Annotated in this window: 48 protein-coding genes, 2 tRNA genes and 2 pseudogenes (1 of these 52 only partly in view); 26 read left to right on the forward strand and 26 right to left on the reverse strand. The window is 70.1% G+C overall.

Translation table 11 applies throughout. From position 1 onward, the window contains the following. A partial coding sequence (locus ABZX90_RS14560; protein WP_355204805.1) for a CHAT domain-containing protein occupies positions 1–2,835 on the reverse strand: 2,835 nt, incomplete at its 3' end. A 144-nt stretch (positions 2,836–2,979) separates the two neighbouring features. Here ABZX90_RS14560 and ABZX90_RS14565 point away from each other — a divergent pair. After that, positions 2,980–3,105, forward strand: a pseudogene (locus ABZX90_RS14565) (protein kinase); the annotation flags it as partial. A gap of 447 nt (positions 3,106–3,552) precedes the next feature. Here the strand turns inward: ABZX90_RS14565 and ABZX90_RS14570 are convergent. After that, positions 3,553–4,006 (reverse strand): annotated as a pseudogene (locus ABZX90_RS14570) (IS3 family transposase); the annotation flags it as partial. A 16-nt stretch (positions 4,007–4,022) separates the two neighbouring features. Here ABZX90_RS14570 and ABZX90_RS14575 point away from each other — a divergent pair. Then, complete coding sequence (locus ABZX90_RS14575) at positions 4,023–4,217, forward strand: hypothetical protein (RefSeq protein ID WP_355205078.1); 195 nt, start codon at positions 4,023–4,025, stop codon at positions 4,215–4,217. Here the strand turns inward: ABZX90_RS14575 and ABZX90_RS14580 are convergent. From ABZX90_RS14580 to ABZX90_RS14600, 5 genes are all read right to left on the reverse strand, one after another. Further along, positions 4,196–4,492: a hypothetical protein gene (locus ABZX90_RS14580; RefSeq protein WP_355204808.1), complete on the reverse strand. Its 297-nt coding sequence runs from the start codon at positions 4,490–4,492 to the stop codon at positions 4,196–4,198. The two genes, ABZX90_RS14575 and ABZX90_RS14580, sit on opposite strands and share 22 nt — an antisense overlap. Before the next feature lie 320 nt (positions 4,493–4,812). Continuing rightward, positions 4,813–4,885 (reverse strand) — tRNA-Arg (locus tag ABZX90_RS14585). A 377-nt stretch (positions 4,886–5,262) separates the two neighbouring features. Further along, positions 5,263–5,925 carry a ScbR family autoregulator-binding transcription factor gene (locus ABZX90_RS14590; RefSeq protein ID WP_355204811.1) on the reverse strand — a complete coding sequence of 221 codons (663 nt, stop codon included), beginning with the start codon at positions 5,923–5,925 and terminating at the stop codon, positions 5,263–5,265. Positions 5,926–6,131: 206 nt separating this feature from the next. Beyond that, positions 6,132–8,114, reverse strand: a complete 1,983-nt coding sequence (locus tag ABZX90_RS14595) for an IclR family transcriptional regulator C-terminal domain-containing protein (protein ID WP_355204814.1) — start codon at positions 8,112–8,114, stop codon at positions 6,132–6,134. A gap of 139 nt (positions 8,115–8,253) precedes the next feature. Beyond that, on the reverse strand, positions 8,254–9,528 hold the full coding sequence (locus ABZX90_RS14600; RefSeq protein ID WP_351120365.1) for a M6 family metalloprotease domain-containing protein: 1,275 nt from the start codon (positions 9,526–9,528) through the stop codon (positions 8,254–8,256). Positions 9,529–10,028: 500 nt separating this feature from the next. On the opposite strand from ABZX90_RS14600, the gene ABZX90_RS14605 reads away from it, so the two are divergent. After that, the gene (locus ABZX90_RS14605; protein ID WP_351120363.1) at positions 10,029–10,673 is read left to right on the forward strand and encodes a helix-turn-helix domain-containing protein; all 645 of its coding nucleotides are present in this window, start codon (positions 10,029–10,031) and stop codon (positions 10,671–10,673) included. 282 nt (positions 10,674–10,955) lie between these two features. Further along, positions 10,956–12,503 (forward strand): MFS transporter, encoded by a 1,548-nt coding sequence (locus ABZX90_RS14610; protein ID WP_355204819.1) that lies wholly within the window; start codon positions 10,956–10,958, stop codon positions 12,501–12,503. Positions 12,504–12,760: 257 nt separating this feature from the next. On the opposite strand, the gene ABZX90_RS14615 is transcribed toward ABZX90_RS14610, so the two are convergent. Next, entirely contained in the window at positions 12,761–13,270 is a 510-nt protein-coding gene (locus tag ABZX90_RS14615) for a MarR family transcriptional regulator (RefSeq protein WP_351120359.1), read from the reverse strand. A gap of 141 nt (positions 13,271–13,411) precedes the next feature. Between ABZX90_RS14615 and ABZX90_RS14620 the strand changes: the two genes are divergently transcribed. Continuing rightward, a complete protein-coding gene (locus tag ABZX90_RS14620) occupies positions 13,412–14,218 on the forward strand; it encodes a class III extradiol ring-cleavage dioxygenase (RefSeq protein WP_355204822.1) in 807 nt (268 codons plus the stop codon). Between the two features lie 62 nt (positions 14,219–14,280). On the opposite strand, the gene ABZX90_RS14625 is transcribed toward ABZX90_RS14620, so the two are convergent. Continuing rightward, positions 14,281–14,805, reverse strand: a complete 525-nt coding sequence (locus tag ABZX90_RS14625; RefSeq protein WP_355204825.1) for an N-acetyltransferase family protein — start codon at positions 14,803–14,805, stop codon at positions 14,281–14,283. Positions 14,806–14,973: 168 nt separating this feature from the next. Here ABZX90_RS14625 and ABZX90_RS14630 point away from each other — a divergent pair, with 168 nt between their 5' ends. Next, complete coding sequence (locus tag ABZX90_RS14630) at positions 14,974–15,972, forward strand: sigma-70 family RNA polymerase sigma factor (protein ID WP_351120353.1); 999 nt, start codon at positions 14,974–14,976, stop codon at positions 15,970–15,972. 609 nt (positions 15,973–16,581) lie between these two features. Here the strand turns inward: ABZX90_RS14630 and ABZX90_RS14635 are convergent. Next, complete coding sequence (locus tag ABZX90_RS14635; protein WP_355204829.1) at positions 16,582–17,556, reverse strand: YafY family protein; 975 nt, start codon at positions 17,554–17,556, stop codon at positions 16,582–16,584. A gap of 62 nt (positions 17,557–17,618) precedes the next feature. Between ABZX90_RS14635 and ABZX90_RS14640 the strand changes: the two genes are divergently transcribed. Continuing rightward, the gene (locus ABZX90_RS14640) at positions 17,619–19,160 is read left to right on the forward strand and encodes an MFS transporter (RefSeq protein WP_351120349.1); all 1,542 of its coding nucleotides are present in this window, start codon (positions 17,619–17,621) and stop codon (positions 19,158–19,160) included. Between the two features lie 84 nt (positions 19,161–19,244). Here ABZX90_RS14640 and ABZX90_RS14645 read toward each other — a convergent pair whose 3' ends face one another. From ABZX90_RS14645 to ABZX90_RS14660, 4 genes are all read right to left on the reverse strand, one after another. Beyond that, positions 19,245–19,994: a DUF6227 family protein gene (locus tag ABZX90_RS14645; protein ID WP_351120347.1), complete on the reverse strand. Its 750-nt coding sequence runs from the start codon at positions 19,992–19,994 to the stop codon at positions 19,245–19,247. 157 nt (positions 19,995–20,151) lie between these two features. Further along, positions 20,152–21,369, reverse strand: coding sequence for an Ig-like domain-containing protein (locus ABZX90_RS14650; RefSeq protein ID WP_355204833.1), 1,218 nt, complete (start codon positions 21,367–21,369; stop codon positions 20,152–20,154). 177 nt (positions 21,370–21,546) lie between these two features. Beyond that, entirely contained in the window at positions 21,547–22,572 is a 1,026-nt protein-coding gene (locus ABZX90_RS14655) for a P1 family peptidase (RefSeq protein WP_355204836.1), read from the reverse strand. 116 nt (positions 22,573–22,688) lie between these two features. Beyond that, positions 22,689–23,924, reverse strand: coding sequence for a low temperature requirement protein A (locus tag ABZX90_RS14660; RefSeq protein WP_355204839.1), 1,236 nt, complete (start codon positions 23,922–23,924; stop codon positions 22,689–22,691). Positions 23,925–24,210: 286 nt separating this feature from the next. On the opposite strand from ABZX90_RS14660, the gene ABZX90_RS14665 reads away from it, so the two are divergent. After that, on the forward strand, positions 24,211–24,393 hold the full coding sequence (locus ABZX90_RS14665; RefSeq protein WP_351120339.1) for a hypothetical protein: 183 nt from the start codon (positions 24,211–24,213) through the stop codon (positions 24,391–24,393). Between the two features lie 10 nt (positions 24,394–24,403). Here the strand turns inward: ABZX90_RS14665 and mscL are convergent, their stop codons facing one another. The 6 genes from mscL to ABZX90_RS14695 all read right to left on the reverse strand — a co-directional run bounded on the left by mscL (position 24,404) and on the right by ABZX90_RS14695 (position 30,312). After that, positions 24,404–24,874 carry a large conductance mechanosensitive channel protein MscL gene (gene mscL / locus ABZX90_RS14670; RefSeq protein ID WP_351120337.1) on the reverse strand — a complete coding sequence of 157 codons (471 nt, stop codon included), beginning with the start codon at positions 24,872–24,874 and terminating at the stop codon, positions 24,404–24,406. Positions 24,875–24,988: 114 nt separating this feature from the next. Beyond that, positions 24,989–25,534, reverse strand: a complete 546-nt coding sequence (locus ABZX90_RS14675) for a hypothetical protein (RefSeq protein WP_355204842.1) — start codon at positions 25,532–25,534, stop codon at positions 24,989–24,991. A gap of 213 nt (positions 25,535–25,747) precedes the next feature. Then, positions 25,748–26,626, reverse strand: a complete 879-nt coding sequence (locus ABZX90_RS14680; RefSeq protein ID WP_355204845.1) for an S-methyl-5'-thioadenosine phosphorylase — start codon at positions 26,624–26,626, stop codon at positions 25,748–25,750. Between the two features lie 149 nt (positions 26,627–26,775). After that, entirely contained in the window at positions 26,776–27,102 is a 327-nt protein-coding gene (locus ABZX90_RS14685; RefSeq protein WP_351120331.1) for an FmdB family zinc ribbon protein, read from the reverse strand. 68 nt (positions 27,103–27,170) lie between these two features. Beyond that, a complete protein-coding gene (locus ABZX90_RS14690) occupies positions 27,171–28,433 on the reverse strand; it encodes an MFS transporter (protein WP_355204848.1) in 1,263 nt (420 codons plus the stop codon). A gap of 277 nt (positions 28,434–28,710) precedes the next feature. Then, positions 28,711–30,312 (reverse strand): potassium/proton antiporter, encoded by a 1,602-nt coding sequence (locus ABZX90_RS14695; RefSeq protein ID WP_351120327.1) that lies wholly within the window; start codon positions 30,310–30,312, stop codon positions 28,711–28,713. 185 nt (positions 30,313–30,497) lie between these two features. Here ABZX90_RS14695 and ABZX90_RS14700 point away from each other — a divergent pair, with 185 nt between their 5' ends. Next, positions 30,498–33,257, forward strand: coding sequence for a penicillin acylase family protein (locus tag ABZX90_RS14700; protein ID WP_355204851.1), 2,760 nt, complete (start codon positions 30,498–30,500; stop codon positions 33,255–33,257). Positions 33,258–33,393: 136 nt separating this feature from the next. Here the strand turns inward: ABZX90_RS14700 and ABZX90_RS14705 are convergent, their stop codons facing one another. Then, positions 33,394–33,969, reverse strand: a complete 576-nt coding sequence (locus tag ABZX90_RS14705; protein WP_351132118.1) for a 5-formyltetrahydrofolate cyclo-ligase — start codon at positions 33,967–33,969, stop codon at positions 33,394–33,396. A 133-nt stretch (positions 33,970–34,102) separates the two neighbouring features. On the opposite strand from ABZX90_RS14705, the gene galU reads away from it, so the two are divergent. The 8 genes from galU to ABZX90_RS14745 all read left to right on the forward strand — a co-directional run bounded on the left by galU (position 34,103) and on the right by ABZX90_RS14745 (position 40,639). Beyond that, entirely contained in the window at positions 34,103–35,005 is a 903-nt protein-coding gene (gene galU, locus ABZX90_RS14710; RefSeq protein WP_351132116.1) for a UTP--glucose-1-phosphate uridylyltransferase GalU, read from the forward strand. Between the two features lie 5 nt (positions 35,006–35,010). Beyond that, complete coding sequence (gene glp, locus ABZX90_RS14715) at positions 35,011–36,333, forward strand: gephyrin-like molybdotransferase Glp (RefSeq protein ID WP_351132114.1); 1,323 nt, start codon at positions 35,011–35,013, stop codon at positions 36,331–36,333. A gap of 163 nt (positions 36,334–36,496) precedes the next feature. Next, positions 36,497–37,009 carry a cyclic pyranopterin monophosphate synthase MoaC gene (gene moaC, locus ABZX90_RS14720; protein ID WP_351132112.1) on the forward strand — a complete coding sequence of 171 codons (513 nt, stop codon included), beginning with the start codon at positions 36,497–36,499 and terminating at the stop codon, positions 37,007–37,009. Continuing rightward, positions 37,006–37,545, forward strand: coding sequence for a MogA/MoaB family molybdenum cofactor biosynthesis protein (locus ABZX90_RS14725; RefSeq protein ID WP_355204856.1), 540 nt, complete (start codon positions 37,006–37,008; stop codon positions 37,543–37,545). Before moaC ends, ABZX90_RS14725 begins: the two co-directional genes overlap by 4 nt. Positions 37,546–37,571: 26 nt before the next feature. Then, positions 37,572–38,231 (forward strand): GNAT family protein, encoded by a 660-nt coding sequence (locus tag ABZX90_RS14730; RefSeq protein ID WP_355204859.1) that lies wholly within the window; start codon positions 37,572–37,574, stop codon positions 38,229–38,231. A 173-nt stretch (positions 38,232–38,404) separates the two neighbouring features. Continuing rightward, complete coding sequence (glpR, locus tag ABZX90_RS14735) at positions 38,405–39,766, forward strand: gephyrin-like molybdotransferase receptor GlpR (RefSeq protein ID WP_355204862.1); 1,362 nt, start codon at positions 38,405–38,407, stop codon at positions 39,764–39,766. Positions 39,767–39,863: 97 nt separating this feature from the next. Next, positions 39,864–39,937: transfer RNA gene (locus ABZX90_RS14740), tRNA-Ala, on the forward strand. Positions 39,938–40,072: 135 nt separating this feature from the next. Beyond that, positions 40,073–40,639 (forward strand): hypothetical protein, encoded by a 567-nt coding sequence (locus ABZX90_RS14745; protein WP_351132106.1) that lies wholly within the window; start codon positions 40,073–40,075, stop codon positions 40,637–40,639. Between the two features lie 48 nt (positions 40,640–40,687). Here ABZX90_RS14745 and ABZX90_RS14750 read toward each other — a convergent pair whose 3' ends face one another. Together ABZX90_RS14750 and ABZX90_RS14755 are read right to left on the reverse strand one after the other, a co-directional pair. Then, positions 40,688–41,227: a hypothetical protein gene (locus ABZX90_RS14750; RefSeq protein ID WP_355204865.1), complete on the reverse strand. Its 540-nt coding sequence runs from the start codon at positions 41,225–41,227 to the stop codon at positions 40,688–40,690. 62 nt (positions 41,228–41,289) lie between these two features. Continuing rightward, on the reverse strand, positions 41,290–41,766 hold the full coding sequence (locus ABZX90_RS14755; RefSeq protein WP_355204868.1) for a GNAT family N-acetyltransferase: 477 nt from the start codon (positions 41,764–41,766) through the stop codon (positions 41,290–41,292). A gap of 101 nt (positions 41,767–41,867) precedes the next feature. Between ABZX90_RS14755 and ABZX90_RS14760 the strand changes: the two genes are divergently transcribed. Continuing rightward, complete coding sequence (locus tag ABZX90_RS14760) at positions 41,868–42,671, forward strand: exodeoxyribonuclease III (protein ID WP_355204871.1); 804 nt, start codon at positions 41,868–41,870, stop codon at positions 42,669–42,671. Positions 42,672–42,769: 98 nt separating this feature from the next. Here ABZX90_RS14760 and ABZX90_RS14765 read toward each other — a convergent pair whose 3' ends face one another. After that, positions 42,770–43,396, reverse strand: coding sequence for a MerR family transcriptional regulator (locus tag ABZX90_RS14765; protein ID WP_351132098.1), 627 nt, complete (start codon positions 43,394–43,396; stop codon positions 42,770–42,772). A 305-nt stretch (positions 43,397–43,701) separates the two neighbouring features. Here ABZX90_RS14765 and ABZX90_RS14770 point away from each other — a divergent pair, with 305 nt between their 5' ends. From ABZX90_RS14770 to ABZX90_RS14785, 4 genes are all read left to right on the forward strand, one after another. Continuing rightward, positions 43,702–45,258: an NAD(P)/FAD-dependent oxidoreductase gene (locus tag ABZX90_RS14770; protein ID WP_355204874.1), complete on the forward strand. Its 1,557-nt coding sequence runs from the start codon at positions 43,702–43,704 to the stop codon at positions 45,256–45,258. Further along, positions 45,255–46,217, forward strand: a complete 963-nt coding sequence (locus tag ABZX90_RS14775) for an alpha/beta hydrolase (RefSeq protein WP_355204877.1) — start codon at positions 45,255–45,257, stop codon at positions 46,215–46,217. Before ABZX90_RS14770 ends, ABZX90_RS14775 begins: the two co-directional genes overlap by 4 nt. After that, positions 46,214–47,098 carry an SDR family oxidoreductase gene (locus ABZX90_RS14780; protein ID WP_355204880.1) on the forward strand — a complete coding sequence of 295 codons (885 nt, stop codon included), beginning with the start codon at positions 46,214–46,216 and terminating at the stop codon, positions 47,096–47,098. Before ABZX90_RS14775 ends, ABZX90_RS14780 begins: the two co-directional genes overlap by 4 nt. 177 nt (positions 47,099–47,275) lie before the next feature. Then, positions 47,276–47,467, forward strand: coding sequence for a hypothetical protein (locus ABZX90_RS14785; protein WP_355204882.1), 192 nt, complete (start codon positions 47,276–47,278; stop codon positions 47,465–47,467). A 180-nt stretch (positions 47,468–47,647) separates the two neighbouring features. Here ABZX90_RS14785 and ABZX90_RS14790 read toward each other — a convergent pair whose 3' ends face one another. After that, positions 47,648–51,091, reverse strand: a complete 3,444-nt coding sequence (locus ABZX90_RS14790) for a S41 family peptidase (protein WP_351132088.1) — start codon at positions 51,089–51,091, stop codon at positions 47,648–47,650. A 346-nt stretch (positions 51,092–51,437) separates the two neighbouring features. Here ABZX90_RS14790 and ABZX90_RS14795 point away from each other — a divergent pair, with 346 nt between their 5' ends. Both ABZX90_RS14795 and ABZX90_RS14800 read left to right on the forward strand, forming a co-directional pair. Next, on the forward strand, positions 51,438–52,028 hold the full coding sequence (locus ABZX90_RS14795) for a TetR/AcrR family transcriptional regulator (protein ID WP_351132086.1): 591 nt from the start codon (positions 51,438–51,440) through the stop codon (positions 52,026–52,028). 148 nt (positions 52,029–52,176) lie between these two features. Further along, positions 52,177–54,393, forward strand: coding sequence for an MMPL family transporter (locus tag ABZX90_RS14800; RefSeq protein WP_351132084.1), 2,217 nt, complete (start codon positions 52,177–52,179; stop codon positions 54,391–54,393). A 76-nt stretch (positions 54,394–54,469) separates the two neighbouring features. On the opposite strand, the gene ABZX90_RS14805 is transcribed toward ABZX90_RS14800, so the two are convergent. Next, positions 54,470–54,826: an SsgA family sporulation/cell division regulator gene (locus ABZX90_RS14805; RefSeq protein WP_355204887.1), complete on the reverse strand. Its 357-nt coding sequence runs from the start codon at positions 54,824–54,826 to the stop codon at positions 54,470–54,472. 331 nt (positions 54,827–55,157) lie between these two features. Between ABZX90_RS14805 and ABZX90_RS14810 the strand changes: the two genes are divergently transcribed. Together ABZX90_RS14810 and cbiQ are read left to right on the forward strand one after the other, a co-directional pair. Continuing rightward, complete coding sequence (locus ABZX90_RS14810) at positions 55,158–56,207, forward strand: energy-coupling factor ABC transporter permease (RefSeq protein WP_355204890.1); 1,050 nt, start codon at positions 55,158–55,160, stop codon at positions 56,205–56,207. A 1-nt stretch (position 56,208) separates the two neighbouring features. After that, on the forward strand, positions 56,209–56,920 hold the 5' portion of the coding sequence (gene cbiQ, locus ABZX90_RS14815; protein ID WP_351132078.1) for a cobalt ECF transporter T component CbiQ. It continues 50 nt past the right edge of the window; only the first 712 of its 762 coding nucleotides appear in the window; the start codon lies at positions 56,209–56,211; the stop codon falls past the right edge of the window.

Genomic DNA, 56,920 nt, shown 5'->3' on the forward strand with positions numbered 1-56,920 from the left:
CGAGCGGGTGTCACCGATCCGCTCGTACACCGGCAGTTCGACCTCGCGGCGGATCCGCAACGCCTCGTCGACCTCGCCCCGCTGCTCGAAGATGTCGGCGATCTGGCCCCAGGTGATCGCGACCGAGCGGGTGTCACCGGTGTCAGTGAACAGTTGGCGGGCCTGGTGGAGTAGGTCCTCGGCCTGGTCGACCTCGCCGCGGGTGATCAGGCGGTTGGCGTAGTCGTAGAGGAGTGCGGCGTGGCCAGCCGGGTTGGTCTGCCGGTTGCTGGTCCGGGTCTGCTGGACGGCACGGTGGAGCAGGGTGTCGGCGTGGTCGCCGTCGCCGCTGGTGACGGCCGCGTCGGCGACGGCCCGTAGCAGGGTGACAGGAACCTCGTGGTTGTGGCGGTCGAGGAGGGTGATCGCGTGGTGGCCGAGTTCGGCGGCGGTGGAGGCCGGGCCTTGCCGCAGGGCGGACACGGCCTCGGTGGCGCAGTCGGCGGTGATGGTCGGGTTGTCGGCGGCCAGGGCCAGTTGGGTCAGCTGCAGGTCCAGGTCGCTGCCGCGGGCGGGTCGGGGCATGGCCCCGCCCCACTGGGCGTACAGCGGTTCGGCTGCCACGGTGGCGAGGGCGGCCCGCTCGTCGGGGGTGAGGGGGGCCAGGCGTCCGGCCGCGAGGGCGTTGACGGCCAAGGCCGGGAAGTCGGGGCGGTGCTGGTCGGGAAAGGCGTCAAGGAGCCCGAGGCCGCACAGACGGGACGCCGATCCGCCGACAGCTGCGGCGAGGACGTCGATGACGGGTTGCGGGACCGGAACGGTAAACAGGGTGCAGGCCTGCAACAGGTCGCGGTGGGTGGGACCGGCCTGGTCGAGGAGGGTGGCGAGCGCCAGGTTCTCCAGGAACTCGCCGATGTCGGAGTTGTCGGCCGGGAGATCACCCTGGCGAAGGTAGGCCTCCATGCCGACGACGGCGGCCTCGGCGCGGACCTGGTCGACCTGGCTGCTGTAGACCAGGCGCAGCCCGATGAGGTCCTGCAGCCCGGGGTTGCCACAACTGACCTCCAGAGCCCGCTGGGCCAGGTCGGCGCGCTCGGTCTGGTACTCGGCCGGGGCGAGGTCCTGCTGACGGCGTTGGAGCTTGCGCTGGGCCGCCGACGACAGTGGCTGCAACTGGACCGGTTCCAGTCGGGCCTCCAGCCCGTCGAGAGTGAATGTGTAGCGGCTGGTGACCAGGAGTCGGCTGTCGGTGATGGCCGGGTCGAATGCGGAGAGCACGTCGGCGAGCACGGTGGCGTGCTCGGGGTCGAGCCGGTGCGGGCCATCAGGGTTGGCGGTCAGGATCTGTTCGAGATCGTCGATGATCAGCAGGAGGGGTTTGCGAACGTCGTCGAGTTCCTGGGCGCACGGTCCGGCCAGCAGATCGATCAGGAGCGGTTTGAGGCGTTCCGGCTGTTGGCGGACCTCGACGCGCCTGTCTTCGATGAGGATGCGGGCGGCAGCATTGGTGGTGACGGCGTCGGCGATGGCGTCGAGGATCGCCGTCGGGGTGTAGTCGCCGAACACGACCGCGACGGCCCGGTTGGGGTGACGGTCGGCGATCCGGGCGGCCAGGCTCGACTTGCCCAACCGGCCCTGCCCGTGGAGCAGGACCCCGGCCTTCTGCCCGCCGCGCAGGGCCCGCAACGTGCGCTGCAGTTCCGGGCGGCGGCCAACGAACATCTCTGCGGCCGCGACCGGCAGTTGGTGCTTGCGGTCCAGGAACGTCTTGGTCACATGGTGCGGGGGCACCATCTGGCGTTTGCGGGTTCCCGCGACCAGCGGGCCGCCACCAGCCGGCCCCAGCCACAGCCGCGCCAGGTGCCACTCGGCGCGCTGGCGCTCGTCGGAACAGGCCAGCAGGTGGCGGCGGGCGTCGGCGACGGCCTCGGCCACCTCGACACGGCGGCCGAGCTGCCGGTACAGGCGTTCGGCGAAACGAGTGGCTGCCTGGTCGCTGACCGAGCCTTCCCAGCCGATGACCGCGGGAATCCCGGCGGCCACCAGCCCGGTGGCCATCGAGTGCGCCACCGACACGCCGGGCTCGGCTATCAGACCGCCGCGATGGCCGGCGCCGGCAGGAACATGCCCGGCCACGTCCGCACCGGTGGCGGTCAGGCAAGCCGACACGAACGCCAGCCGCGGCCGAGGAGTCAACAGGCCCACTAGCGCGTCCGCACTCGTCGGACACCCATACCCGAGATCATCTTCCATCAGCAGGACGGGGGTGGCGGGCCCGTCGGGCCCCGGACGCCAGTTGTGCAGCCCGTGACACGACAGATGAACCACCGGCATCCCGCCGAGCTCGGACAGACGCAATCCAAGATGCTCGGGATTGCCGGAGTCCTCGACAACGAGATCAAGGCTCGTCTCCCCGACGGCATTGAGGATGGCCATCTCCTCCGCCTCGAAGTCCAGCTCGTGCTGACCCCGGGGCGCCGAGGCCATGAACGCCACCCCCAGCCGGTACCCGTCCAGGGCCTGCGCCGGGCTCGGGTGACCGAGCCGACGCACCACAGCGAACAGCCTCGGCGCCTCGGCGAGAAACCCGCCCCCGGGGGCGGCAAGCAGCTCGTACGGGGCCCGCAGCAGCGCCCACGCAGCTTTGGACGGCCTCGCCGGCGCTCGGACCTCGAACACCAGTGGCGCCGACGCCTCATCGAGCAGACGCGTCAACTGGCCGAGATCACCGTCGAGCCACCGATACAACTCGCGTCCCACCACGAGCAGCGCCTGGTCCTTGGAGCCGTTACGCACGGCATCCACATACTGGCCGGCGACGGCAGTGAGCAGCTCGACGTCAGAGGTCTGCAACATCCGACGGGGACCGACCCGCTGGCCATCAACGACCAGCTCAAACCCGTTGGCGTCCGCAACCAGCCCAGTAACCATATGTCATCTTAACGTTGCTGAACGCTACTTCAGGGGGCAAATGGCGGATCAGCTCTTCGCTTGGATTCGTTCCGCGGCTGCCTCACCCACTACGAAGTACCGGAGATCACGGACAGTGTTCTCGCCACGGGGCAGGCTGAGTTGACGAAGCAAGCCGACGTCCACACCCTCGGCGCCTCGCTGCTCATCTCCGCTGTTGCAACTCGCCCTGGTCGAAGCTCAACGGGAGCGAGAGAAGGCGAGGGGACAGCGCAACATCAGCGCTGCGGCGCCCGTGGCGGCTCAGGCCGTCGAGGAGTCGAAGTGCGCCGGCGAGTGCCTAGCCGCTGCTCCGCGCAAAGTGGCGATACTCCCGACCCAAGTAGGGTTCCAAGAACGGCTACGGCGCTGGCGATGATGGACCCCACTCTTCAAGCTGATCACGCTTCGCTACCGGTGGTGAGCTGCTGGCCCGATTTCACTGCCACGTAGGTGATGCCCTCGGCATCACCTATGCCGAGGGCATGACTTTCTGATCCGTAGCTCTAAAGAGGTCGGTCAGCGACGGTCCTACAAGCCGCGCCTCGGGCCTAGAGAGCGGGTCTGCTGCACGATCGGGTGACATCTTGACCTGCCCCACGGTTTGGGTTCCAGATGCGGTGGCTAACTGGCGGCGGGGATGGTGTCTTGTTCGGAGAGTAGTTCGTACTCGATCGGGGTGCGGTAGCCCAATGCTGAGTGGCGCCGCTGCCGGTTGTGGAAGACCTCGATGTACTCGAAGATCGCGTTCGCCAACTCGACCCGAGTCTTCCACCGTTTGCGGTTCAACAGCTCGATCTGCATCGAGGACCAGAACGACTCCATCATCGCGTTGTCCAGGCCGTCTCCGACCGTGCCGAACGATGGCAGGAGCCCGGCGGAGCGGATCCTTTCCCCGAAGACCCAGGAGGTGAACTGGGTGCCGTGATCGGCGTGAACTATCCCGCCTGGTTCGGGGCGCCGGTTGCGGAGGGCCATGTCCAACGCGTTGACCACGAGGGTGGAGTCCTGTCTGGAGTCGATCGACCAGCCCACGATCTTGCGGCCGTTGGCGGAAACGTCGGCAGATCGCGGCACACGAACTGGGCCACGCCCTGGGGCTGTGCCACAAGTCGGACGCGGGCGGTCCGGGCTACTTGCGGTCGGGCGCGGCGGGCCGGCGATCAGGGCCGGACGCCCCGGGCCCTGATCCGAAGGACACGGGACGGGGCGAGTTACCCCGGGCCCGTCGCCCCGGCCGCCGAGATCAGGATTCCCGGCCGGAGAGTCAGCCCTTGAGCAGGTTGTAGGCGAGCCCCACGACGAGGAAGTACCCCAGATAAGAGGCGAGTACCACGCCCAGCATCGCCAGGAGCTTGACCGGCGTCCCGAACGGCTTGCGGGCGAGGAAGAGGTTCGCGGAGAGGCCCGCCGCCCCGATGAGCCCGCCTATCACCCCGCCGACCGGCAGCAGGAGGATCGGCACGATCGAGAGGATCAACTGCCACCAGGGGAGTCCCCGGAACTTGGCCCACGGATCCGGCTTGCCGAGCGAGTTCTTTCCAAGGTCGGGGATCTGCTGCATGTGCGGGAAACCTTCGTTCTTTTCATCGTGATCGTGCTGAACCGTCAGGATGCGGGTGACGGGCCTGCCGGGCAACGACGTGCCGACAACGGTTTGCCTACGAACCCGGCTGTCAACGGCTGGCTCGGCGTCCTTGCCCGCGCATTCGGTCCGCCTGGGACGTGTCCTTCGGATCAGCCTGCGATGCCGGGCGCCCCGGGCCTGACCTGATCAGAGAGACACGGCCTAGCCGACCCTTGTGGCACGGGTGTGGCACGGCCGCGATCGCAGCAAAGGGCCAGTTGCAGAGGATCAAGCCCCTGAACTGGCCCTTCATCGTGTGCCCCCGGCAGGATTCGAACCTGCGACACCCGCTTTAGGAGAGCGGTGCTCTATCCCCTGAGCTACGAAGGCGTGCGGATCGTGTGCGATCCGGTAGCTAGCGTAGCGGATACGGGATGGAGGCTGGGAGGGTTCCCGTTCGTGCAGGTGAGGGCGGGGACGGGTCGGCTGGTCGACGGCCGGGGGGGCTGCGCCTCATGTCGCGTACGAGGAGCTGTCACCGTGGCACGCACGAAGACACGAAGAGGTGTCCTCGTGGCGTGTCCGAAGGGGTGTCTCCGTGCCGCGTCCGAAGGAGTGCCCCCGTGTCGAGTACGACGAGGTGCCCCCGGCCGTAGATGCAGGGGTGCCTACGTGCCGCAGGCAGACGCAGGGGTGCCCATGTGCCGTAGACGCCGCGGTGATCGCGTGCCGTGTGGGAGCTGGGGGCTGGGGGCGGTGTTCGGGGGTCATCTGGTTGGGGGGCCTGAGAGTGCCGGTCGGATCAGGCGGAGGGTGCGGGTCAGTCGCAGGTCTCCCGTCTCGCGGGGGGACGGGGAGTCGGTGTAGGGGCCGGGAGAGCGTTGCGGGTGGGGGAGCGGCGGGGAGGCGGGGTCGGTCGGGAGGCGGGGCAGGGTCGTGGTGCCGGTGATCAGGGACAGCATCAGAAAGGAGGCCGCGCGGACATCGACGTCGGGGAGCAGGGAGCCGTCGCTCCTTGCCCGGTGCAGGGTTCCGTGCATGGCGACGAGCCAGTTCAGGTGACAGTGGAGTGTCGGATCCTCGGGGGTCCTGATCTCCTGCGTCAGGCGTGCGCCCGCGCGGACGACGACATCGGTTTCGAGGAGGCCTACGAGCGTGTGGGCCATGGCGGTGGCGATCTCGAAGGCCGGGGTCTCGCGCCGCGCCGGCTCGACGAGTGCGGCGCCCGAAGTCACGCAGGCCTCCGCCTGGACGGCCCGGGCGAGATCGGACTTGGCCGCGAAGTGGAAGGACAGGGCGCCCTTGGTGATCTGAGCGCGTTTGCTGATCGCTGACAGGGTGGCGCGCTCGTAGCCGGACTGGTCGAACACCGTCGAGGCCGCCCGGATCAGGTTGCGCCTGGTTCGCTCGGCCCTCTCCTGCCTCACCACGACGCGATCACCTGGACGCTCCTTGTCGTTCGGCCGCTGTTTGTCCTGCCGCAAGTGACGCTAGGAATCCGCTTTTGGGTCTGTCAACGGGGCCTGGGCGCGCAGATCATCTTCACGCCATCGTGGTCGTCCTCCTGCGGAGAGCGGGAGGGGAGGGGAGAGCAGGGGAGCGGGACCTCCCTGTTTGTGGCTCTGGCCAGGCACTCTCAACTCAACTGCACTCGACGGAAGCGGCCCGCGATGTGCAGGTCCGCCTCGATGCGGGTCGCCGTCGCGTGGAGTTCGGGCAGTACCTCCTGGACGCACGCCTCGGCGGTACGGCGGCTGCTGTGCATGGCGACGTTCACCGCGGCCATGACCCGTCCGCCGCGGTCGCGCAACGGGACCGCGATGGATCGCAGACCCTGCTCCAACTCCTCCTCGACCATGGCGTATCCGGCCTTCCGCACCCGCTCCAGCTCTGCCCTGAACCGCTCCGGGTCCGTGATGGTCAGCGGGGTCAAGGGGGTCAGGGGCGTCAGCGGGCTCAGTGGGGAGAGGTCGGCGTGTGGTTCGGCGGAAGGGGTGGGGCTCGGTCCGTCGGAAGGGTCTCCGAGTCGGCCGCCGTCGGGCCCCTCCGTCGCGCGGGCCTCCGGCAGATCGGCCAGCATGACGCGGCCCAGCGAGGTGGCGTACGCGGGCAGCCGGGTGCCGACGGTGACGTTGACGCTCATGATGCGGCGGGTGGAGACGCGTCCGGTGTACTGGATCTCGTCGCCGGTCAGCACCGCGAGCGACACCGAGTCGTGCAGCCGTTGGGAGAGTTCGGTCATGTGCGGGGCCGCGATCTCGGGGAGCGAGGTCCGTGAGAGTGGAGGGAAGCCGAGGCCCAGGACGCGCGGGGTGAGCCGGAAGACACGGTCGTGCGTGGTGACGTATCCGAGGTGTTCCAGCGTGATCAGGGCGCGGCGAGCCGTCGCGCGGGCGAGTCCGGTCGCCTGGGCGACCGCGGTGAGGGTCAGTTCGGCGCGGCCCTCGCCGAAGGCGGTGATCACGGTCAGCCCGCGGGCCAGCGACTCGACGAACTCCCGCCCCAGTTCCTGCTTGGAGGCGCCGGTCCAGTCGGCGAGTCCGGAGGGGGCGGCGGCCTTCCCGGCGGTGCCTGATTCCTCGACTCGCTCGTTCCCCGTTGTGGTCGGCGCCTTCCGCTCCGGGGCCCGTACTTCCGGGGCCCGCAGCTCAGGGGCCCCCGGTTCCGGCGTCAGCTCGCTGTCCAGGGCCAACACCCGTTCCATCTCGGCCACCGCCCTGCGCAGCCGCGGCAGCAGTGTGTCGCGCAGGTCGGCGGCGCTGTGTCGGCTGGTGTGGCTCACCACGTTCACCACGCAGGCGATCCGCCCCGCCTCCCGTACGGGCATCGAGACGGCGACCAGCCCCGGCTCGATCAGCTGATCGTCCAACGCCCAGCCCGCCCTGCGCGCTTCGGCCGTCCGCTGCTCGAAGTCGTCGCCGACCGTGGGGAGTTGACTGGGCGAAAGGGTGGCCGATTCCGACCCTCCCTCGTACGGTCGGCTCCGCGCCGGTACGGCCGGAAAGCCACGGTCCTCCGGATCGGTCGCGCGGCGCTCCCGCCAGCGTGTCCACTCCTCCTCGCTCCAGTCGGACGCTAACAGCGGGCCCGGCGCGGTGCGTTCGGCGGGGAGCAGGTCGCCGATGCGGAAGCTCAGGGACATCGCGCGGCGCCGGGTCGTCTGATGGATGAAGCGGACGCCGTCCTGGTCGCCCACCGCGAGGGACACCGACTCGTCCAGTTCGTCGGCGAGTTCGTCGGCGTACGCGTCCAGGAGCCGGGGGAGCCGGAGAGCGGCGAGATAGGCGTTGCCGAGTTCCATCAGGCGGGGGGACAGTACGGCGTCCCGGCCGTCGAGGCGTACGTATCCCATGCGCGCGAGGGTCGCCGTGATCCGGTCGACGGTGGACCGCGCGAGCCCGGTGGCCCGCTCGAGTCCGCTCAGACTGGACACCCCGTCCGCCTCGGTCAGCCGCCGCAGTACGGCGATCCCGCGGATGAGCGGCGTGACCGCCTCGGCGGGCACCTCGCCCCCGGTGCCCGCCCCCGCCCCCGTCGCCGGCCCGGTCTGCGATGACGTGACGTTCGATGGCGTGATGCTCGAGGGCGTGACGTTCGGTGACATGGGGTTCGATGACATGGGCTCTCCGATGCGGCTCTCAGAAGAGTCACCGTGTGGTGGATCTCGGTCGAGCCACGGTGCGGCGGCCCTCGGTCGAGCCACGGTGCGGCGGCTCTCAGATCAGCCAAGGTAGTGCTTCCCCCGTCGCCGAAGCAGGTCAGCGGCGTGTCACGTACACCCGGTACTTCCCCGCGGTGTCCGTCGCCGCGACGTGGACGGTGAGCCCCGCTTTCGGGTCCTTGAAGGTCTCCCCGGGGCCGAAGGGCGCGTCGGAGAGTTCGGCGTGGACGTTGGGGGAACGGGTGCAGCCGCCGCTGTCGCGGTGGGAGTCGTACACCGTGACGGGCCCGTTCCCGGTGTCCACGTCCGCGTCGACCTTGTAGACGAGGATGCCGGGATGGCAGACCGCGGAGTCGTTGCCCGCGCGGGTGCGCAGTTCGAGGACGTACCCGCTCTGGGAGCTGGTGGGGACTACGACGAGCTTGGCGCCGCCGCGCACGGCCAGCGGGGTCAGCGTGTACTCGGTGGTGCCGGGCGCTGCCGCGCAGCTGACCTGGGAGGGGTCGAGCCAGCCGAGCTTCCACTTGTGCCAGCCCAGGAGGTCGTTGTCGGCCCCCCAGTCCTCGCTCATGATGTCCCAGTGCCCGACCGCGCCGCCGCCGTCCTGGGTATAGAGGTCGGGCAGGCCGAACGTGTGGCCGTTCTCGTGCGGCAGCACGCGGTAACCGGTGTCGGAATAGGAGCCTGAGCCGTCGTCCTGGCGGCTGTAGACGAAGGATGCGTTGGCGACCGGGACGCCGTCGGCGACCGGCGCCTCGGTGTTGCCGGCGAAGGTCACGGACAGCACGGTGTCCAGCGCGGACGGCCCGGCATTCGGTGTGACCAGCACGTTCAGGATGTCGTACGAGCGGAAGTCGACCTCGGGATCGGCCGCGGCCACGATGTCCTGGACCAGTTCGCGGTACCCGGGGTCGAAGGGCGCGCCGCGTTCTATGCCGTACGCCTTGAAGGGCTTGGGCATCCGCAGCCAGTGCCGGACGGGGGCGTCGGGGCGGTAGTCGAGACGGCCGTAGGAGCCGGTGCGGAACCATTCCTGCGTCTTCGGGAAGAACTCGCCGTACCGGTCGAGCGCACTGCCCTTGCCGGGCGCGTCGGAGAAGTCGACCATCAGCGTCAGGGCCCGGAGGGTACCCGTGGAGCGGGCGTAGCCGGGTGCGGTCGGGATGCCTTCCCCCATCTGGATGCCCGACGGCCCGTTGATCATGCAGGGGCCGAGCGCCGTGGAACGGGCCAGCGCGGTGGAGCCCGCCGTGGCGGAGCCGGCCGTCAGATGCCCGGTGCCGGCGGAGGTGCTGACCGCCAGCGTCAGGACAGTCACCGTGACGAGCGCGGCCACCCGGCGCGGGCGTATCCGGCGGCGGGACGGCTGCATGCGGGGGCCCTTCGCTCCACGGCAGCCGCCGGTCTCCGACTGCACCCTTTCGATCACCCTGAGTCGCCGACGCGCCGGGCGCGCGCTGGATGGGCCCGATCGGGTTCATCTCCGGGAGGGCCCGAGACGGCCCCCGCCGGGGTGGGAACAGCGGGGTCGCGGGGCCCTGGCGGGGCGGGTGGAGGGGGGCGTGGCGACCGGCTCGGAGGGGCGGGTGGAAGGGGGTCGGGCGACAGGCTCGGAGGGGCGGGTGGAAGGGGGTCGGGCGACCGGCTCGGAGGGCGGAGGGCGGTCGGCCGGAGGGGAGGAGCGAGGTCGGCTTGGAGGCGCAGGGAGCGACCGACGATCACTCCTGAAGGGATGTGACGCAGGTCACACATTTCTCTTCTGGACCGGGAAATAAGCGGGGATCGTTTCCCCGTTTAGTCATACGTCCGAGCGATCCGGGGACCGAATCCCCGGATCGCACTGAAGGTCCGAGATGCTTGGAGGAGTACGCCGTGGAGACCGCAACCCCCGTGCAGCGTCGAGTGGCCCGGCCCCGCGCCGATGCCCTGCGCAACCGGGAGCGGATCGTCGCCGCCGCCCGCGAGATGTTCGTCGAATTCGGCCCCGAGGTGCCGTTCGACGAGATCGCCCGCCGGGCCGGTGTCGGCAACGCCACGCTGTACCGCAACTTCCCCGACCGCGACGCCCTCGCCCGCGAGGTCGTCTGCTCGGTCATGGACCGCACCTCGGAATGGGTCGAGGTGGCGCTGGACGCGGGCGGCGACGCCTTCGAGTCGCTGAGCGGCTTCGTGCACTTCGCCGCCGACGAGCGGATCGGTGCCCTGTGCCCGATGCTCTCCGAGAACTTCGACCAGAACCATCCCGACCTGGTCGCCGCGCGCGACCGGATCACCGACCTGCTCCAGCAGCTGATGGCCCGCGCCCGCGAGGCCGGTCAGCTGCGCCCCGACGTCGAGTTGGGCGATCTGATGATCGCCGTCAGCCAGCTCACCAGGCCGCTGCCCGGCACCGCGTGCCAGGGCATCGACCGCTTCGTGCACCGTCATCTGCAGCTGTTCCTGGACGGTATGCGGGCTCCGGCCCGCTCCGAACTGCCCGGAGTGGCCGCCAACCTGGAGGAACTGCGACGAGCGTGACCGATGCGTCAGGTGCCGCGTCCCTGGGCGGATCGACCCAGTGACCCATTGGCCGACTGACGGACCGACGACCGACGGACCGAAGACTGCACCGGCCGACGACTGACCGGCAGTTGGAGCGATCGGTCGATCGGGAACCGATGAGTCCGGCACCGAGCGCCAGTCAGAATTCGTAACCCCTGCTCGGAACGAGTCGTACCGAGCCGCTTCCGGCCGTCAGTGCCGACGAGCCGTCCCTTTTCGCTGAATTTTTCGCTACGAAGTCCCGGAGTGGGTACCCCCATGTCTGAAACAGGAATCAAAGCAGTCCCGGACCCAGCGTCCGACGCGCACAGCAACCGCTGGAAGGCGCTCGTCTTCATCGCTCTGGCCCAGCTGATGGTGGTGCTCGACGCGACGATCGTGAACATCGCGCTGCCCTCCGCCCAGCAGGACCTGGGTATTTCGGACGGCAACCGGCAGTGGGTCGTCACGGCCTATGCCCTCGCCTTCGGTGGTCTGCTCCTCTTCGGCGGCCGTATCGCGGACCTGTGGGGCCGCAAGCGGGCGTTCGTCGTGGGTCTGGTCGGCTTCGCCGCGGCCTCCGCGCTCGGCGGCGCGTCACAGAGCGGCGCGATGATGTTCGGCGCCCGTGCCCTGCAGGGTGTGTTCGGCGCGCTGCTGGCGCCCGCCGCGCTCTCGCTGCTCGCCGTGATGTTCACCGACGCCAAGGAGCGCGCCAAGGCGTTCGGCATCTACGGTGCGATCGCCGGTGGCGGTGGCGCCGTCGGCTTCATCCTCGGCGGTGTCCTCACCGAGTACATGAACTGGCGCTGGACCTTCTTCGTCAACATCCCGTTCGCGATCGTCGCGGCCGCGGGCGCGTACTTCGTCATCCGTGAGCCGAAGGGCGGCCGCAACCGTTCGCCGCTCGACATCCCGGGTGTCATCCTGTCCACCCTCGGTCTGGTCTCTCTCGTCTACGGGTTCACCCGCGCCGAGTCCGACGGCTGGGGCGACTCCATGACGGTCGGCCTGTTCGTGGCCTCCGCTCTGCTGCTGGCCGCGTTCGTCTTCACCGAGTCCAAGGTCAAGGCCCCGCTGCTGCCCCTGCGCGTCATCACCGAGCGCAACCGCGGCGGCGTCTACCTCTCCCTCGGTCTCGCGATCATCGCGATGTTCGGCACGTTCCTCTTCCTCACCTACTACCTGCAGATCGTGAAGGGCTACTCGCCGATCTCGACCGGCTTCGCCTTCCTGCCGATGATCGCGGGCATGATCACGGGCTCCACGCAGATCGGTGCCCGTCTGATGACCCGGGTCGCGCCGCGGCTGCTGATGGGTCCGGGCTTCCTGGTCGCCGCGCTCGGCATGCTGCTCCTGGCGCAGCTGGAGATCGGCTCGTCGTACGTCTCCCTGGTGATGCCGGCGATGCTGCTGCTCGGCCTCGGCATGGGTACGGCGTTCATGCCCGCCATGTCGCTGGCCACGCACGGCATCGAGCCGCGTGACGCCGGTGTCGCCTCCGCGATGGTCAACACCTCGCAGCAGGTCGGCGGTGCGATCGGTACGGCCCTACTGAACACGATCGCCGCCTCCGCGACCACCGTCTACATCAAGGACCACATGGCGGGCGCCGGCTCCAAGGCGCAGCAGCAGCTCGTCCAGGCGGAGGGCATGGTGCACGGGTACAGCAACGCGATCTGGTTCGCCGTCGGCATCCTCGTGGTCGCCGCGGGTATCGCCTTCACCTTCATCAACACCGGCCGTCCGGACGCCTCAGCGGTCGTCGGTTCCGGCACGGGCGAGGGCGTGGAGGACGAACTGAAGGTGCCGGTCATCGCCCACTGACCCCGCGCCTACCCCGTACTCCGGTACTTCCGTAGCCCGTACTCCGGTGCTTCGCGTACGGACGGGGGGTGGGGACGCCTCGTCCGTACGACTCCCAGAGACTGCCCCGGTTCCAAGCCAGACGGAGCCGGGGCAGTCCGCTGTCAGGGCAGCGGCAGTCCCCTGTCCGGACCGGGGCAGCCCCTGTCCGGAAGGCGGCAGTCCCCTCTCCGAACCCCGGACTTCCCGCGTCGGCGACCAGATCCAAACGGCGGGCCCTAGCGCAGCCAGGGCAGGTCCGCGCCCGCGTCCGTCGGCTGGAGCCCCTCGGCGATGATCCGCATGGCCTCGCCGAAGGCCTTCTGCTGGTCCGGGCCGAGTCGGTCGAACAGGGCCTGGCGCACGGCGGCCACATGGCCCGGCGCGGTACGCCGCAGTACGTCGTAGCCGTCGTCGGTCAGGACGGCGAACTGTCCTCGCTTGTCGGAGGGGCAGTCCTCGCGGCGAACCCAGCCGTTCTTCTCCAGGCGCGCGATCGCGTGCGAGAGCCGGGAACGGGTGATCTTCGCGTTCATGGCCAGCTCGGTCATCCGCAGCCGTCGGCGCGGCGCCTCGGCGAGCTGCACGAGGAGGCCGTAGTAGATGTGCGGCATGCCCGCGTCGCGCTGGAGCTGGCGGTCGAGATGGTCCTCCAGGAGGGTCGTGGCGTGCATGTACGCGCGCCAGATGCGCTGTTCCTCGTCGGTGAGCCAGCGCGGCTCTTCAGCGGGAGCGGGTGCCGTGTTCATGTACTCCACTGTACGAGCCTCTTCTTGAAACTTAAACAAACGAGGCGTAGTCTCAGCGTCGAAAAGAACTTGAGACTTTAAGTATCTGCTTCAAAAGTCAAGCACCGCGCCTTACGCTTGAACCCTCTGGAGGGAGCCGCCATGTCCGCCGCCACCGAGGAGCGCCCCGCGCAGGAGCGCATGCCAGCCCTCTATCTCAGTCACGGCGCCCCGCCGCTCGCCGACGACCCTGTCTGGCCCGGCCAGCTCGCCGCCTGGTCCGCGGATCTGCCCCGCCCCAAGGCGATCCTCATGGTCTCCGCCCACTGGGAGGAGGCGCCGCTAGCCCTCGGCGCGATCGAGACGGTCCCCCTGGTGTACGACTTCTGGGGCTTCCCCGAGCACTACTACCAGGTGACGTACGCCGCCCCCGGCGCCCCGCGGCTCGCCGAGTCCGTACGGAAGCTGCTGCGCGCGCCCGGCATGCCGGTGCAGGACATCCCGGACCGCGGACTCGACCACGGCGCGTACGTCCCCCTGGTGGAGATGTTCCCCGAGGCCGACATCCCGGTGCTCCAGATCTCCCTGCCGACGCTCGACCCGGTCCGACTGTTCGAGATCGGCCGCAAGCTGGCGCCGCTGCGCGACGAGGGCGTGCTGATCGTCGGCTCCGGCTTCTTCACCCACAACCTCGCCGCGCTGCGGCACACCGGCGGGGGAGTCCCCACCTGGTCGAGTGAGTTCGACGACTGGGGGCACCGCGCGCTGGAGGCCGGTGACGTGGACGCGCTGCTCGACTTCGAGCGCAAGTCTCCGGCGGGCCGCCTCGCCCACCCGCGCACCGAGCACTTCGCACCGCTCTTCGTGACCATGGGCGCGGCGGACGTCGCCGGCGAGCTGGACGGGCAGCGGTCCGTGATCGACGGATTCTGGCTGGGAATGGCGAAGCGGTCGGTTCAGTTCGGCTGAGCACCCGGCCTTCGTGGCCCGGGGCGGCCGAGCGCCACCCCCGGCCGGCCGAGCGGCAGCCCCTAGAGGGTGAGTTCTTTCTCGTACCAGGCGACGTCCCAGTAGCGGCCGAACTTGCGGCCGACCTCACGGTAGGTGCCGACGTGGTGGAACCCGAAGCGTTCGTGCAGGCGCACGGACGCTTCGTTGGGCAGCGCGATGCCCGCGTAGGCCCGGTGCAGGTCCTCGGTGGCGAGCGCCGCGAAGAGGGCTTCGTAGAGGAGGGTGCCGACGCCCCGGCCTGTGCCGTCCGGGGCGAGGTAGACGGTGACCTCGACAGAGGTCGCGTAGGCGGGCTTCACGCGAAAAGCGCTGGATGTGGCGTACCCAAGAATCGCCTGTGAGTCCGCGTCCGTGGCAACCATCAGGCGGTGCGGTCCGTCTTCTGGGTGGGAGAGCAGCCACGAGCGACGTTCTTCCGGCGTGAAGACGGCGGTGTCGAATGTGATGGGCGTCTCACGCACGTAGTGGTTGTAGATGTCCGTGAGGGCGTCGAGGTCAGCCGCGACTCCCGGCCTGACCTGCACATCTGTACGTTCTGACGGCATCTGCCCTCCCGTGTGCTGCGACAGGGTACTGCATGATCAGAAAAATCGAGGTGCGGGTTGGGAATTCTGTCCTGATTCCAGTCGTTGTTTCCATCAGATGCCGGGCACCCGGGAGGGTGAGCCCGACGTCCAGGACCACCCGCAAGCCCACCACGCAAGGGAGCACGCATGGCAACCCGTGCCGTCGCCCGTCGTAAGTCCGCCACCGGCGGGACCGCCGACGCGGCACGCAGTGTTCGCGCCGTAGGCGGCGAAATCGCCGATCGCGACCTGGTCGGCATGTACCTCGACGAGATCGCCCGTACACCGCTGCTCGACGCCGCCAAGGAAGTCGAGTTGTCCCAGGTCATCGAGGCGGGTGTGTTCGCGCGGCAGATCCTCGACGGCGAGGCGGAGGCCAAGGCGGATGCGTCCCGTGAGGAGCTGGAGGCGTTGGTCGCCGACGGCGAGCGCGCGAAGGACGTGTTCATCCGCTCGAACCTGCGACTGGTCGTGGCCGTGGCGCGCCGTTACCCGCGCAGCGGCCTGCCCCTGCTCGACCTGATCCAGGAAGGGAACGCCGGCCTGGTGCGCGCGGTCGAGAAGTTCGACTACCGCAAGGGCTTCAAGTTCTCGACGTACGCCACCTGGTGGATCCGGCAGGCCATCACCCGTTCCATCGCCGACCAGTCACGCACGATCCGCCTCCCCGTCCATCTGGTCGAGGAGCTGGGCAGGATCCGCCGCGTGCAGCGCGAGTTCAACCGTGAGAACGGGCGGGAGCCCGAGCACACGGAGATAGCCACCGAGCTCGGTTCGACGCCGGAGCGCGTGGGCGACGTCCTGGACTGGGCCCGCGACCCGGTCTCGCTGAACATGGCGGTGGACGACGAGGGCGAGACCCAGTTCGGTGACCTGCTGGAGGACACCTCGGCTGTGTCGCCCGAGCAGTCGGTCCTCACGCTGCTGCGCAGCGAGGAGCTGGACGACCTGATCGGCCACCTCGACCAGCGCACCGCCTCCATCATCAAGATGCGGTACGGCATCGAGGACGGCCGGGAGCGGACGCTCACGGAGGTCGGCAAGGAGCACGGGCTGACCCGCGAGCGCATCCGTCAGATCGAGAAGCACGCGCTGCTCGAACTGAAGAAGCTGGCGCGCGACACCGGATTCGACGCGGCGGCGTAACGGCCAAGGGGTGCACGGCGCTTACGGGGCGACCGGGGGAGTGCGGTGAGTGGGCCGATCGGGTTCACTCACGGCGAGGGCGCGAGACGCGGCTTTCCCGGTTCGCGCACGGGAACCTGCGCCACGTTGGCCACAAGTCGACCAGACATGGCCATGTAAGGCCGCTTCAACCTGCTGGGCTCTGGGAACAAGACTTCAGGGCCCACGCTTAAGGGTCCCATCCGGGCGGTGGCACACCGCCCCCAAGAACCGAGTCCCGACGCACACCCCCCCCGCGCCGGGACTCTCCCAGAGCCGAGCTTCGGCGCCTCCCCCCCCCTGGCGCCGAAGCTCGGCTCCACTCTTGTTCCGGGAGTCGGGCCGAGGGGTCTAGCCGAGGGGTCGAGCCGGGCCCGAGCGGGGCCAGTGAAGTCGGCCAGGGATTCCGGCCAGGGATTTCGGGCAGGGTGGGACGGGCCACCCCGAACCTGAACCCCGGGGTGACCCGGATGGCAGATTCTGCCACAGCGGTATTACCTGCCGTACTTGACCGGCCCCGGGGCGTCACCAGCACCGGAAGCGGCCGTCGACTGCCGACCCCGGACCACCGTCGCCGACCGGCCGGTGCCGTCAGTCCGCGGAACGGCTCCCCGCCCGGCTCAGCCGCGCCCCCAAGTCCCTCACGTACTCCGCCAGTTCTCGCGGCTCCCGGACCGTGAACTCGCAGTCGACCATCGCGAGCCGTATCGCGAGCCATTCCACCGAGTCACTGGCGGAGGCGCGCAGGCGGCAGGTGTGCTCGTCGATCGGCTCGGGCGCGCCGACCCACGCGGGCACGCGCGCCGCGACGAAATCGGCCGGTGCGGCGAACGTGACATCGAACGCGTACGTCTCCTGACGCCGGTACATCGTCTGCCGCAGGTATTCGGCGGCGTCGCCGGTCGGCAGGTCGCGAGGTGTGAACCGGGTTCCCGTCGCGAACGGCTCGGTCACCCGGTCGACGCGGAACGTCCGCCAGTCCTCGCGGTCGAGGTCGTACGCGACGAGGTACCAGCGGCGGCCGGTGGAGACCAGCCGGTACGGCTCGGTCAGCCGCCTCGACGGCGTCCCGTCCCCCGAGCGGTACGCGAACCGCAGCCGCTCCCGTCCGGCCACGCTCGACGCCATCACGGTCAGCGTCTCGGGCGCGATGCTCGCCCCGTCTCCGCTGGTCAGGGGTGTGGTCGCGGCCTGGAGCGTGGACACGCGGTGCCGCAGCCGGGACGGCAGCACCTGTTCCAGCTTGGCGAGGGCCCGTACGGAGGCCTCGTCCACGCCCGCGACCGCGTGCCCGGCGCCGGCCCGCAGGCCCACCGCGATCGCCACGGCCTCCTCGTCGTCGAGCACCAGCGGCGGCAGCGCCTTGCCCGCAACCAAGCGGTATCCGCCGTCCGCTCCCTTGCTCGCCTGCACCGGATAGCCCAGTTCGCGGAGCCGGTCGATGTCGCGGCGAACCGTGCGCCGGGACACCCCGAGGCGCTCGGACAGCTCGCCGCCAGGCCATTCGCGGGGCGTCTGGAGGAGGGAGAGGAGCTGGAGGAGCCTGGCCGGTGTATCGGTCGTCATGTTTTCCAGGGTGCCGCAGAACTAGGACACGATCTGACCTAATCAGGCCTTAGCTTTACTGCATGACCTCCACCGACACCTCTGAGACAGCTCTCAGCAGCCCGGCACCCGGCGCCGCCGCCGACCGACGGCGCTGGTTCGCCCTCGCCATCGTGATGACCGCGGCCTTCATGGACCTGGTCGACGTCACGATCGTCAACATCGCGATCCCTTCGATTCAGCGGGACGCGGGCGCCTCGTTCAGCCAGATCCAGTGGATCACCGCGGGCTATGCCCTAGCCTTCGCCGCGGGACTCATCACCGGTGGACGGCTCGGCGACATCCACGGCCGCAAGCGGCTCTTCCTCCTCGGCATAGCCGGTTTCACGATCGCGTCGGCGCTGTGCGGCTTCGCGGCGAACCCGGAGATGCTCGTCGCCTCGCGCATTCTGCAGGGCGCCATGGCCGCGATGATGGTGCCGCAGGTGCTGTCGATCGTGCACGCCACCTTCCCGGCGCACGAGCGGGGCAAGGTCTTCGGCCTCTTCGGCGCGATCGTCGGCCTGGGCGCGGTCTCGGGTCCGCTCCTCGGCGCCCTGCTCACGGAGTGGAACCTCTTCGGCCTGGAATGGCGGCCGATCTTCCTCATCAACCTGCCGGTCGGTATCGCCGCGCTGATCCTGGGCCGCCGCTTCATCAGCGAGTCCAAGGCCCCGCAGGCCCTCAAGCTCGACCTCGTCGGCGTCGCCCTCGTCACGCTCGGCCTGCTGATGCTGCTCTACCCGCTGACCCGCGGCCGGGAGCTGGGCTGGCCGCTGTGGGGTTACCTGTCGATGGCCGGGGCATTCGTGGTCTTCGCGGCGCTGGTCGCGTACGAGAAGCGGAAGACGGCGCGGGACGGTTCGCCGCTGGTCGAGCTGTCGCTGTTCAAGGTGAAGAGCTTCGCGGCGGGCATCGCCGTGCAGACCGTCTTCGGTATCGCGCTCGGCATCTTCTTCCTGGTCTGGACGCTGTACATGCAGATCGGCCTGGGCTGGAGCCTGCTGCGTGCCGGTCTGACCGGGGTGCCGTTCTCGATCGCCGTCTCTGCGGCGGCGGGCATGTCGGTACAACTCCTCGTCCCGCGCTTCGGGCGCAAGGTCCTCCAGGCGGGCGCCCTGATCATGGCGCTCGGAGTCCTGCTCTACATCTGGGAGTCCGACCGCTACGGCATGTCCATCGCCTCCTGGCAGATGGCCCTTCCGCTGGTGGTCATGGGAGCGGGCATGGGCTTCATCGTCGCCCCGCTGACGGACGCGGTGCTCTCGGAGGTCCCCCGTGAGCACGCCGGCTCGGCGTCGGGCCTGATCAACACCGTGCAGCAGATGGGCAACGCGCTCGGCCTCGGCCTGGTCTCGGTCGTCTTCTTCGGCGAGATCAGCGACCGCCTGACCGCCGCCCAGGTGGGCCCGGCCTTCGCGAACGCCTTCGAGCACGCGCTGGGCTGGGTCGCCGCGGTGCTGGCCGTCATCTTCCTGCTGATGTTCGCGCTGCCGAAGCAGCCGGCGCAGCATGTGGAGGGGGCGGAGGACGAGACGGTCACGAAGGACCAGGACCAGGGTCGCAAGCCGGAGTTCGTCGGCTGATTCCCGTCCGGGATCACCCGCGCGACGTGGAGGTCCGAAACCGAAGGGGCCCCAGCACCTCAGGTGCCGGGGCCCCTTCGGACGTCAGCCCAGTCGTGCCGCGCGCCGTTCCATCGCGTCGCGGGCCGCGTCCTCGGTCGCGTACACCTCGCACATGTGGCGTCGGTCGGGCGTCGCCGTGTGCTCGACCTCCCACAGGGAGATCTCCTGTCCGTCGCGCAACAGGAACGCGTGTTCGTAGAGCGAGAAGCACAGCCCCGCCTGTCCGGCCCGGCAGGGGCGGCCGAAGGCCTGCGTGATCTGGTGCGCGAACGCCTCCCGGAGCAGGAGCGTCGTGAGGTCGGCGCCCGGCCGGTCCGGATTCTCCGCGCGCCGCAGGAGCCGGCGCGCGTGATCGGCGGAGTCGTCGGGCACGTAGGTGTGACGCGGCTCGGGGATCGCCGACAACTGCACGAACACGGGCAGTTCGAAGTCCGGCGCGTCCGGCGGGAGCGGGAGCCGGGCCGTGGCGGCCCGCAACTCCTCCTCGTCGGCGTAGACCTCGTGCTGAGCATCGCGGCCGGTCGCCGTGTTGTGCACCAGCTCCCACAGCGTGACGGCGGAACCGTCGGCGAGCAGCCACGTGTGCCGGTACGTCTCCCGGTGCAGCCCCGCGCTGTGGTGCGCGGAGTGCAGCGAGCTGTCGTGCGCCAGCGCGCAGTCGAGTCGCCGTATCGTCTCGTCGGGCAGCTCGAACGAGTTCAGGGCGCGGCCCAGAAGTCGCGCGAGATGCTCCTCCGGAGACTCGGGCGACTCGGGTGGTTCGTACGCTGCTGTCTCGTACGGAACGCTCAAGGTTTCTCCCGGCGTTGCTGCATGTCACCTTGTGGGTGCATACCGTAGCCCCTCGGTCGGACATCATGTCCGCGAACCGAGAAAACGTACGGACGGAAAACGGGCGGGCCTCGCGGCAAGTTCCCGCGCGGCCCACCCGGGCGTCAAAAGGCCCTCGTCAGACGGCACTTCCCGCGGTCCACGCGCTCCACGAAAGGTTCCAGCCGTTGAGCCCGTTGTCCGGTGAGACGGTCTTGTCGGGCGAGTTCTTGACGGTCACGACGTCCCCGACGAGCGAGTTGTCGTAGAACCACTTGGCGGTCGTGTCCCCCTGCGCGCCCTGGACGTCGGCGAGGCCCACACAGCCGTGGCTGGTGCCCTGTCGGCCGAACGGCGGATTCCCGCGGTTGTACCAGTAGTTGCCGTGGATGAACGTCCCCGAGGACGTCAGACGCATCGCGTGCGGCACGTCGGGGATGTCGTACTCGCCGCCGTATCCGACCGTCGAGCCGTTCATCCGTGTCTGGGCGAACTTCTCCGAGATCACCATCTGCCCGTTGTACGTGGTGTGTTCGGGGCTGCCCGCCGAGATCGGGACGCTCTTGAGGGTCTTGCCGTCGCGCACGACCGTCATGGTCTGCGTGCCGACGTCGACCGTGGACACCTGGGAACGGCCGACGGTGAACGTGACCGTCTTCTTCTGCACGCCGTACACGCCGTTCGCACCCTGGACGCCGTCCAGGGCGATCTTCATCGTGACCTTGGAGCCGGCCTTCCAGTACTCCGCGGGCCGGAAGTCGAGGCGCTGCGCCCCGAACCAGTGGCCCACGACCCGCTGCCCACTGCTGGACGTGACCGTGATGTGGGACTGCACGGCCTTCTTGTCGCCGATCGCCTTGTCGAAGGTGAACGAGACCGGCATGCCGACACCGACGGTGGAGCCGTTGTCCGGCGTGTACGTCCCGATGAAGCTGTTGCTCGACGAGACCGTGGTGAAGATCGAGTTCGCCGCCGCGGTCCGCCCGTTCGCGTCCTTCGCCGTGGCGGAGATCTGATACTTCGTCCCCCGCTCCAGTTGCTCCTTAGGCTTCCAGGAGCCGCCGTTCGCGGATATCGCCCCGGGCACGGCCGTCCCGCTCCCGGCCACCGTCATCTTCACGTCGGTCAGCCTGCCGCCGCTGACCTTCACCCCGGTCGCGTTGATGGACGCGCTCGTCGAGCCGTCCTTCGCCGAGATGGCGATCTTCGCCGTGGACGTCCTGCTCGCGTTACCGCCGTCCGCGCCGCTCTTGCTGTCGGCGCTGGCGTCGCCCCCGCATGCGGTGAGGGTGAGGGCGCCGATCACCAGGGCGGCACAGGCCCCCAGTGCACGTGCTGTCCTGTCCGGCGTTGTCACGGGCTGCTCCCAGTTCTCGTCGTATGCGTGATCCGCTCCAGTACGTGGAGAGAGAGCGAGCGGCGATGCACCGGGTTCCCGTCGACCCGAGCCGAAGACGATCACGTGACAGAACCGGGACAATCGCCCGTCCACCGCCCGTCCACCGCCCGTCCACCGTCCTTCCCGGAGCTCCTCCTACGACCCGTAGAGCTCCTCGTACGACGGCCACGCCCCGCCCGGCCCGTCCACCGACTCCGCGGCACGTACGGCACGCACGATCGCGCGCGTCACCAGGTCCGCGCCCGCCGCGAGGATCTCGTTGAGCGCGAGAGGGTTCTCGGCGGCCAGCGGCCGGGCACCCGTGGCCAGCGCGAACACCGTGTCCCCGTCGTTCAGCAGATGGACCGGCCGCACGGCCCGAGCGATCCCGTCGTGCGCCGTACCCGCGAGCTTCTGCGCCTGTGCCCGCGTCAGATCGGCGTCGGTGGCGACGACGGCGAGCGTGGTGTTCAACGGGGGCGGCGCGTTCCTCGCGGCGGCCTCCGCGAGCCGCCGCCGGGCGGCCTCGCGCACCGCCGCCGACGGACGCGCCGTCATTCCTCGCGTCAATTCCCCGTACAGCGCCCCCGTTTCCGGCTCCACCACCGAGCCCGCCGCGTTGGCCACCACCAACGCGGCCACCGTGATGCCCGACTCCAGCACGGCGCTCGCCGTCCCGACCCCGCCCTTGATCTGCCCGACCACCGCCCCGGTGCCGGCGCCCACGCCTCCCTCGCCCACCGGCGCGCACAGCTCACTCGCGTCGGCCGCCTCGACCGCGGCCCGTCCGTCGGCGGCGCCCGGCCGGGACCGGAACTCGCCGCCGCGCCCGAGATCGAAGACACAGGCGGCGGGCACGACGGGCACGACGTGCGTGGGGTCGGGCCCCACGCGCACCCCGCGTCCCCGCTCCTCCAGCCACGCCATCACACCCGACGCCGCGTCCAGCCCGTACGCGCTGCCGCCGGTCAGGACGACCGCCTCGATCTTCTGCACGAGGTTGCGCGGATCGAGCGCGTCCGTCTCCTTGGTGCCGGGCCCGCCGCCGCGCACGTCCACCGCGGCGATCGCACCTCCTTCAGGGGCGAGCACCACCGTCGTCCCCGTGAGCCAACCGTCGCCGGTACGCGTCGCGTGTCCCACCCGCAGACCGGCGACATCCGTCAGAGCGTCAACTGTCATGGGCCCAGTGTTCCCGGCCTCAAGCCGCGAGAGTGGTACGGCCCGCTGCAGCCCTACGGCCAGCAGCCGCGCGCCGACTCCGGCGGCGCGCCTCCCTCTTTACGCGCCCTCCGCCCTTACGCGCCCTCCGCCGCGCTCCTCACCGATTCCCGCGCCACCATCCGCGTCGTCATCACTACCCCGACCGCCACGGCCAGTGCCGAGACGATGCCCGAGGCGAGCACCGCCCAGTCGCCCAGGAAGGTGCACAGGATGACGAGCAGGGCGGTGGCCGGCAGTACGACCTGCTGGGCGATGCCGACCTTGAAGTAGCGGGAGTGGAGCGCCCAGACGGCGAGGAAGTACAGCGCGGTCGGCAGCGTCACCGCGGCGGACGCCGAGAGCTCCGAGATGTGCGCCGTGCCGACGGTCTGCTCCACGGCGACCTCCAGCCCCGCACCGATCGCGGCCGCCGACGCGAAGATCAGATAGTGGCCGTACCCCCACAGGAACGCCTGCCCGCTGGACCGCAGATGCCCGTGGATCGGCACCACGAAATAGATCCACCAGGCGGAGAACACGATCAGCAGCCCGCCCCCGGCGATGGGCAACAGCTCGCCCAGCGCGTCGTGCTCGTCCACGGCCGACTTCACCGCGACGGTGGCCGCGGCGATCGTCTCGCCCAGCACGATGATCGTGAACAGTCCGTACCGCTCGGAGATGTGGCGCGGATGCCAGGAGGAGGTGAAGTCCTTCTCCGCGAAGACCGGGACGCACAACTCGGCGATCGCCACCACCAGGAACACCCACGGGCGGCCCGGCTCCGGCGCGATCAGCAGACCGAGCCAGCCGACCTGGCACAGCAGCACGCCGCCCGCGTACCGCAGCGCCATGGTTCTCTCGGTCCCGTCGGTGGACCGTGCCACCCGCAGCCACTGCGCGATCATCGCGAACCGCATGATGGCGTAGCCGAGCCAGACGATCAGGAAGTCATGGCTCTCGAACGCCTGCGACACCCCGGCCGCGAGCACCAGGACGCCGGCGATCTGCACCAGGGTGACGACCCGGTAGAGCACGTCGTCGTTGTCGTACGCCGAGGCGAACCAGCTGAAGTTCATCCACGCCCACCAGATCGCGAAGAAGATCATCGCGTAGTCGAGGATGCCCTCACCCGCATGCCCTTCCGCCACGGCGTGCACGAGTTGGGCGCCGGCCTGGGCGATGGCCACCACGAAACACAGGTCGAAGAAGAGCTCCAGCGGCGACGCGACGCGGTGCGCCTCGTCGCGGCCGCGTGCGGTCATTCTGCGCAGTGGCCGATGGCCCGCGGGCCGTGGCGCCGCGGCGGACTCCGGAGTGGAACGGGACGTCATACGGCCAAGCACAGCAGAAAAGTCCCGGAAATTCTTGTGAATGCGTTCACAAGCGGCCCTCGGGTCGAAAGCCCGACGGGATGCCAGGTCAGACGCGTCGAGGGGATCCGGATCCGCCGGACCCGAGGACCTTCGGGGCTCCTCACGGACGCCGAGACCCGGCGCGGGGTCTCTGGCCGGGGACCCGGGCCGCGCACCCGCTCCTGGCGGTCGTGCGCCCGCCGTTCCGCCGAGGTGACCGGCCGGGCCGGGGTGGGCCGCCACCCCCGCGGCGTACCCTTGGGGCATGAGTCCCGCCCCCGCCCCCGAACCGCGCGATCCGAAGCCGGCACTGGACTTCGACGATCCGTTGAGCCAGCCGTCCTCGGACGATACGGACCGTGGGTGGGGTGAGCGGGCCGACAGCACGGGTGACAGTGCCGCCGACCTGAAGCGCTTCCTCGACGAGAAGCCGCCCCACCACATCTGAGCCCGGCCCGTCAGTGCTCGCGGTGTCCCGAACCGCGCTGCGCGACCATCGCGTCGCGGATCTCCTTCAGGACCTCCAGCTCCGACACCTCGATGACCTCCTTCGTGCTTTCCTTCGCCTTCTGGCGAGCCGCCTGCCTGGCCAGGAACTTGGCCATCGGCAGCACCATCAGGAAGTAGACGACGGCCGCGGTGATCACGAAGCTGAGCGTGGCGCCCAGCACCGAGCCCCACATGATGCGGATGCCCGTGGCGGTTTCCCCGGTGCCCGTACACGGGCTCTTCAGGCAGTAGTAGTAACTGTCGAGGTTCTTCGTCCCGACAGCGCCGACCAGCGGGTTGATGATGCCCTTCACCACGGAGTTGACGATGTTGGTGAAGGCCGCGCCGATGACCACGGCGACGGCCAGGTCGATGACGTTGCCACGCATCAGAAAGGCCTTGAAGCCCTCCCAGACGCTGGGCTGCTTGTTGTCGCTCACCAGGAGGCCCCTCTGCACAAGTTGTGGAACAAACAGCTCCGCAACCTACGGCAGGGCGTGTCGTGCCTGTCCAATTGGGTAGCTCGAACGAGGGGCTTGACATGATTTCGGCACTCATCGCAGCGTCACCGCCAGCCGTGACGTGGTGCCGGCGCCGGCCAGTCGTGCGGCCGTCGTGCGCGGGACGGACAGGACGACCAGCGCTCCGGTGTCGGTGGCGCCCACGTCCGGAACCTCGGTGACCCGCGCCCCGGTCGCGACCACCCGTACTTCGCCGCCGCTGTCCGCCGCGATGACGTCGACCCGGTCGCCGGGACGCAACAGGCTCACCGTGGCGCCGTCGGCGATCCGGACGGGCGCCGTCACCGTCTCGACCGCCCGCGGCCCGCGTACCCGTGCGGAAGCCGCGGTGGACGCGGACGTGGCAGGGGGAGCGGACGCCGGGTGCCCGCGCGCCCGCTCGGCATTGCCCGGGCCGGCCGCCACGAGGGCGGCCGCCGTCATCGCCAGGCCCGCGGCGATCGCCCGCCTCCGGTGCCGTGCGAGGCGCCGCAACTGATACCGCCCGCCCCGCACGTGGACGGGAGCGAAGTGCGGCACCTCGCAGGTCGGAGGCGCGTCGGCGCCGGGCGGGCGGACGAGGGGAGCGTGCTGTGCCATGGTGACCACCACCTGCGACGAGGGATCGGCTTGCGGTCCCACGATGAGGCTTCGCGGCGAAGTCCGCCGGAGCCGGTGGATCACCGACGGGTTGTGGACAACTCCCTCACCCGAACGGGAAGTTCCGCCCCTGCTCCGACCCGACAAGCCGTGCCCCCGCCACGGCGAGAACCTCTGCGGCGACGAGGGCCCCCGCGACCGCCCCGGCCGCCGTCACGGCAGTTCGAAGCCCGGATCCATCCCGCCCAGCGCCGTCGTGCACAGGCAGTCCCGCGTTCCGTTCGCCGGCAGTCCCGCGACCGCGTCGAAGAGCACGTCCCGCAACCGGTCCACATTCGCCGCGAACACCTTCAGCACGTCGTCGTGCGAGACGCCCCCGCCGGTCTCGGCGCCCGCGTCGAGGTCGGTGACCAGTGTCAACGACGTGTAGCAGAGCTCCAGTTCACGGGCGAGCGCGGCCTCGGGGTGCCCGGTCATACCGACCACCGACCAGCCCTGCCCCTGGTGCCAGAGCGATTCGGCCCGCGTGGAGAACCGCGGACCCTCTATGACCACGAGCGTGCCGCCGTCCACCGCCTCCCAGTCCCGTCCGCGCGCCGCCTCCAGGGCGGCCTCGCGTCCGACGGGGCAGTACGGGTCGGCCAGCGACACGTGCACCACGTTCGGCACCGAGCCGTCCGGCAGCGGCAGCCCGTCGAAGTAGGACTGGGGCCGCGATTTCGTACGGTCCACGAACTGGTCCGGAACGAGCAGGGTCCCGGGCCCGTACTCCGGACGCAGCCCGCCCACGGCGCAGGGGCCGAGGATCTGGCGCGCGCCGACGGAGCGCAGCGCCCACAGGTTGGCCCGGTAGTTGATGCGGTGCGGCGGCAGATGGTGGCCGCGGCCGTGGCGGGGGAGGAAGGCGACCCGTCGGCCGGCGATCTCGCCGAGGAACAGGGAGTCGCTGGGCGGCCCGTAAGGGGTGTCCACCTGTAGCTCGGTCACGTCGTCGAGGAAGGAGTAGAAGCCCGAGCCGCCGATGACGCCGATCTCGGCCCCGGCCGTCGGCTGCTCCCCGTCCGGGGTCTGTGGGTTCTCCGTGTTCGCCATGGACGGCACCCTAGCCGGGACGGGAGAACGCCGAAGACCCCGTCGTCGTACGACGACGGGGTCCCGTGGAAACGAGCCTCATGAGGCCTCGCGATGCCGGAGACGGCGGGGCGGGGCCGGGGCGGGAACCTCGGCGGACCGAGGTGGCCCTACGCGGCGGAGCTGCTCGACGAGCCGGTGCCCGACGACTTCGAGGACGATGACGACGACGATGATGAGGACGTCGACGACGACGACTTCGAGTCCGACGACGAGGTGGACGTCGCAGGCTTCGACGCCGGCGACGTGCTCGACGAGGAGCCGCGGCTGTCATTGCGGTAGAAGCCGGAGCCCTTGAAGACAATGCCGACGGCCGAGAACACCTTCTTCAGGCGGCCGCTGCAGTCGGGGCACTCGGTCAGGGCGTCATCGGTGAACTTCTGCACCGCCTCGAGGCCCTCGCCACACGCGGTGCACTGGTACTGGTAGGTCGGCACTTGTCTTCCTCCTGGCACTCTCACTCAATGAGTGCTAACGACGGTCCATACTGACGTATTCCGCGAGATCAGTCCACTGTCACCGGCACTCGGTGACCGATGCCACGTGCGACGGCCCGGCTCGGGGCCCGTGTGGTGAGGCGTGAACGCAGTGCCACCAGGGTCGCCAGAGCCAGTGCCGTACCGGCCATCGGCACCAGGAAACCGGCGCCGCCCCAGAGCCGGTCCTCCAGCTGTCCGGCGACCGTGACGGCCGCCGCCTGGCCGAGCGCGACGGCGCCGGTGAGCCAGGTGAAGGCCTCGGTGCGGGCGCCCTGCGGAACCAGGCTCTCGACCAGGGTGTAGCCGGTGATCAAGGTCGGGGCGATACACATACCGACCACAAGACCGAGGCCAGCGAGCACGATCACCGAGTTCGCCGCCCACAGTCCGGAGGCGGCCAGCGCGAGGGCGGCGTACCCGAGGACGAGCCGGCGCTGCGGGGCCACCTTCCAGGCGACGGCGCCGCAGACGATGCCGGAGAGCATGTTGCCCGCCGCGAAGACGCCGTACAGGACGCCGTTCAGGCCGGGCTCGCCGATCGACTCGCTGTACGCGGCCAGCGAGACCTGCATGCCGCCGAAGACGGCGCCGATGCCCAGGAAGGTCACGATCAGAACGCGTACGCCGGGGATCCGCAGAGCGGAACCGTGCTCCACGCGCGCGTGCTTGTCGACGGTGACCGAGGGCTGGGTGCTCTTCTGCGCGGCGAACAGCAGACCGCCGACCAGGGTCAGTGAGGCCTCGGTCAGCAGGCCGGCGGCGGGGTCGACGGCCGTGCACAGCGCGGTGGCGAGCAGCGGGCCGAAGACGAAGGTCAGCTCGTCCGTGACGGACTCGAAGGCCGCCGCGGTCGTCATCAGGGGCGAGCCCTGAAGCTTCACGCCCCAGCGGGCGCGCACCATGGGCCCGATCTGCGGCACCGAGGCGCCGGTCGGTACGGCGGCGACGAAAAGCGCCCACAAGGGGGCGCCGGTCAGCGCGAGCGCGGTCAAGGAGAAGCCGGCCAGGGCGTGCACGAGGACGCCGGGCAGCAGGACGGCCCGCTGTCCGTGGCGGTCGGCCAGACGCCCGGTGAAGGGCGCGAACAGAGCCATGGAGACACCGGTGGCGGCGGCGACCGCGCCGGCCGCCCCGTACGAGCCGGTGGTGTGCTGCACGAGCAGCACGATGGAGATCGTCAGCATGGCGAACGGCTGGCGTGCGGCGAAGCCGGGGAGCAGGAACGTCCAGGCGCCGCGGGTGCTCAGCAGCTGTCCGTATCCAGGACGGGAGGTGACCGTGGATGCCACGGCCCGTGCCTTTCTGCCGCCTGGTAGCGCGCCCGTGCGGGGGGCGCCGAGAGCTGTCCTCTTGCGCGGATCTGCGGTAGATACCGGCGCCTCCTGCGGGAGGACGTCACGGCCGCCATACGGTCGCGCCAGCTCTGCGTCAGGCAGAGTTGGTTCGATCAAGGTGTGCCTTCATAGTACAGGGGTGGATGGTTCCCACGCCTGTGAAAACGAGCACCCCGGGACCGGCGGCCTGTGAATGGCCGTCGTCCTCACCGTCCCGTGCGGTGTCGCGCGCTCACAGTCCCGTCTGGTGTCGCGCCTGATGTCCCGTTCCGCCGTCGCCGGTGCCCAGCCAGCCGGCGAGCTTGCCGCCCTGGCCCACCGCGCGCAGCCGCTTCTCGGCCGCGTCCCGGACCGGGTCGGTGGCCACCACCAGCAGTTCGTCGCCGAGCCGCAGCACCGTTGTGGGCATCGGTACGAAGGACTCCGCGTCGCGGACGACGAGGGTGACCGCCGCGCCCGCGGGCAGCCGCAGCTCGCCCACCTCGACACCGTGCATACGTGACCCCTTGGGGATCGCGACGGACAGCAGATGGCCGCGCAGTCGCTCCAGAGGGGCCGATTCGATGCCCAGGTCGGCGGCGCCGGCGGACTCCCCCAGACGGAGCTTTCGGGCCAGCCAGGGCAGTGTGGGGCCCTGGATGAGGGTGTAGACGACGACCAGGACGAAGACGATGTTGAAGATCCGCCGGCTCTCCGCGATGCCGCTGACCATCGGGATCGTCGCCAGGATGATGGGGACGGCGCCGCGCAGCCCCGCCCACGAGAGGAGCGCCTGTTCCTGCCACGGGATGCGGAACGGCAGCAGGCTGACGACGACGCTCAGTGGCCGCGCCACCATGGTCAGCACCAGGCCGATGACGAGCGCGGGCCAGATGTCGTCGCCCATGTCGTGCGGGGTGACCAGGAGGCCGAGCAGCACGAACATGCCGATCTGGGCGATCCAGCCGAGCCCCTCGGCGAAGCCGCGCGTGGCGGGCCAGTGCGGCAGCTTCGCGTTGCCGAGCAGCATGGAGGCGAGGTAGACGGCGAGGAAGCCGCTGCCGTGGGCCAGCGCGCCGGCGGCGTAGGCCACGACCGCGATCGCCATCACGGCGATCGGGTAGAGACCGGAGGCCGGCAGCGCCACGTGCCGCAGTCCGTAGGCGCCCAGCCAGCCGACCGCGATACCGATGGCGGCGCCGATGGTCAGCTCCAGCGCTATCTCACCGAGCAGCGCGTACCAGTGCTCCACGGGTCCCGCGGTGGAGAACGCGACGACGAGGATGACCACCGGGGCGTCGTTGAAGCCCGACTCGGCCTCCAGGATGCCCGTCACGCGCGCGGGGAGGGGGATTTTCCGCAGGACCGAGAAGACGGCCGCGGCATCCGTCGAGGAGACCACCGCCCCGATGATGAGCGCCTGCCGCCACTCGAGGCCGATCAGGTAGTGCGCTGCCGAGGCCGTGACGCCCACGCTCACCGCGATGCCCACCAGTGCCAGCGAGGAGGCCGCCGGCAGGGCCGGTCTGATCTCCTTCCACTTCGTGCCGAGACCGCCCTCGGCCAGGATCACGACCAGGGCCGCGTACCCGATGACCTGGGTCAGTTCGGCGTTGTCGAAGTGGACGTCGCCGACTCCGTCCTGGCCTATCGCGACGCCGATCCCCAGGTAGACGAGCAGCGTGGGAAGCCCGCTGCGTGAGGAGATCCGGACCGCCGCCACCGCGATGAGCAGGACGAGCGAGCACACGAGCAGGAGCTGGTTGAGGTGGTGGACAGTCAGGGGCTGTTCCTTTCTCGCCGATCCGGTCCCGCCGGGGGAGGCGTCCGGATCTGAGCACCGGAAGCCGGCCACTTCAGTGCAAGTACTTCGTTACCTTACCTAACTCTTGACGCTTTCTTGACGTTCCCGGAGGCAAGATCGAACAGTCGTGCTTCCCGGTTTCCTACTCCGCGTCAAGGCGCGGTTGGCCCTGCGCCTATGGTTGCCCCAGCACTCCAGGACCGCCTGCCGCTCGCGTTAGGACAGCAAGGACAGCGATGCCCCCCAACACCACCGCCTCTTCCGGCCAACAGCCCGGCAAGTCCGGCAGGAAGAAGGGGCGCAAAGCCCGACTGTTCTTGATTGTCCTGGTTCTCGCCATCATCGGAGGCATCGCCTTCGGCGCGTACTGGAGCATCAGCACTGTGCGCGCCTCCTTCCCGCAGACCAAGGGCTCCATACAGCTCGACGGTCTGTCGGGGCCCGTGAACGTGAAGCGTGACGGCAACGGGATCCCGCAGATCTACGCCTCGTCCGACGAGGACCTGTTCATGGCCCAGGGCTTCGTCCAGGCGCAGGACCGGTTCTACGAGATGGACGTGCGCCGCCACATGACCTCGGGCCGGCTGTCCGAGATGTTCGGCCAGGGACAGGTCAAGAACGACGAGTTCCTGCGCACGCTCGGCTGGGACCGGGTCGCGAAGAAGGAGTACGACACCAAGCTGTCGGCCTCCACGAAGAAGTACCTCCAGGCGTACGCCAAGGGAGTCAACGCCTACCTGAAGGGCAAGGACGGCGAGGACATCTCCCTCGAGTACGCGGCCCTCGGGTTCAGCAACGACTACACGCCCACGGAGTGGACCCCGGTCGACTCGGTGGCCTGGCTCAAGGCGATGGCCTGGGACCTGCGCGGCAACATGCAGGAGGAGATCGACCGCTCCCTGATGACGAGCCGGCTCGGTCCGAAGCAGATCGCCGACCTGTACCCGGAGTACCCGTACAGCCGGAACAAGACGATCGTCCAGACGGGCTCGTACGACAGCGTCACCGGGACGTACACCCAGGCCGACGCCACCTCGACGTCCACGGCGGGCACGGGGCTCACGGGTGGCACCGAGGCGCCCGCCGGGTTCCAGAGCCAGCTCTCGGGCCTCTACGACGTCCTCGACGACCTGCCCACCGCCGTCGGCGTGAACGGCAACGGCATCGGCTCCAACTCCTGGGTCGTCGCGGGAAGCCACACCATCACCGGCAAGCCGCTGCTGGCCAACGACCCGCACCTGTCGGCGTCGCTGCCGTCGGTCTGGTACCAGATGGGCCTGCACTGCACGAGCGTCTCCGCCAAGTGCCAGTACGACGTCTCCGGGTACACATTCGCGGGCATGCCCGGCGTGGTCATCGGCCACAACAAGGACATCGCCTGGGGCATGACGAACTCCGGGGTCGACGTCACCGACCTCTACCTGGAGAAGATCACCGGCCAGGGCTACGAGTACGACGGCAAGGTGCTGCCCTTCACGACCCGCAAGGAAACGATCAAGGTCGCGGGCGGTACCGCCAAGACGATCGTCGTCCGGGAGACCGACGACGGGATGCCGCTGCTGTCCGACCGTGACGACGAACTGGTCAAGGTCGGCAAGAAGGCCACCGTCGACGCGGGGGCGCCCGACCGCGGCGACGGCTACGCGATAGCGCTGCGCTGGACCGCGCTGGACCCCGGCAACTCCATGGACGCCGTCTTCGAGATGGACAAGGCGTCGGACTGGAGCGAGTTCCGCAAGGCGGCCACGTCCTTCGAGGTGCCGTCCCAGAACCTGGTCTACGCCGACGGTGCCGGGAGCAACGGCAACATCGGCTACCAGTTGCCCGGCAAGATCCCCACGCGCGCCAAGGGCAACGACGGCTCGCTGCCGTCGCCCGGCTGGGACTCCAAGTACCGCTGGACGGGCTACATCAAGCAGGCCGCCCTGCCCTACGAGTACAACCCCAAGCGCGGCTACATCGTGACCGCCAACCAGGCGGTCGTCGACCCGGACAAGTACCCCTACACGCTCACCACGGACTGGGGCTACGGCACCCGCAGCCAGCGGATCTCCGACCTGATCGAGTCGAAGACCAAGGGCGGCGCCAAGATCTCGACCGACGACATGCGCCAGATGCAGCTCGACAACAGCAGCGAGATCGCCAAGCTGATCGTGCCCAAGCTGCTCAAGATCGACGTGGCCGACAAGGACGTCCGCGACGCGCAGAAGCTCCTGGAGGGCTGGGACTACACCCAGGACGCCGACTCCGCCGCGGCCGCCTACTTCAATGCCACCTGGCGCAACATCCTCAAGCTCTCCTTCGGCAACAAGCTGCCCAAGGAGATCCGGGTCAAGGGCCAGTGCCTGTGGGTCGAGCGGATCGACACCACCGGTCCCGCGGACGAGGACCAGTCGGTGCGCGAGTGCGGCCAGCGCGACGCCGACCAGGCGCAGCCGGACGGCGGCGACCGCTGGTTCGAGGTCGTCCGCAAGATCATCGACGACGAGGGCAACGACTGGTGGAAGTCGCCCAGGACGCGCACCGACGAGGCGACCGACACCCGTGACGAGCTGTTCGGCCGGGCCATGAACGACGCCCGCTGGGAGCTGACCGCCAAGCTCGGCAAGGACATCGACACCTGGAGCTGGGGCCGGCTGCACCGTCTGTTCCTGAAGAACCAGACCCTCGGTACCGAAGGCCCCCGCTTCCTGCAGTACATGCTCAACCGCGGCCCCTGGAAGCTCAGCGGCGGCGAGGCGACGGTCAACGCCACCGGCTGGAACGCGGCGGGCGGCTACGGAGTGGTCTGGGTCCCGTCGATGCGGATGGTCGTCAACCTCGGGGACCTCGACAAGTCCAAGTGGATCAACCTCTCCGGTGCCTCGGGGCACGCCTACAGCGCCCACTACACCGACCAGACGGACCTGTGGGCCAAGGGCGAGCTCCTGCCCTGGGCCTTCTCGGAGAAGGCCGTCGACAAGAAGACGAGCGACACCCTGGTCCTGGAACCGTGACGCTCCGACGGGCGTCGAGGTCATGACGCCCTGAAGCCGTGCCTCACGGAAGTGGCCCTCCACGCGTGCGTGGAGGGCCACTTCGCGTTCACGGGCCGCCGTCCGGGGCCCGCCCGCCGCCCGCTGCCGTCGTCCGTCAGCGGAAACGGCGCACGCCCGAGGGGGTCACCACCGCATGGACGGGCCGGTCGTGCGCCTCCTCCGGTACCCGCTCGACGACCTCGGTGTCGTACAGGAGCACCACCAGCGCGGGATCGGCGCCCGAGCGCTCCAGGCGGGCCAGCACACGGTCGTACGAGCCTCCGCCGCGCCCCAGCCGCATCCCGCGCGCGTCGACGGCGAGACCGGGCAGCAGAACGGCGTCCGCGTCCTGGACGGCCTCCGGTCCCAGTCGCTCGCCCGCGGGCTCCAAGAGAGCCATTTTCCCGCCGTGTTGGACCCGCGCGAGGGAGTCCGCCCCGGTGTACGCGCCCCAGTCCAGGTCGTTGTCCGCCATCAGGACCGGCAGGAGCACGCGCACCCCGCGCGTGAGGAGTGCGTCCAGGAGCGCGAGGGTGCCGGGCTCGCTCCCCACGGAGACGTACGCCGCCACCGTGCGGGCGTGCGCCAGTTCGGGCAGCTCCAGAGCGCGGGCGGCGAGGGCGGCGGCGGTTTCCCGCACGTCACCGGCCGTCAACCCGTTTCTCACCGAGAGGAATCCTCGCCGCAACATTCGCTTGTCAGGCTCTGGTTCAGGTCCGACATGGCGCACAGGTGACTCCTGTAGTTCTCTTAATCCACTCATATGACAGTGAATTAACCGGAGCCACAGATTCTGCACATAGCCACCGGTTATGGTTGCGGACATGACTGAGTCACACCCCAGGATCAGTAAGGCTGTCATTCCCGCGGCAGGCCTCGGCACCCGGTTCCTGCCGGCCACCAAGGCCACTCCCAAGGAGATGCTGCCGGTCGTCGACAAGCCGGCGATCCAGTACGTGGTCGAAGAGGCCGCGTCGGCGGGTCTTGACGACGTCCTGATGATCACCGGCCGCAACAAGCGCCCCCTCGAAGACCACTTCGACCGCAACTACGAGCTCGAATCAGCGCTCCAGAAGAAGGGCGACGCCGGCCGGCTCGCCAAGGTCCAGGAGTCCAGCGACCTCGCGACCATGCACTACGTGCGCCAGGGCGACCCCAAGGGCCTCGGTCACGCCGTCCTGTGCGCGGCCCCGCACGTCGGTCACGAACCCTTCGCCGTCCTCCTCGGCGACGACCTGATCGACCCCCGCGACCCCCTGCTGGCCCGCATGGTCGAGGTCCAGGAGCAGCGCGGCGGCAGCGTCATCGCGCTCATGGAGGTCGCCCCCGAGCAGATCCACCTCTACGGATGCGCCGCCGTCGAGGCGACCGACGAGGGCGACCTGGTGAAGGTGACCGGCCTGGTCGAGAAGCCGGACACGGCGGACGCGCCCAGCAGCTACGCCATCATCGGGCGCTACGTCCTCGACCCGCACATCTTCGACATACTGCGCAAGACCGAGCCGGGTCGCGGCGGTGAGATCCAGCTCACCGACGCCCTCCAGCAGCTCGCCACGGACGAGAAGGTCGGCGGCCCCGTGCACGGCGTCGTCTTCAAGGGCCGCCGCTATGACACCGGCGACCGTGGCGACTACCTGCGTGCCATTGTCAGACTCGCATGCGAACGTGAGGACCTGGGCCCGGACTTCCGGACCTGGCTTCGCAGTTACGTAGCCGAGGAGATGTAGGGACTTTGAGCAGCGCCGCGACCCGCACCACCGGCCAGGACCACGTCTGGTCGGTGGACGACCACCTGGAGGACATCCTCACGACCGTCCGCCCCCTCGAACCCATCGAACTGCAACTCCTCGACGCCCAGGGCTGCGTCCTGGTCGAGGACGTCACGGTGCCGGTCTCCCTGCCACCGTTCGACAACAGCTCGATGGACGGGTACGCGGTGCGGGTCGCGGATGTCGCGGGCGCGAGCGAGGAGTACCCGGCGGTCCTGACGGTCGTCGGCGATGTCGCGGCGGGCCAGGCCGAGCAGCCCTACGTGGGCCCCGGCCAGGCCGCCCGCATCATGACCGGCGCCCCGCTGCCGCCCGGCGCCGAAGCCGTCGTTCCCGTCGAGTGGACGGACGGAGGCCTCGGCGAGGGCCCGGTCTCCGGGATGCGCGCGCACAGCGCGTCCCCCGAGGGCTCCTACGGACAGGTGCACGTCCACCGCGAGGCCGAGGCACGCGCGCACGTCCGCGCGAAAGGCAGCGACGTGAAGGCGGGCGACCGCGCCCTCGAAGCGGGCACCGTCCTCGGCCCGCCGCAGATCGGCCTGCTCGCCGCGATCGGCCGCGGCACGGTGCGGGTGCGCCCACGCCCGCGCGTGGTCGTCCTCTCCACCGGCACCGAACTCGTCCAGCCCGACGAGGAGTTGGCCACCGGCCAGATCTACGACTCCAACAGCTTCGCCCTGTGCGCGGCCGCCCGCGACGCGGGAGCCATCGCCTACCGGGTCGGCGCCGTCGCGGACGACGCCGAGACGCTGCGCTCGACCATCGAGGACCAGCTCGTGCGCGCGGACCTGCTGGTCACGACCGGCGGAGTGAGCGTCGGCGCCTACGACGTCGTCAAGGAAGCGCTGTCGTCGGTCGCCGACGAGGACGAGGCGGGCAGCGGCATCGACTTCCGCAAGCTCGCCATGCAGCCCGGCAAGCCCCAGGGCTTCGGCTCCATCGGCCCCGACCACACCCCGCTGCTCGCCCTCCCGGGCAACCCGGTGTCGTCGTACGTCTCCTTCGAACTGTTCGTGCGCCCCGCGATCCGCACCCTGATGGGACTGAAGGACGTCCACCGGCCCACGACCAGGGCGAAGCTCTCCACGGACAAGGCGCTGACCTCGCCCAAGGGCCGTCGGCAGTTCTTGCGGGGGACCTACGCGGACGGCGCCGTGACGCCCGTCGGCGGCGCCGGATCCCACCTGGTCGCGGCCCTCGCGCACGCCGACGCGCTGATCGTCGTCCCCGAGGACGACACCACGGTCGCGCCCGGCGCCGAGGTCGAGGTGGTGCTGCTCGGCTGAGCGGCCGGGCGGGGAGAGCACCCACCGCCGGGCGCCCCGGTCACGACCGGGGCGCACAGCTGCTCGCGGGGGCGTAGCGGTGGACGGGCGGGCGGTAACGTGTCGCGCACACCAGGCCCACGCGCCGCACCGCGACGGGCCCTGACCGGGAGCGCCCACGCACATGACTGTTCCGTCCCGGGGGGAGACCTCCGGACCCCCTGTGCAGGACCGACTGACGCACATCGACGAGGTCGGCGCCGCCCGCATGGTCGACGTGTCCGGCAAGGACGTGACCGCCCGCACCGCGCGCGCGAGCGGCCGTGTCCTGGTCTCGCCGCGTGTCGTCGAACTGCTGCGCGGCGAGGGAGTCCCCAAGGGTGACGCCCTCGCCACCGCGCGCATCGCGGGGATCATGGGAGCCAAGCGCACACCGGACCTGATCCCGCTGTGCCACCCGTTGTCGGTGTCGGGTGTCAAGATTGAACTGTCGGTCGCGGACGACGCCGTCGAGATCCTCGCCACCGTGAAGACGACCGACCGCACGGGAGTCGAGATGGAAGCCCTCACCGCGGTCAGTGTGGCGGCCCTCACCGTGATCGACATGGTCAAGGCTGTCGACAAGGGGGCGGTCATCACGGACGTACGGGTGGAAGAGAAGACGGGCGGCAAGTCGGGCGACTGGAGCCGGACATGAGCGGCGACACCGTCACCGGCGGGGCGCTCTCGGCGCCCTACAGCGCCCTGGTGGTCACCGCCTCCAACCGCGCCGCCGCCGGGGTGTACGAGGACAGGGGCGGGCCCCTGATCGCCGAGGGGCTCGCGACCTTCGGCTTCGCGGTCGACGGACCGGAGGTCGTTCCCGACGGAGACCCCGTCGAGGCGGCGCTGCGCGCCGGAGTCGAGGCGGGCTACGACGTCATCGTCACCACCGGTGGCACGGGGATCTCGCCCACCGACCGCACCCCCGAAGCGACCCTGCGGGTGCTCGACCACGAGGTCCCGGGCATTCCGGAGGCCATCAGGGCGTTCGGCAGGGACAAGGTGCCGACGGCGGCCCTCTCGCGGGGGCTCGCCGGAGTCGCCGCAGGGACGCTGATCGTCAACCTGCCGGGCTCCGCCGGCGGGGTGAAGGACGGCCTGGCCGTTCTGGAGCCCCTTCTGATCCACGCCGTCGACCAGATCCGCGGCGGCGACCACGTCAGACCCAGCGGCAGTGGGGGTGTGAGCTGAACAGCCCATCCTGGCCGGTCGAGCTGGTGGACGGCGATGTCGTCCTCCGGCCGATAAGGCTGCGCGACCAGCGTGCCTGGCGTGAGGTGAACCGGCGCAACCGTGACTGGCTGCGCCCCTGGGAGGCGACCATCCCGCCTCCCACCCCGAGCGGCCCGATCGCGCACCGGCCGACGTACCGGCAGATGGTCCGGCACCTGCGTGCCGAGGCCAACGCGGGCCGGATGCTGCCCTTCGTGATCGAGTACCAGGGTCGGCTGGTCGGCCAGTTGACCGTGGCCGGGATCACCTGGGGCTCGATGTGCTCCGGGCACGTCGGCTACTGGGTGGACCAGTCGGTGGCGGGTCGCGGAGTGATGCCGACGGCCGTGGCGCTGGTGAGCGACCACTGCTTCCGCACCGTCGGACTGCATCGCATCGAAGTCTGTATTCGCCCCGAGAACGGGCCGAGCCGCAGGGTCGTGGAGAAACTCGGATTCCGCGAGGAAGGGCTTCGCCCACGCTATCTCCACATCGACGGTGCCTGGCGGGACCATCTCGTCTTCGCGCTCACCGCGGAGGAAGTGCCCGAAGGGCTGCTCGCGCGCTGGCGCCGGTCACGCTCGGCACAGAACCGGTCGGAGCAGGTGGGATCGGAGCAGTCCGGATCGCAGAACCCGAGCAAGCCGGGCAACGCCTGGAAATGAAATAGGTGTTCGAAAATGATCGGCGGGCGATCGCCTCCGGGCATTAAATTCGCTCTCCCGGTGGCCTGCTGATCGCATCGGTCACAAAAAAAGCTCGAAATATCAGCCGGATCGTGCGACACACCGGCTCAATTGGCAGATGGCCTCACGGAAACCCCTCTACCGTGTGAGGCGTGAGCAGCAGCGGCCTCATCTACGCAGTCATCGTCGGGGCCTGGGCCGCCTACTTGGTGCCGATGTGGCTCCGTAGGCAGGACGAGCTGAACGAAGCCCGTCCGACGGAACGCTTCAGCACCGCCATCCGGCTGCTGTCCGGACGGGCGGGCATGGAGCGTCGATACGCCAAGGACCTGCGCGCGCGCTCCGCCGAGGAGGGGGAGCCCAGCGCCGACCCGGACGGCGTCACCGATTCGGTGGACGTCCGGGCCTTCGCCGTACCTCCGACCCGGCCCCAGGCGGCGGCCCAGCACCGTCCGCATGTGCAGGAGCGGGTCCAGGAACGGGTTCAGGAACGGGTTCAGGAGCGCGTTCAGGAGCGGGTCCAGGAACGGGTTCAGGTGCCGGAGCCGGTCCAGGCGGAGCAGAAGCCGGGCGCGCGGGCGGCCGGCAGGGAGAGCGGCACGTACGACACCTCGGGTGCCGCCCGGTCCGTACCGCAGCAGCCCGGACCTTCCACGCCGAGACCCTCGGCCAAGTCCGCGCCCCAGCAGGCCGCGCCGTCCACGGTGGGGCGCGCTCCGGGCGCACGCCGGGTGCCCTCGGAGGAGGCTGCGGCGCGTGCCCGGCGTACGAAGGTCCTCGCACGCCGTCGGCGTACGACGGTCCTGCTGTTCCTCGGCTTCACCCTCGGGGCGATCGTGGCCGCGGTGGGCGGGCTCGCCCTCCTGTGGGCACCCGGTGTGCCCGCCGTGCTGCTGAGCTCGTACATCGTGCATCTGCGCACCCAGGAGCGCCGGCGCTTCACCTACACCATGGACCGGCGCCGCGCCGAGCTCGCGGCCCAGCGGCTCCGGGAGCGGCAGCCCCGCCGACGGGCGGCCGTCGACCACGGCGCGGACGAACCGGAGGAGGGCCCAGGGTCCGACACCGATCCCGGCCTCTCGGCGCTCGCGGCCGACCGTCGCGCCCTCGTCGAGCAGACCGACCACGCCGAGTGGGTCGACCAGCAGCGCGAGCGTCAGCGCGGCCCGGGCCAGGGGGACAGCTGGGACCCGGTGCCGGTTCCGCTGCCGACCTATGTGACCGCACCGGTCGCGCCCCGGGCGACGTCCAGTGTCGACCTGGGGGCGCCGGACGCGTGGAGCTCCGCGCGCTCCAGCGCGGTCGAGCCGAGCGCGCCCGAGGCGGAGCCGGTTCCCGAAGGCCTCGCCGAGGACTCCGACAGCACCGACGGCTCCGACGACGTGGACGGCGGGGACGACAGCCGCAGTGACGCGCGGCGCGCGGCATCCGCGCGGCGGGCCCGCGAGCGAGGTCGCACGCCGTTGTTCGACCAGTACGACGACGGGGAACGGCCGCGCGCGGCCAACGAGTGACAGGTGTGCCGACAGGTGCTCGCCAGGGCCGGGCTGACCAGCCCGTAACGGATTTCCGAGCACCTCGATCGGGATGCTAGAGTTTCACTCGTTGCAAGGGCCTGTGGCGCAGTCTGGTAGCGCACCTCGTTCGCATCGAGGGGGTCTGGGGTTCAAATCCCCACAGGTCCACCGCAGCTCAGAGCCCCAGTCGGAGAGATTCGGCTGGGGCTCTTTGGCGTCGTACGGCAGCGAAGTACAGCGGCGTACGAGGAGAAGCGGAGCAACGGTCGGTGAACCGATCGGAGCGGCCTACCATCACCTCACATGGCCACAGTGATCTTGACCGTGGGGCTGGCGTTCATCGGCTACCTGGCGACCTATCTCAACGGACTGCGCCTGACGCAGCGGCAGGCCCGCCTGACGCGGGTCAACCTCCAGCTGAGTGACTTCTACGGTCCTCTGTTCGCGCTGATGGAAGCCAACAGCCGCGTCTACGACACGTTCTCCGAGATGTACGCCCGGCCCGACGGCCGCGATCCCTTCCACCACGACATACCTCCCACCGAGCAGGAACTCGCCCGGTGGCGCACCTGGGCCACCACCGTCTTCATCCCCAACATTCAGGCCATGCGCGACGTGGTGGTCACCAAGGCCGATCTCCTCATCGAGGAGGAGATGCCCCCGGCTCTCCTCCAGCTCTGCGCGCATGTCGCCGGCTACGAGATCACCGCCGCGCAGTGGGCCGAGGGCAGTTACGAAGAACACCTGTCACTCATACCGTTTCCCGGCCGGGAGCTGAGGGACTACACCCGCGACCGGTTCACCTGCCTGAAGGGCGAGCAGGCGAGGCTGCTGGGGCGCCGACGCGGACTGCCCGACCGCGGGCGTTGAAGCAGGGGCCACTCCCGTCGGTGGACAACGTGCCGGCGGTTCCTCCGGTCAGTGCCCGACGGCGAGTGCCCAGCGAATGCCGGACGGGGCCGTCACGGTCACCGTCGCGTGGTCGCGGTCGTGGCCGTGCCCGAGATCCAGTCGGTTGAGGACGCCGCTGACCTTTCCGGCGGCGCAGGTGAGCGGGAAGCTCAACCCGGTCGGTTCCACCGAGACGTTCAGCGTTCCCCGGCCCCGGCAGTTCACGGCGATCGACAGGGGTCCGGGCCCGATTCCGCCGGGCACGTCGATCTCCGCGTTGCCGTGGGCGTTCGCGACCTTCGTGACGACCGTGCTGTCAGGTATGGCCGGAGCCTTGGTGACGGACTCACCGGGCGGCAGGTCCTCGGAGCGGTCGGAGGCAGGCGATTGCGATTCCCCGGGCGAGGAAGCCGACGCGGAGGCCCGAGCGGACGACGGCTCGGGGGCGGGCCGCTCGGAGCTGCCCTGGGCGCCGGTGCAGCCGACCAGGGCCAGTGCGGCGGCCAGTCCTCCCGCGGTCGCGCTCGCTCTCAGTCGTACGCTCCGGAAAGGTCGGTTCGTAGACATCGGGTCGCCTCCAGGCGGGCTCGGTCTGTCGGGGTGTCGTCGGGTGGACACCGCTCCGATGGCTAGAGGGCTTTGGCGTAGCAGAGGCTCAGTTCGTGGAAGCGGTAGTAGCCGAATTTGACGCACAGCTCGTAGCCGCTCGACGTGTAGAGGGCGACCGCCTCGGGCTGCTTGGCGCCGGTCTCCAGCACCATGCGGACGCGGCCGGCCGCGCGGGCGTCGTCCTCCAGCGCGGCCAGGACGCGCCGGGCGAGGCCGAGACCGCGGGCCTCGGGGATCACGTACATGCGCTTGAGCTCCGCGTCGCCGTCCGTGTAGCCCTCGTCGTTCTCGTCCTGGGTGCGCCAGCCGCCCGTGGCCACCGGGCGGTCCCGCTCGTCGTACGCGATCAGGTACAGGCCGAGCGGCGGGGCGAACATCCGCGCGTCCAGGTGAGTGGCGTCGCCGTCGTCGCCGTAGCGCTCGGCGTACTCGGCCTGAACCTGGTCGTTGAGCTTCACGGCGTCGGGGTGGTCGAAGGGGACCGGGCGAATATGCATGCGAAATACCGTACATCTATGCGTCGGGTGGGATCATCAGGGAGCGTCCTGCTCGGATGATCGAGTTCGGGTCTGCGGTACCGGTTAAGTATCGTGCCCGAGTGCTGACTGTGACCTCTGTGAATGTGAACGGGCTCCGGGCCGCCGCGAAGAAGGGCTTCGTGGAGTGGCTCGCGGAGACCTCCGCGGACGTGTTGTGCCTCCAGGAGGTGCGGGCCGAGCCGGGCCAGCTCTCCGAGGAGGTGCGGGCGCCCGAGGGGTGGCACGTCGTGCACGCCCCCGCCGCCGCCAAGGGCCGCGCGGGTGTGTCCCTTTACACACGCCGCGAGCCCGACCGTGTCCGCGTCGGCTTCGGGTCCGAGGAGTTCGACTCCTCCGGGCGGTACGTCGAGGCGGACCTGCCCGGTGTCACCGTCGCGAGCCTCTACCTGCCCTCGGGTGAGGTCGGGACCGAGCGGCAGGACCAGAAGGTCCGCTTCATGGGGGAGTTCCTCGCGTACCTGAAGGAGCTCAGGGAGCGGGCCGCCGCCGACGGGCGTGAGGTCGTCGTCTGCGGCGACTGGAACATCGCTCACCAGGAGGCCGACCTCAAGAACTGGCGCGCCAACCGGAAGAACTCCGGCTTCCTGCCCGAGGAGCGGGAGTGGCTGGGGCGGGTCCTCGACGCGGACGACGGCGGATACGTCGACGTCGTGCGCGCCCTGCACCCGGACGCCGAGGGCCCGTACTCGTGGTGGTCGTACCGGGGGCGGGCCTTCGACAACGATTCAGGGTGGAGGATCGACCTTCAGGTCACCACGCCGGGGCTCGCGGGCAAGGCGGTCAAGGGATTCGTGGAGCGCGCGGCGACGCACGAGGAGCGCTGGTCCGACCACGCGCCGGTCACGGTCGTCTACGACCTCTGAGCGACGCGGTCCGGTCGCGGTGACGGGCGGTCTCCGTGGCAGCCCGTCACGGACAGCCCCTCACGGACAGCCCGTCACGGACGCGCCCTAGGCCGGCCCTAGGCCGGGTGATCCCGCAACCGTCGGTCCAGGGCCATCGACAGTTCCGCCTCCACCACGCTCTTCGCGAGGGGGCGCAGGCGTTGGAGGTCCTCGGAGGTGCGGTCCTCGGTGAGGACCAGGGTGGTGAAGAGTTCGGCGAGGGCGTCGGTGTGTTCGCGTACGCGCCGGGCCGCCGTCAGGACGTCAGCGAGCGGTATGCCCTCGCGGACCAGGGCGGCCGAGACGTCGAGCAGACGGCGGCTGATGTGCACGATCTCGCCGCCGTCCGTGCCGAGATAGCCGAGGTCGAGCGCCGCGGCGAGGTTCTCCGGGGTCGCCTGGCCCGCGAAGACGTCGGCCAGTTCCTCGGGGGAGAGGCGGACCGGGGTCTCCTCGGTGGGCTCGCCCAGACCGAGCAGTTCGCCCACGTCACGGCCGTGGTCGAAGGCCTCGGCCAGTTCGGCGATGCCGTTGAGGGTGTGACCGCGTTCCAGCAGCGCCGAGATGGTGCGCAGGCGTGCCAGATGGGTGTCGTCGTACCAGGCGATGCGGCCCTCCCGCCGGGGCGGCGGTATGAGCTTGCGCTCCCGGTAGAAGCGCAGGGTGCGCACGGTGATGCCGGCCTTCTCGGCCAGCTCCTCCATGCGGTATTCGTGCCTGCCGGGGTCCTCTGGGGGCGATGGCGCGCTCGTGCGGGGGCCCGGGTCGGGCTCCCGGGTTCCGCGCGTCCGCGCGTCCGGCCGGCGCGTGCCGGTCTCTCGCGTCTCCGCGCCCCGTGCTCGCGCCCCCGCGCCGCGCTTTCCTGATCCCTCGGCCACCTGCGCACCCTACGTCGTACCCCCGGTAACTTTCCCGCTCGCGACCCCTACCCATCAGTACGAAGCTGCTCTACTCTCCCGATTGTGCCAGTGTTCACTGGCAGAGTCGCGCGGACCAGGGAGGCGTCGGGATGACCGAGCACGAGCATGTACGGGTGGCGGTGATCGGGTCCGGGTTCGGCGGGCTGGGGGCCGCTGTGCGGCTGCGCCGCGAAGGCATCACCGACTTCGTCGTCCTGGAGCGGGCCGGCAGCGTGGGCGGCACCTGGCGCGACAACAGCTATCCCGGGTGCGCCTGTGACGTCCCGTCGCACCTGTACTCGTTCTCGTTCGCGCCCAACCCCGAATGGCCGCGCACCTTCTCCGGGCAGGAGCACATCCGCGCCTACCTGGAGCACGTGGCGGACGTCTTCCGGCTGCGGCCGCATCTGCGGTTCGACTCCGAGGTCACGATGATGACCTGGGACGCGGAGAAGCTGCGCTGGGGGATCGAGACGAGCAGCGGATTCCTGACGGCGGACGTCGTGGTGTCCGCCACCGGGCCGCTCTCCGATCCCAAGATCCCGCAGATCCCGGGGATCGACACCTTCACCGGAAAGGTGTTCCACTCGGCCCGCTGGGACCACGACTACGACCTGAAGGGCAAGCGGGTCGCCATGGTCGGCACCGGGGCCTCGGCCATTCAGATCGTGCCGGCGATCCAGCCGGACGTCGCCCGGCTGACCCTGTTCCAGCGCACCCCGCCGTGGGTGATGCCACGGGTCGACCGGGCCATCAGCGGTGTCGAGCGGTGGCTGCACCGGCAGTTGCCGTTCACGACACAGGCCAGGCGGGGGCTCCTGTGGGGCATCCGGGAACTCCAGGTGCAGGCGTTCACCAAGCGGCCCGACGAACTGGGCCTGGTCGAGCGGCTGGCCAAGCGGAACATCTCCCGCGCCGTGAAGGACCCGGCGCTGCGGAAGAAGCTCACGCCCGACTACCGGATCGGCTGCAAGCGCATCCTGCTCTCGAACGCCTACTACCCGGCGCTCACCCGGCCCAATGTGGACCTCGTGGCCTCCGGGCTCGCCGAGATCGACGGCTCCACGCTCATCGCCGCGGACGGCACCCGGGCCGAGGTCGACGCGATCGTCTTCGGGACCGGCTTCCATGTCACCGACATGCCGATCGCCGACCGGGTCGTCGGAGCGGACGGCAGGACGCTCGCGCAGGCGTGGAAGGGCGGCATGAAGTCGCTGCGGGGCGCCACCGCGGCCGGCTTCCCCAACTGGATGACGATCATCGGGCCCAACACCGGGCTCGGGAACTCGTCGATGATCCTGATGATCGAGTCCCAGCTGAACTACATGGCCGACTTCGTACGGCAGTTGGACGTCCTCGGTGGACGTGCGGCGCTCGACGCGCGGCCCGCCGCCGTGGACGCCTGGAACGACCGCGTGCAGGAGCGCATGAAGCGCACGGTGTGGAACACCGGCGGCTGCACGAGCTGGTACCTCGACGCCAACGGCGTCAACACGACCGTATGGCCCGGTACGACGACCGAGTTCCGGGGCGCCACACGCCGTGTCGACCTGGCGGAGTACGACGTGCTGCGCGCCCCGGATCCGGCACCCGGCGACCTGCCCGGAGCCGCGCCCGAACCGCGCACGAAGAGCACCCGCAAGAAGAAGGTGGAGGCAGGAGCGTGAGCCGACTGACGCATGTGGCGCACGGGGCGTACGCGCCTCCCGCTCCGGAACGGGAACTGATCGCGCACTCCGCCGACGGCGCGGCACTGCACGTCGAGGTGCACGGCCGCGAGGACGCGCCGGCCGTCGTCCTCGCGCACGGCTGGACCTGCTCGACCGCCTTCTGGGCCGCCCAGATCCGCGACCTCGCCGCCGACCACCGGGTCATCGCCTACGACCAGCGCGGGCACGGGCGGAGCCCCGCGAGTGAGGCGTGCAGCACGGAAGCGCTCGCCGACGACCTGGAGGCGGTGCTCGCGGCCACTCTCGCGCCGGGCGAGAAGGCCGTGCTGGTGGGGCACTCGATGGGCGGCATGACGCTGATGGCGGCCTCGGCGCGGCCGCGGTTCAGGGAGCACGCGGCGGCGGCGCTGCTGTGCAGCACGGGGAGCACACGGCTGGTCGCGGAGGCGCGGGTGCTGCCGTTGCGCGCCGGACGGCTCCGCACGCGTGTCACCCAGGCCGTGCTCGGATCGCGCGCGCCGCTCGGGCCCGTCACGCCGGTCGCCAAGCGGATCCTCAAGTACGCGACCATGGGCCCTGGTTCGTCACCCGTCATGGTGGAGGCGTGCGCGCGGATCGTGCACGCCTGTCCGCGCGGGGTGCGCCACGCCTGGTCGGCCGTCCTCGCCACCCTCGATCTCGAGCACGGCGTCCGGGAGTTGCGGGTGCCGACGGCGGTGATCGCGGGCACGGTGGACCGGTTGACACCGGTCGTGCACGCGCGTGCGCTGGTGGCGGCGCTGCCGAACTGTGTCGGCAGCACCGAACTGCCGGGGCTCGGGCACATGACTCCGGTGGAGGCGCCGGAACTGGTGACCGCCCGGATCAGGGAACTCGTCTCCACGTACACGCGGACCGCCGGGACGCCGACGGCCGTAGAGGGCGCCGCGGGCGCAGAGATCAAGGAGGGCGCATGAGCAGGGTGAGCCTGGAAGGACAGGTCGCGGTCGTGACGGGGGCGGCGCGCGGTGTCGGCGAGCTCCTCGCGCGCAAACTCTCCGCGCGCGGGGCGAAGATCGCGCTGGTCGGACTCGAGGCGGACGCGCTGAAGCGGGTCTCGGAGCGGCTGCACAGCGAGAGCGACCACTGGTACGCCGACGTCACCGACCACGAGGCGATGGCGCGGGTCGCCCAGGAGGTCAAGCAGCGGTTCGGGAAAGTGGACATCGTCGTCGCGAACGCCGGTGTCGCGAGCGGGGGGCCCTTCATGGACTCCGACCCCGTCGCCTGGCGGCGGGTGATCGAGGTGAACCTGATCGGATCGGCGGTGACCGCGCGGGCGTTCCTGCCGGTGCTGATGGAGAGCCGGGGGTACCTGCTGCAGATCGCGTCGCTGGCCGCGATCACTCCCGCGCCGATGATGACGGCGTACTGCGCCTCCAAGTCCGGTGTGGAGGCGTACGCGCACAGCCTGCGCGCCGAGGTGGGCCACAAGGGCGTGCGGGTGGGCGTCGGGTACCTGTCGTGGACCGACACCGACATGGTGCGGGGCGCCGACCAGGACGAGGTGATGCGGGAACTGCGGCAGCGGCTGCCGTGGCCGTCCAACAAGACGTATCCGCTGGGGCCCGCCGTCGACCGGATCGTGGCCGGGATCGAGCGCCGCTCCAGCCATGTGTACGCGCAGTGGTGGCTGCGCGGGATGCAGGGGATCCGGGGGTATCTGCCCGGGGTCATCGGGGCGGTCGGACAGCGCGAGATGCGGCGGTTCGAACCGCGCCTCGGCACCGTGCGGACGGGGCTGGTCGGGGCCGGCGGGGAGGCCGACGAGCAGGAGCGGACATCGCCGGCTCCGTGAGCCGCCCGGGTGTCTCACCGGGCGTCTCACCGGGTGTCTCACCGGGGTGTTTCACGGTGAGTGACTGATCGAAATGCGTGCTCTGTCCCTGCGTGTAAGTCTGGTCGAGGCCCGAACCCCCTGAACGAACAAGGGGGTCGAGGCCCGAATCCCTCACCCACTACGGGAGTGAATCGCATGAGCATGCAGCACCAGTTCAAGGACAAGGCCGAGCAGCTTAAGCAGCAGGCCAAGAAGCAGAAGAAGACGGGCGAACCGCGGGACAAGGCGAGCGAGCGTTCCCCGATGGGGCGTGACCGCACGATGCCGGACGCGGACCGCGCGCAGCGGGAGGCCCAGGACCGCTTCGACCAGGACTACGACGCCTGATCGTTCGCCGGCTCGGCCTGAGTGGGGTGCCCTCTCCCAAGAGGGCACCCCACTCTCGTGTTTGCCGTCCGTGGGGCCGCGGGCACCGTTCGCCGGAGGCCGGAGTCAGCCCGTTACGCCGCAGTCAGCCTGTTCCCGGGTGTACTCGCGTGTCCTCGGGGGCGGTCGGCCGGTTCACGTTCAGCCCGTTCTCGGGGGGAGCTTCGGTCGTGTTCTGTCCGGCACGTTCGAGTGGTCCGGCGGGGATGCCGCGGGATGGGTGCGGAGCAGGTCCAGGGAGAGCTGGATGGCGTCGTCCAACTGGGCGTGCCGGCCCTCCGCCCAGTCGAGCGGGGTGCGCAGGATCTCCAAGTCGGGGGCGACACCGTGGTTTTCGACGGACCAGCCGTACGCGTCGAACCAGGCGGCGTTCATCGGCACCGTGATGACCGTGCCGTCGCCGAGGCGGTGGCGGCCGGTCATGCCGACGACGCCGCCCCAGGTGCGCTGCCCCACGACCGGGCCCAGCTTCAGCAGTTTGAAGGCGGCGGTGATCATGTCGCCGTCGGACGACGTCGCCTCGTCGGCCAGCGCCACCACCGGGCCGCGCGGGGCGTTGGAGGCGTACGACACCGGCTGGGCGTCACGGGTGAGGTCCCAGCCGAGAATCGTGCGGGTCAGCTTCTCGACGACCAGTTCGCTGATGTGGCCGCCCGCGTTGCCCCGTACGTCGACGATGAGCGCCGGGCGTGAGACCTCCATGCGCAGGTCGCGGTTGAACTGGGCCCAGCCCGAGCCGCCCATGTCGGGGATGTGCAGGTAGCCGCAGTGGCCGCCGCTCAACTCCCTTACGACCTGGCGGCGTTTGGCCACCCAGTCCTGGTAGCGCAGGGGTCGTTCGTCGATCAGCGGGACCACCGCCACCCGGCGCGAGCGGCCCTCGCCCTCCGCCGGGGTGAAGGTCAGTTCCACCGTCGTACCGCCCGCGCCCGCGAGCAGGGGATACGGGCCGGTGACCGGGTCCACCGGGCGCCCGTCGACATGGGTCAGGACCGCGCCCTCGCGGATACCGGTGCCCGCCAGCGGTGAGCGTGCCTTGGAGTCGGACGAGTCGCCGGGCAGAATCCGCTTGACCATCCAACTGCCGTCGCGGCAGACGAAGTTGGCACCCAGGAGGCCCTGCCAGCGCTGGTAGTGGGGCGGGCCCTCGTTGCGGCGCGCGGCGGTGACGTACGCGTGCGAGGTGCCCAGCTCGCCGAGGACCTCGCGCAGCAGGTCCGCGAACTCGTCCGGGGAGGCGACCCGTTCGACCAGGGGGCGGTACTGCTCCAGGACCCCGTCCCAGTCGATGCCGCACATGTTCGGGTCCCAGTAGTAGGCGCGGATGATGCGGCCGGCCTCCGCGTACGCCTGGCGCCATTCGGCGCGCGGGTCCACCTCGTGCAGGATGCGGCGCAGGTCGATCCAGACGGTCGAGTCGCTGTCGCCCGACTCGGTGGAGGGGACGGCGCGCAGGTCGCCCTCGTCGACGACGACCAGCCGGGAGCCGTCGCCGCTCACCGCGAACCAGTCCAGGTGGTCGACGAGTTCGGACTTCTTCGCCTTGGTGATGTTGAAGAACTCCAGGGTCGGACGGCCGGTCGTGTCGTCCGGGTTGGCGAACGTCTCGCCCAGTGCGCCGGAGATCGGCCAGCGCAGCCAGACCAGGCCGCCGCCCGAGACCGGGCGCAGCGCCGAGTACTTGGAGGCGGTGACCGGGAAGGGCGTCACCCGGCTCTCCAGGCCTTCGAGTTCGACGGTCGCCGCGTTGCTGTCGCCGGGCTCCTCCTCGACCGGGTCGAGGCCCCCGGCGACCGGTCGCCCGTCGGGGTTCAGCGCGAAGGGGGAGGGGGTGGCGGAGGACAGCGGGACGAGGTAGGGACGGCAGCCGAGCGGGAAGGACAGGTCCCCGGTGTGCACGTCGTAGACCGGGTCGAAGCCGCGCCAGGACAGGAAGGCCAGATAGCGGCCGTCCCGCGTGAACACCGGATTCTCGTCCTCGAAGCGGCCGTTGGTGACGTCGACGATCAGGCGGTCCTTTATGCGCGCCATCTTGATCTGCCGCAGGGAGCGTCCGATCCCGGGATGCGACCACGTCAGCCAGGCGCCGTCGGGGGAGAAGGCGAGGTCCGTCACCGGGCCGTTGATGGAGCGGATGAGCTCGGTGACCCCGCCTGCCCCGGACTCCGCGCGGGACGCGTCACCAGAGGCAGCGCGCTCACCGGAGGCGGCGGGCACCCCGGATTCGCCGGTTTCCCCGGATTCACCAGGCTCGCCGGAGTCACCGGGGTCGCTGGACTCGCCGGAGTCACCGGACTCGTCGAACGCACCGGACTCGCCCGGTTCACCGGAGTCCTCCGTGGCGTCGAGGAGGAGCAGGCGCCCGTCGTTCGAGGCGATGGCGAGACGCTCGCCCTGCGGGTCCGACACCAGTTCCTGTACGCGGCCCAGTCGGCCGGAGGCGAGGCGGCGCGGCGGGCGGTCACCGGTCGCGCGCGGCAGATAGGCGATCTCGACGGCGTCCTCGCCCTCCGCGTCGGTGACATAGGCGACCTGGCCGCCCGAGCCGAGCATCTCCGGGAGCCGGACCCGTACGCCCGGGGTGTCCGCGATGGTGCGCGCGGGGCCGTCGCGGTGGGTGAGCCAGTGCAGGCTGCCGCGTACGACGACGGCGCTGGCCCGGCCCGTCTCGTCCACGGAGATGCTGTCCACGTGCTGGGCGGCCGGCACCTGGTACGTGCGCTGTCCCGCGCGCGGACCGCCCAGGCGGACGTCGAGACGGCGCGGCACCGACTCCGGGGACAGGTTGTCGACGATCCACAGATCGCCCGCGCACTGGTAGACGACCCGGGTGCCGTCCGACGCGGCGTGCCGGGCGTAGAAGGCGTCGTGGTCGGTGTGCCGGCGCAGGTCGGAGCCGTCGTACGCGCACGAGTAGAGGTTCCCGATGCCCTCGTGGTCGGAGAGGAACGCGATCCGCCCGTCGACGAACATCGGGCAGGCGAGGTGGCCTTCGAGGTCGGCGACGAGTTGCCGGCCGTGCAGCCAGATGCGGCCCATGGCCCCGCCCCGGTAGCGCTTCCAGGCGGCCGGTTCGTGCGGTGGGGTGCCGGTGAGCAGCAGGGTCTTCCGCTCGCCGTCGATGTCGGCGACGCCGATGTCCGAGACCGGGCCCCAGGGCAGCTTGCGGCCGGGGTCGCCGTCGGTGGGGACGCAGTAGGCCCAGGTGAAGTACGAGAAGGGCTGGCCGTGCGAGGCGACGGCGAGGATGTCGCCGTCGGGGGACCAGCCGCACACCTGGGTGTCGGCGCTGCCCCAGTAGGTGAGCCGTCGGCCCGGGCCGCCGTCGACCGGCGCCAGACGGATCTCCGGGACGAAGCTGTGCCAGCTCGTGTACGCGATGTGCCGGCCGTCGGGGGAGAAGCGGGGGTGGCCGACCTTGGTGCGGTCGACGGTGAGCCGCCAGGCACGCCCCCGGCCGTCGAGCGGGGCCACCCACAGGTCGTCCTCGGTGACGAAGCACAGCCGGTCGCCACTCAGATGCGGGAAGCGCAGATAGCCGGGGGAGTTCTCGTCCGTGGTCGCGTTCTCGTACTCGTCGCTCACCTCCCCATGCTTTTCCGCTGGACGGGCCCCGGCAACTTGTGGGACCGGGGGCGCGTTCCGGGATGTGGGCGCGGCCGGGCTGCGGGAGGTGCGCAGGGGGCGTGTTCAAAGCTCCGGGCGCCCCGCCACCTCGGCCCTGCCGTCCCACCGCCGGGCCACCTCCCTGCCCGCGCCCCGCCACCGCACCGCCCCGCCCCGCCACCGCACCGCCCCGCCACCTCACACCCCCGCCCCGCGCATCGGCGTGACCCAGCACACGTACGAAACGGTTTCGTTTCGTTGCTGTCCGGGGGTATCTTCAGAGGCATACGAATCCGTGTCGTTCGAAGCAGGACAGGTGAGTGGGATGGCTGAAGCCGCAACGGTGCGTCGCAGTCGGATCACGCCCGAGCGTGAGGCCGAGCTGTACACGGCCGTGCTCGACCTGCTTCGGGAAGTCGGCTACGACGCCCTCACCATGGACGCCGTCGCCACCCGCACCCGTTCCAGCAAGGCCACCCTCTACCGCCAGTGGGGCGGCAAGGCCGAGCTCGTCGTGAAAGCGCTGCGGCATCAGAAGCCGCTGAAGTTCTCCGACGTGGACACCGGGAGCCTGCGGGGCGACTTCCTGGCACTCGCCCTCCGGCAGGACGACTGCCAGATGGAGCAGGACTCCGCGCTGATGCGGGGCCTGGCCATGGCGGCACACGGGAATCCGGATCTGCTGAAGGCGTTCCGGGAATGGCTGATCGAGCCGGAGATGGAAGAGCTGCGGCGGGTGCTCCAGCGCGGGATCGACCGCGGTGAGATCCGTGCGGACAATCCGGCGAGGGAGTACGTGATGCACATGCTGATCGGTGCCTTCGCGGCTCGCACCATGATCGACGAACTCCCGCCGACCCAGGCCTTCCTGCATTCGTACATCGACGCCGTGGTCCTCCCCGCTCTCGGCGCCTGAATCCCCACCCCTTCACCTCTTCACCCCTGAAAGTCCCTGCAGTCGCACCTGACGCGCCGCTCACGTCGTCGGGCTGATCCCCCCTGCCCCCACTCGGGTGATCACACCAGCCCCTGCCATCCCACGACCTGACCGGGAGTACGCCTTCGTGGCCACGTTCCTCTACAAACTCGGCCGACTCGCCTTCCGGCGACGGCACTTCGCCGCCCTGATATGGGTGGCGCTCCTGACGCTCGCGGGTGTCGGCGCCGCCTCCGCGCCCGTCGCCGGATCGTCCTCCTTCTCGATCCCCGGCACCGAGGCGCAGAAGGCCTTCGACCTGCTGGAGAACCGCTTCCCCGGTATGAGCGCCGACGGAGCGACCGCGCGGGTCGTCTTCAAGGCGCCCGCCGGCGAGAAGATGGCGGACAAGGACAACAAGGCGACGGTCGAGAAGGCCGTCGAGGTGCTCGGCACCGGCTCCGAGGTCACCTCCGTCGCCGATCCGTTCAAGGCCCACGCCGTGAGCAAGGACGGGTCGGTCGCGTACGCCTCGGTGAAGTACAAGGTCTCCGGCATGGAGCTGAAGGATGCCTCGAAGGACGCCCTGAAGGCGGCCGCGCAGGACGCGCGGCACTCCGGACTGACCGTCGAAGTGGGCGGTGACGCGCTCCAGGCGACGCCCGAGACCGGCTCCAGCGAGGTCATCGGCATCGCGATCGCCGCGGTCGTCCTCGTCATCACCTTCGGTTCCCTGATCGCGGCCGGGCTGCCGCTGCTGACCGCGCTGATCGGCGTCGGCATCGGCGTCTCGACGATCACGGCGCTCGCCAGCGCGCTCGACCTCGGATCCACCACCTCCACCCTCGCGATGATGATCGGCCTCGCGGTCGGCATCGACTACGCCCTGTTCATCGTCTCCCGCTACCGGGCCGAGCTGGCCGAGGGCCGCGAACGCGAGGAAGCGGCCGGACGGGCCGTCGGCACGGCGGGCTCGGCGGTGGTCTTCGCGGGGCTGACCGTCGTGATCGCTCTGGTCGGTCTGTCGGTCGTCAACATCCCGATGCTGACGAAGATGGGCGTCGCGGCGGCCGGCACGGTCGCGATCGCCGTCCTCATCGCGCTGACGATGATCCCCGCGCTCCTCGGATACGCGGGCCGCAGGGTCCAGCCGGCCGGCAAGAAGAGCAGGCTGCTGGGTGGCGGCCGTGCCGCCAAGAAGGCGGGCAAGCCCAACATGGGCACCCGTTGGGCGAGTTTCGTCGTCCGCCGCCCGCTCGCCGTGCTGCTGCTCGGCGTGGTCGGCCTCGGCGCGGCCGCGATCCCGGCGGCCTCGCTCGAACTGGGCCTGCCCGACGACGGTTCGCAGCCGACGTCCACCACGCAGCGCCGCGCCTACGACCTGCTCTCCGACGGCTTCGGGCCCGGCTTCAACGGCCCGCTGATGGTCGTCGTCGACGCCAAGGCGAGCGACGACCCGAAGGGTGCGGTCACCCGGGTCGCCGACGAGGTGAAGGACCTCAAGAGCGTCGTCTCGGTGAGCCCGGCGACGTACAACAAGGCGGGTGACACCGCGATGATCACGGTGATCCCCGACTCCAAGCCGTCCTCCGTCACGACCGAGGACCTGGTTCACTCCATCCGTGACACGGGTGGCGAGATCAAGGCCGAGACGGACTCGACGGTGCTCGTCACCGGCTCCACGGCCATGAACATCGACTTCTCGCAGAAGCTCAACGACGCGCTGATCCCCTATCTCGCGCTCGTGGTCGGCCTCGCGTTCCTGCTGCTGATCGTGGTGTTCCGCTCGATCCTCGTCCCGCTGAAGGCGGCTCTCGGCTTCCTGCTGAGCGTGATGGCGGCACTCGGCGCGGTCGTCGCGGTCTTCCAGTGGGGCTGGCTGTCCGGCCTGATGGGCGTCGAGGAGACCGGCCCGATCATGTCGATGATGCCGATCTTCATGGTGGGTGTCGTCTTCGGTCTGGCCATGGACTACGAGGTGTTCCTCGTGACGCGCATGCGGGAGGCCTACGTCCACGGGGAGAAGCCCGGCCAGGCGATCGTGACCGGGTTCAAGCACGGCGCACGGGTCGTCACGGCGGCCGCGGTCATCATGATCGCCGTCTTCTCCGGGTTCATCGGCTCCAGCGAGTCGATGATCAAGATGATCGGCTTCGGCCTCGCCATCGCCGTCTTCTTCGACGCGTTCGTCGTGCGGATGGCGCTCGTCCCGGCGGTGCTCGCGCTGCTGGGCAAGAAGGCCTGGTGGCTGCCGAAGTGGCTGGACCGCGCGCTGCCGAACGTGGATGTCGAGGGCGAGGGTCTGCGCGCGCTCGACGAGAAGCGGCGTGAAGGGGACGACGACCGGAAACTGGCCCGCGTCTGAACTCCCGGACCGGACGAGGCCTCAGTGCGGCATCGCTGAGACCTCGCCGGTCCTTCGGCGGGGCGCCGGCGAACAGTCAGTGAGCCACCGGGGTGGCGGCCGTGTACGTACGGCGCAGAAAGCGCATGAGCGCCTTCGTGTCGAGCTGCACGACCGCCACCCCGTGCGCCGAGTGGAACTCCAGGACGGCCTGGACCCGGCCGCACGGCCAGATGCGGACGTCACCGCTGCTGACGGGGACGCGCAGGCCCTGTTCCAGGAGTTCGCGTTCGAAGACCCACTCGTGGGGGCCGGGCAGCGTGATGTGCACCTGGCGGGGGTCGGCCTCCGGGTCGTACCGGAGGGCCACCGGGACGGCCCGGTGTTCGTCGTCGGCGGAGTCGGCGGTGTCGGTCACTATATGAGCGCGTGCGTATTGTTCGACGGCGTGCATGAACCGACTCCTTACGCTGCGTTACATGTGCGGAATCTGTGAATCCGTCACCATTCCAATGTCGCACATCTCACGGAAACCGCTCTCCGGTCGTCCTGTGAGCACCCCCGTGACACACGCCTGCCCGACCACGGCCGGTGCATGTCTGCGGCGCCGGTCACACCCGCCCCGGGCCGTTCACGCGGCCAAGTCCGTTGCCGCGCCTGCCGTGTGCCTGCCGTGTGTCTGCCGCGCAGGCCGCGAACCCGCTTACGCGGTCGCGTCCGCCGTGGGCTATTGATAGGCCCATCGCTCTTGCAAGTCGTTCGCAACAAGGCACTATCATCGAACGGTGCATGTGCCTGACGGATTCATCAATGCCCCGGTCTCCGCCGTCACAGGCGTGGTCGCCGCCGGCGCCATCGCCGTGAGCCTGCGTGGCGCCCGCCGTGAACTCGACGAGCGGACCGCCCCGCTCGCCGGCCTGGTCGCCGCCTTCATCTTCGCCGTGCAGATGCTGAACTTCCCGGTCGCCGCCGGGACCAGCGGACATCTGCTCGGCGGTGCCCTGGCCGCGATACTCGTCGGCCCCTACACAGGTGTCCTCTGCGTCTCCGTCGTCCTGCTCATGCAGGGCATCCTCTTCGCGGACGGCGGCCTCACCGCGCTCGGCGTGAACATCACCGACATGGCGATCGTCACCACCGTCGTCTCGTACGCCCTCTTCCGCGGCCTGGTGAAGGTGCTGCCCCGCAAGCGGCGTTCGGTCACCGTCGCGTCCTTCGTCGCAGCGCTGCTGTCCGTCCCCGCCGCCGCCCTCGCCTTCACCTTCATCTACGCGATCGGCGGCACCACCGACGTGGCGATCTCCAAGGTCGCCACGGCCATGATCGGCGTCCACGTCCTCATCGGCATCGGAGAGGCCACGATCACCGCGCTCACCGTCGGCGCCGTGATCGCCGTACGACCCGATCTCGTGTACGGCGCCCGCGGTCTCCAGCAGCGGCTCAAGCTGCGGGTGCACGGCGAGCTCGTCGACGCACCCCTGGCCGCCGCCCCCGTCGCGGCCCGCTCCTCGCACCGCAAGGTGTGGATCACCGGCCTGGTCACCTCCCTCGTCCTCGCCGGATTCGTCAGCTTCTACGCCTCCGCCAGCCCCGACGGCCTGGAGAAGGTCGCGAAGGACGAGGGCATCGACGCGCGGACCGGGAAGCACGCCACGGAGGACTCGCCGCTCGCCGGATACGGGGTCAAGGACGTCTCCGACGGCCGTCTCTCCGGGGGGATCGCGGGAGTGATCGGCGTCGGTGTCACCGTCGTCGCGGGCACCGGCGTCTTCTGGGCGGTCCGCAGACGTCGTACGCCCGACACCTCGCCCACTGCCGTGCCGGAAGGCGTCTGACGTGGGGGCGGGTCACGCGCATCGGTTGTACCGGCATGGGCATTCGCCGGTGCACGCCCTGCCGCCGCACACCAAACTCGCCGCCGCCTTCGGCTTCGTGGTCGTGGTCGTCTCCACCCCGCGCGAGGCGATGTGGGCGTTCGCGCTGTACGCCGTCCTGCTCGCGGTGGTCGCCCGACAGGCCCGCGTACCGGCGGGCTTCCTTCTGAAGCGGCTGCTGATCGAGATCCCGTTCGTCGCGTTCGCGGTGCTCATGCCGTTCGTGGCGGAGGGCGAGCGGGTGGACGTGCTCGGACTCTCCCTGAGCGTCAACGGTCTGTGGGGCGCCTGGAACGTCCTCGCCAAGGGCACTCTCGGCGTCGCCGCCTCCGTCCTCCTCGCCTCCACCACCGAACTGCGGGAACTGCTCCTCGGTCTGCAACGGCTGAAGCTCCCGCCGCTCCTCGTGCAGATCGCGTCCTTCATGATCCGCTACGGCGATGTCATCACGGACGAGATGCGGCGCATGCGGATCGCGCGGGAGTCGCGCGGCTTCGAGGCGAGCGGAGTGCGGCACTGGGGGGTGCTCGCGAAGTCGGCGGGCGCGCTGTTCATCCGCTCCTACGAACGCGGGGAGCGCGTACATCTCGCCATGGTGAGCCGGGGATACGCCGGTTCCATGCCCGTCATCGACGAGGTGACCGCGTCCCGGGCGCAGTGGTCGTACGCCCTCG

This window comes from Streptomyces sp. NPDC002935 (assembly GCF_040611295.1).
Taxonomy (GTDB): Bacteria; Actinomycetota; Actinomycetes; order Streptomycetales; family Streptomycetaceae; genus Streptomyces.

What these genes read in the sequence shown, in the direction of transcription:
- ABZX90_RS14610 (WP_355204819.1), top strand. Translation starts at nt 10,956, where the DNA reads ATGTCTGAAACAGGAATCAAAGCAGTCCCGGACCCAGCGTCCGACGCG.
- ABZX90_RS14795 (WP_351132086.1), top strand. Translation starts at nt 51,438, where the DNA reads ATGGCTGAAGCCGCAACGGTGCGTCGCAGTCGGATCACGCCCGAGCGT.
- ABZX90_RS14725 (WP_355204856.1), top strand. Translation starts at nt 37,006, where the DNA reads ATGAGCGGCGACACCGTCACCGGCGGGGCGCTCTCGGCGCCCTACAGC.
- ABZX90_RS14745 (WP_351132106.1), top strand. Translation starts at nt 40,073, where the DNA reads ATGGCCACAGTGATCTTGACCGTGGGGCTGGCGTTCATCGGCTACCTG.
- ABZX90_RS14595 (WP_355204814.1), bottom strand. Translation starts at nt 8,114, where the DNA reads ATGTCATCGAACCCCATGTCACCGAACGTCACGCCCTCGAGCATCACG.
- ABZX90_RS14700 (WP_355204851.1), top strand. Translation starts at nt 30,498, where the DNA reads ATGCCCCCCAACACCACCGCCTCTTCCGGCCAACAGCCCGGCAAGTCC.
- ABZX90_RS14680 (WP_355204845.1), bottom strand. Translation starts at nt 26,626, where the DNA reads ATGGCGAACACGGAGAACCCACAGACCCCGGACGGGGAGCAGCCGACG.
- ABZX90_RS14655 (WP_355204836.1), bottom strand. Translation starts at nt 22,572, where the DNA reads ATGACAGTTGACGCTCTGACGGATGTCGCCGGTCTGCGGGTGGGACAC.
- ABZX90_RS14665 (WP_351120339.1), top strand. Translation starts at nt 24,211, where the DNA reads ATGAGTCCCGCCCCCGCCCCCGAACCGCGCGATCCGAAGCCGGCACTG.
- ABZX90_RS14675 (WP_355204842.1), bottom strand. Translation starts at nt 25,534, where the DNA reads ATGGCACAGCACGCTCCCCTCGTCCGCCCGCCCGGCGCCGACGCGCCT.
- ABZX90_RS14755 (WP_355204868.1), bottom strand. Translation starts at nt 41,766, where the DNA reads ATGCATATTCGCCCGGTCCCCTTCGACCACCCCGACGCCGTGAAGCTC.
- moaC (WP_351132112.1), top strand. Translation starts at nt 36,497, where the DNA reads ATGACTGTTCCGTCCCGGGGGGAGACCTCCGGACCCCCTGTGCAGGAC.
- ABZX90_RS14600 (WP_351120365.1), bottom strand. Translation starts at nt 9,528, where the DNA reads ATGCAGCCGTCCCGCCGCCGGATACGCCCGCGCCGGGTGGCCGCGCTC.
- ABZX90_RS14765 (WP_351132098.1), bottom strand. Translation starts at nt 43,396, where the DNA reads ATGGAGGAGCTGGCCGAGAAGGCCGGCATCACCGTGCGCACCCTGCGC.
- ABZX90_RS14770 (WP_355204874.1), top strand. Translation starts at nt 43,702, where the DNA reads ATGACCGAGCACGAGCATGTACGGGTGGCGGTGATCGGGTCCGGGTTC.
- ABZX90_RS14805 (WP_355204887.1), bottom strand. Translation starts at nt 54,826, where the DNA reads ATGCACGCCGTCGAACAATACGCACGCGCTCATATAGTGACCGACACC.
- ABZX90_RS14625 (WP_355204825.1), bottom strand. Translation starts at nt 14,805, where the DNA reads ATGCCGTCAGAACGTACAGATGTGCAGGTCAGGCCGGGAGTCGCGGCT.
- ABZX90_RS14620 (WP_355204822.1), top strand. Translation starts at nt 13,412, where the DNA reads ATGTCCGCCGCCACCGAGGAGCGCCCCGCGCAGGAGCGCATGCCAGCC.
- ABZX90_RS14580 (WP_355204808.1), bottom strand. Translation starts at nt 4,492, where the DNA reads ATGCAGCAGATCCCCGACCTTGGAAAGAACTCGCTCGGCAAGCCGGAT.
- ABZX90_RS14705 (WP_351132118.1), bottom strand. Translation starts at nt 33,969, where the DNA reads ATGTTGCGGCGAGGATTCCTCTCGGTGAGAAACGGGTTGACGGCCGGT.
- ABZX90_RS14660 (WP_355204839.1), bottom strand. Translation starts at nt 23,924, where the DNA reads ATGACGTCCCGTTCCACTCCGGAGTCCGCCGCGGCGCCACGGCCCGCG.
- ABZX90_RS14780 (WP_355204880.1), top strand. Translation starts at nt 46,214, where the DNA reads ATGAGCAGGGTGAGCCTGGAAGGACAGGTCGCGGTCGTGACGGGGGCG.
- ABZX90_RS14615 (WP_351120359.1), bottom strand. Translation starts at nt 13,270, where the DNA reads ATGAACACGGCACCCGCTCCCGCTGAAGAGCCGCGCTGGCTCACCGAC.
- ABZX90_RS14640 (WP_351120349.1), top strand. Translation starts at nt 17,619, where the DNA reads ATGACCTCCACCGACACCTCTGAGACAGCTCTCAGCAGCCCGGCACCC.
- galU (WP_351132116.1), top strand. Translation starts at nt 34,103, where the DNA reads ATGACTGAGTCACACCCCAGGATCAGTAAGGCTGTCATTCCCGCGGCA.
- ABZX90_RS14630 (WP_351120353.1), top strand. Translation starts at nt 14,974, where the DNA reads ATGGCAACCCGTGCCGTCGCCCGTCGTAAGTCCGCCACCGGCGGGACC.
- ABZX90_RS14635 (WP_355204829.1), bottom strand. Translation starts at nt 17,556, where the DNA reads ATGACGACCGATACACCGGCCAGGCTCCTCCAGCTCCTCTCCCTCCTC.
- ABZX90_RS14750 (WP_355204865.1), bottom strand. Translation starts at nt 41,227, where the DNA reads ATGTCTACGAACCGACCTTTCCGGAGCGTACGACTGAGAGCGAGCGCG.
- ABZX90_RS14785 (WP_355204882.1), top strand. Translation starts at nt 47,276, where the DNA reads ATGAGCATGCAGCACCAGTTCAAGGACAAGGCCGAGCAGCTTAAGCAG.